We start from the raw sequence: 43,435 nt of genomic DNA on the forward strand, positions 1-43,435 counted from the left end.
GGTGTTAGTAATTAGGCATAAAATAATACAAACTTCCAAAAATAAAAATAATTTAAGTCGGGTTGGGTGAGTTATATAAATTCTGTAATATTTTTGGGGAACTAGTTTTGATATTGTTAGTAGAAAAAGGGAGTGTATCGAACAAACCGCGATGCGTATTAAGTATAGTGAACTGCTAGTGGACATAATGTGCCATATACTGGTATCAAGTATTAAGCCAGCAGATGCGTTTAAAATCATTACTAGTGCCATAATGTTAATAGGCATATATAAAGCAGTGGCCAACTTTAAGAAGAAATTTCCTTGAAAAAATATAATGATAAATAAGCTATAGACTACTATTATAAATGCGTATACAGCTATCATAGAATATGAAATAAATACAGTACTGACAGGACCAGCGATAATTGTGAGTATTATTACAATTGTGTAAAATGTATTCTTTGAGCCATTAAATTTAATAAGTTTATTGATTGTTGTAAAAAATAATAAATTATGTATTGCGAATACAATTAAAAAGATTCCGGGTATTGTCATAATATCTCTCTCCTTTGCTATAAATATGGTTATAATTTATTTTATGACAGATATTTATAGAACAGTAGAAATGTTTTTAATTACAACAGTAGACAAAAATAGTAGATAAAAATAGCAGACAAAAAATTCGTTAACTATAGTGAGTCTTTTTGTTGTTTTATATAATTTACAGAAGTATTTTTTTAAATTTAATTTATATATAATAACAAAAATAATAAATTAAGGTTAATTTTAATTAATTTTATAACAAATGTTACGAAAAGGTGAAAATTAGTTGCATATACAACTAATTTGTGCTACAATTATTACAACAAAATAGTAAAGCAGTAAAATAGTAAAATAGTAAAATAGTAAAAGAGAGGAATTCTATGAAAGATGATAGAAGCATAAATAGATATTTATCTCAAATTTACAGAAAAAGTATAAGGTTTTTGCAATGCAAATTGGCAGAAGAAGACGTTGGGTGTGGTCAATTTACATTTTTAGAACAAATTTTTAAATACGAAGGAATAAGTCAAGAAGAACTTTCTAACAAACTTGTAATAGATAAAACAACTACCGCAAGAGCGGTAAAAAAACTTGAGGACAAAGGATATGTCAGACGCGAAAAGCGTATTAACGATAAACGAACATATGGAATCTACGTAACGGAGCGTGCTATTGCCGAGCATGAAAATATCATAAATGCGTTTCGTGACCTAGACAATGTGTTTAATGATGCCTTAACAGTAAGTGAAAAAGATACACTCATCAATTTGCTAGCTAAAATTTGTAATCATTCGCAAATGAAATAGAATAAAAATGAAATAGAATAAAAATGAAATAGAATAAAAATAAAATAGGAGGATCTTATGGGAAAACATCAAGAGTTATTAGCGACAGAGTCAATTGGAAAACTAATATTTAAGTATTCACTGCCTGCGATTATTGGAATGATGGTAAATGGACTATATAACGTGGTAGACCGAATGTTTATAGGAAATATTCCGGGAGTTGGGCATTTAGCGATTAGTGGTTTGGGAGTAACTTTACCAATAATGACCATTATAATGGCGTTTGGTTTGTTAATAGGTATCGGTGCAGCAACAAATATTTCGATAAAGTTAGGTGAAAATAACAAAGATCAAGCCGAAGGGATTTTGGGTAATGCAATTTCGTTGTGTATTTTATCTGGTTTAGCTATAAGTGTTATTGGTTTAGTATTTGTAAACCCTATTCTTTCAATGTTTGGTGCAAGTCCAGACAGCTTGCCGTTTGCAAAAGAATATATTGAAGTTATATTAATTGGTAGTGTGTTTAATATTACAGCGGGATCTATGACGAACTTAATAAGAAGCGATGGAAATCCAAAGTTATCTGCAATAATTATGGCCACAGGATGCTTCCTCAATATAATTCTAGATGCTCTTTTCATTTTTGGATTTGGAATGGGTATAGCAGGTGCGGCATGGGCAACGATAATTTCACAAGCTGTAACAGCGGCATGGTCACTAGGATATTATTTTGCTGGAAAATCTAATTTATCATTTCACAAGTCTGGTTTAAAGCTTGCTAGAAAATATGTATTTCCGATGTTAGCGATTGGGTCTGCGCCATTTGCTATGCAGGTGGCCATGAGTGGGGTTCAAATTATTTGTAACAATGCGCTAGGAACTTATGGCGGAGACATGGCAATTGGTGCTTTCGCTACAATAAACTCGATAGTATTAATGATGGTAACGCCGATTATTGGAGTTGCCCAAGGAACTCAGCCGATTATTGGATTTAACTTCGGGGCAAAACAATACGACCGCGCAACCTTAACATTAAAAATAAGCGCAGGTTTTACATTTGTCTTCTTACTTGTCGTAGTAGCAATAATGCAAATTATTCCAGAAACATTGGTAAGTCCATTCTCTGGAAATAACCCAGAACTTGTTGCGATGACAGTAGAGGGCTTAAGAAAATATACAATAATGATGCCATTGATGGGACCTGCGATGTTGGGGTCACAATATATCCAAGCAATAGGCAAAGCGAAATCGGCGATGATACTAGGTCTACTCAGACAAGTAATTTTGCTAATACCACTCATGTTGATAATGCCAAGAATATTTGGACTAACAGGAATTTGGTTTTCGCAACCTATAGCAGACGGGCTAACAGCGCTAATCACAGCAGTAGTAGTAATTAAAGAGATACGATCTCAAACAGCAAGAGCTATACCGGAAGTAGTACCGGCAGTATAAACGAAACTGCATTCTGAAGTCAAAAATCAGGATGCAGTTTTTTTATTATCTGCAACAGCTAACGAAGCCTCATCGGAAACTTCATCTGCAACAGCGAGAGAAGCCACATCGACAGCCGCATCTGCCACAGCTAGTGAAGCCTCATCGGAAACTTCATCTGCCACAGCTAGTGAAGCCTCATCGGAAACTTCATCTGCACCAGCTAGTGAAACCTCATCGATAGCCGCATCGGCAACAGCTAGTGAAGCCGCATCGGAAACTTCATCGGCCACAGCTAGTGAAACCACATCGACAGCCGCATCGGCAACAGCTAGTGAAGCCACATCGACAGCCGCATCTGCTACAGCTAACGAAGCCTCATCGGAAACTTCATCGGCAACAGCTAGTGAAGCCTCATCCGTAATCTCATCTGCCACAGCTAGTGAAGCCTCATCCGTAATCTCATCGGCAACAGCTAGTGAAACCATATCGACAGCCGCATCGGCAACAGCGAGAGAAGCTACATCGACAGCCGCATCTGCAACAGCTAACGAAGCTTCATCGGAAACTTCATCTGCCACAGCGAGAGAAGTCACATCGGCAACCGCATCTGCAACAGCTAACGAAGCCTCATCGGAAACTTCATCTGCCACAGCTAGTGAAACCTCATTGACAGCCGCATCTGCAACAGCTAGTGAAGCCACATCGACAGCCGCATCTGCCACAGCGAGAGAAGCCACATCGACAGCCGCATCTGCAACAGCTAGTGAAGCCACATCGACAGCCGCATCTGCAACAGCTAGTGAAGCCACATCGACAGCCGCATCTGCCACAGCGAGAGAAGCCACATCGACAGCCGCATCTGCAACAGCTAGTGAAGCCACATCGACAGCCGCATCTGCAACAGCTAACGAAGCCTCATCGGAAACTTCATCTGTCACAGCTAGTGAAACCTCATCGGAAACTTCATCGGCACCAGCTAGTGAAGCCTCATCGGAAACTTCATCTGCAACAGCTAGTGAAGCTTCATCGGAAACTTCATCTGCCACAGCTAGTGAAGCTTCATCGGAAACCTCATCGGCAACAGCTAGTGAAGCCTCATCGGAAACTTCATCGGCAACAGCGAGAGAAGCCACATCGACAGCCGCATCGGCAACAGCTAGTGAAACCTCATCGGAAACTTCATCGGCCACAGCTAGTGAAGCCTCATCGGAAACTTCATCGGCAACAGCGAGAGAAGCCACATCGACAGCCGCATCGGCAACAGCTAGTGAAACCTCATCGACAGCTGCATCTGCCACAGCTAACGAAGCCTCATCGGAAACTTCATCTGCCACAGCTAGTGAAACCTCATCGGAAACTTCATCTGCCACAGCTAGTGAAGCCTCATCGGAAACTTCATCTGCCACAGCTAGTGAAGCCTCATCGGAAACTTCATCTGCCACAGCTAACGAAGCCTCATCGGAAACTTCATCTGCCACAGCTAGTGAAACCTCATCGGAAACTTCATCGGCAACAGCTAGTGAARCCTCATCGGAAACTTCATCTGCCACAGCTAGTGAAGCCACATCGACAGCCGCATCTGCCACAGCTAGTGAAGCCTCATCGATAGCCGCATCTGCTACAGCTAGTGAAGCCTCATCGGAAACTTCATCGGCACCAGCTAGTGAAGCCACATCGACAGCCGCATCGGCAACAGCTAACGAAACCTCATCGACAGCCGCATCTGCCACAGCTAGTGAAACCACATCGGAAACCTCATCGGCAACAGCTAGTGAAGCCTCATCGGAAACTTCATCTGCCACAGCTAGTGAAGCCACATCGACAGCCGCATCGGCAACAGCTAGTGAAGCCTCATCCGTAATCTCATCTGCCACAGCTAGTGAAACCTCATCGACAGCCGCATCGGCAACAGCGAGAGAAGTCACATCGACAGCCGCATCTGCAACAGCTAGTGAAGCCTCATCCGTAATCTCATCTGCAACAGCTAGTGAAGCCGCATCGACAGCCGCATCGGCAACAGCTAGTGAAGCTTCATCGGCAACCGCATCTGCCACAGCTAGTGAAGCCTCATCGGAAACTTCATCTGCACCAGCTAATGAAACTTCATCGACAGCCGCATCTGCACCAGATAGTGAAACCTCATCGGAAACTTCATCTGCCACAGCTAGTGAAACTTCATCGACAGCCGCATCTGCTACAGCTAACGAAGCCTCATCGGAAACTTCATCTGCCACAGCTAGTGAAACCTAATCGGAAACTTCATCTGCCACAGCTAGTGAAACCTCATCGATAGCTGCATCTGCCACAGCTAGTGAAACCACATCGGAAACCTCATCGGCAACAGCTAACGAAATCTCATCGGAAACTTCATCGGCACCAGCTAGTGAAGCCTCATCGGAAACTTCATCTGCAACAGCTAGTGAAGCCTCATCGATAGCTGCATCTGCCACAGCTAGTGAAGCCTCATCGGAAACTTCATCGGCCACAGCTAGTGAAGCTTCATCGACAGCCGCATTGGCAACAGCGAGAGAAGCCACATCGACAGCCGCATCTGCCACAGCTAGTGAAACCTCATCGGAAACTTCATCGGCAACAGCTAGTGAAGCTTCATCGGCAACCGCATCTGCCACAGCTAGTGAAACCTCATCGGAAACTTCATCGGCAACAGCTAGTGAAACCATATCGACAGCCGCATCTGCACCAGCTAGTGAAACCACATCGATAGCTGCATCTGCCATAGCTAGTGAAACCTCATCGGAAACTTCATCTGCCACAGCTAGTGAAGCCTCATCGGAAACTTCATCGGCAACAGCTAGTGAAGCCTCATCGGAAACTTCATCTGCAACAGCTAACGAAGCCTCATCGGAAACTTCATCGGCAACAGCGAGAGAAGCCGCATCGGAAACCTCATCTGTAACAGCTAACGAAGCCTCATCGGAAACTTCATCGGCAACAGCTAGTGAAACCTCATCGACAGCCGCATCGGCAACAGCTAGTGAAATCTCATCGGCAACCTCATCTGCCACAGCTAGTGAAGCCTCATCGGCAACCTCATCTGCAACAGCTAACGAAGCCTCATCGGAAACTTCATCGGCAACAGCTAACGAAGCCTCATCGGAAACTTCATCTGCCACAGCTAGTGAAGCCTCATCGATAGCTGCATCTGCCACAGCTAGTGAAGCCTCATCGGAAACTTCATCGGCAACAGCGAGAGAAGCCACATCGACAGCCGCATCTGCAACAGCTAGTGAAACTTCATCGACAGCCGCATCTGCAACAGCGAGAGAAGCCACATCGACAGCCGCATCGGCAACAGCTAGTGAAGCCTCATCGGCAATAGCGAAAGAAGCTTCATCTGCAATAGCGAGAGAAGCCTCTTCTGAAATAGCGAATGAAATCGCGTCTGAAATAGTGGGTAAAGTTAGATCGATGGTAGTGATCGATGTCTACGAAATATATGTTAGAAGAGCATGGAAATCTCCCTGTAGATTATATTTTCCGGTACCGGCGGCAACGAAGATGCTATCCCCTTTTGTGAAGTTGAGCGTTTCTGTTGTAGAATCGATTGATCCAGATCCCTCGAGAACTAGAAGAGAGTGGAAACTCGTCTCATTGGCAGTGAACGTAGCCAGGTCGGTACACTTAATGTCGCGCACAGCAAAATATTGGCAATCAACAAGAAGGTCGGAATTTTTTGCTACATTGACAGCTGGTGCTAGGGTGGAAACTTCAACAGCTTTGGCAACATGGAGCTCTCGAAGCTTGCCGTCGGCCCCACGTCTAGCGAAATCATATACGCGGTAGGTGACATTGGATGATTGCTGGACTTCAGCTATAAGACATCCGGCGCCGATTGCGTGGACAGTGCCTGCCTCTATGAAAAAGCAATCACCGGCGGTAACATTAACTTTGTTTAAAACGTCTAGGATGGTGTCATTTGCTATATGTTGCTCGTATTCAGCTTTGGAAAGAGTCTGGTTAAAGCCATAGTAGATGAAAGCATCGGGTTCGGCTTCGGCGATGTACCACATTTCGTTTTTGCCGTTGTCATTTTCATAAGCAATGGCGTAGTCGTCATCGGGATGAACTTGAATAGATAGATTTTGCTTCGCATCGATAAATTTGATTAAAATAGGAAAGCTGGCATACCTGGCACAATTGGTACCCAGAGCCGCAGGATGATTAGAGAGCCAGGTCTGTAGGGTTTGGCCGGCATCTTGTCCGGTTGCGAGGACGCTTTCGCCATCTGGGTGGCAAGATAATTCCCAACTTTCAGCTAATATGTCACCATCAAAAGCTTTGCCGTATGTTTCAGATAATTTCTTGCCTCCCCATAAATAGTCTTTAAAGGCGGGTGTTAGTTTTGCGATCATAGTAGTCTCCTTATAATATAAAATAATAACGGACACAGTAATCCATGTCCGTTAGAGATATTACTCTTCTACAATAAAATCTTGGAGAAGTTGTTTCATTTCGTCTTTGTATGAATAAATGCGAAGTTCAATTGGTTTGCTAATATCAAGGCTTAATATACCGAGAATGGATTTGGCGTCAACAACGTAGCGACTAGCGACCAAATCGCAGTCACTGTCGATCATATTGACTGCTGCCACAAATTTTTGAACATCTTGAATTGTACTAAACGAAACCATAAATATTTCCACGAAAAATACCTCCTAATCTAAATCACGAATAATCTTTCGAATTGCAAATATAGAAGCAGGAGAAACAGAAAGCTCGTTGATTCCATATTCTACAAATGTTTCAGTGAGTTCTTCGTCAGCGGCTAATTCACCACATATCCCGGTCCAAATTCCATATTGTTGACCAGTAGCAGCAATGATTTCGATCATTCGAAGTACTGCAGGATGATGAGGATCATAGAAGCGCTCTAGCATCTGATTTTGTCTGTCAATAGCTATTGTATATTGAGTCAGGTCGTTGGTGCCTATGCTGAAGAAATCTACCAACGGGGCAAGTTGGTCGGCAATCATGACAGCTGCAGGCGTTTCGATCATTATTCCAAATTCATATTTACCAAACGGAATATTTTTTTTGGTGAAATTGGCTTCTATTTCTTTGATAATTTCTTTGGTGCGCTCAACTTCCCAAACAGATGTGATCATAGGCACCATGATAGAAATATTGCCGAAGTAACTTGCGCGTATTAGAGCGCGTAACTGCGTTCTAAAAATGCTTTCCTCAGTTAAACAAATTCTAACGGCGCGATATCCTAAAGCAGGATTTTCTTCGGGCTCTATATTGAAGTAATCGATTTGTTTATCTGCACCTATATCCATGGTTCTGATGATAACTTTACGACCACCCATCATCTCGGCAACTTGTTTGTAAGTTTTAAATTGAAGCTCTTCGCTTGGATAATTGCTTTGTTCGAGATACAAAAATTCGCTCCTAAATAGACCGATTCCTTCTGCGTCGTTTTGCAAAGCTAAGCCGACATCTCCAACAGAACCTATATTTGCATATAAATTGATTTTTTTACCAGATTTAGTGATAGTTTCCTTGCCTTTATATTCGGCAAGCAGTTCTTTTTGCTTGTTTTCTACTGCAAGACGTTTTTTGGCTATAGTAATTTTTTCAGGGGTAGGTGATATTGAAAGACTGCCATCAAAACCGTTGATAATAGCCTTTTGTCCATTTACTTTGATAGGAACGGGAACACCAACCAACGCTGGAACAGCCATCGTCCGAGATAGAATGGCTGTATGAGAGTTTACAGAGCCCTTACGAGTTACAAATCCTAGAATTTTGCTTTTGTCCATTTGAACAGTTTCGCTAGGAGATAAATCGTCGGCAACAATGATACACGGAGTATTAAAAGTTAAAGCGTTGTCTTCGCGTTCGGATAATACATTAATGAGTCGGTCGGAAATGTCCCTAATATCTGCAGCTCGGCCTTGCATATACTCGTCTTCCATATTGGCAAACATAGTAGCGAAGTTGTCAGAAGTTTGTGCAACAGCATATTCGGCATTAACCTTCTGCGTTTGAATAATGTTGATTATTGATTCGTTATAATCTTCGTCTTCGAGCATCATTTTATGAACATCAAATATTAAAGCATTCTCATCTCCAACTTCTTTTTTTGCTAGTTCATATAAATCATCAAGTTGTACCATAGCTATTTGCTGAGCCTTATGAAATCTGGAAATTTCGCGTTCAGGATCTGTAATAGATATGCGTCTAACAGTGTTATCTTTTTTGTCAAGCTCTCTAATAGTGCCAATAGCAATACCTTTAGAGGCAATGCTTCCCATATAAACATCCATAAAATTTACCCCCTTGATTTTAAAAGTTAATTATAAATTTTCGGCAAAAAAGGTTTGGATTGCGTCAAATGCCGCGTCTTCGTCTTCGCCCTCTATTTTTACAGTAACAGTTTCGCCGGTTTTAACACCAAGAGCCATAATAGCCATCAACTTGTTTGTATTAGCGCTTTTGCCGCCTTTTTCTATGGTAATAGTGCTCTTAAATTTTTTGCCTTCTTTAGATAGCAAGCCAGCTGGTCTAACGTGGATTCCGAGTGCATCTTTAATTACATAATCAAAAGTTTTCATTTTTATTTGCTCCTTTATAATTGACTATTTTAAAAAATATGACTTAACAATGTTTTTTGGTAAGATAATTTTAGTCTGTCCATTTATCTTGTCTTCATTCAAGTTTGTTTCGTACTCGATGGCAATTCCTTGTAGATTGATAACAACYTCRTCTGCAGAACTTTGGTACGCACGTAAAATGTAACCGTCTTCAGTTTCTGCTTTTTTTAATACGCTTAAAACGAAGTCTGAATCTGCGATAGTGAACATGCTGAAATTATAAGGTGCAACAAATGGTGCATCATTTAGCTTCATGGCATTATAAGGCATTTTGTTATACCAAACAAGGGGGGTTAAATATTCTTTTGCAGTACGAGCAAGATGCGGATCGTTTGCGGCTAACGCTAGTTCGAAATGCAGTTTCCCTAGTAATTGAGAATCTGGAGTTGCCATCTTAATACCAGAAGGACGACCTGGTCGGCGATATAAATTCTCTTTGCCTAAGAAACCTACACCTCTAAATAAAGTTATGGCAATAGTGTCAAAATTAGTACCAATAAATTCAAATTCGCGAACAGAATTTGTTAAAACGGCAAGGCCGGTAGAATTATCTGACGCAACRTARGAAAGCATCGGGTATATAGAATCTGGGCGTTCATCCCACTTTTCTTGCTCCCAGACAGCCATGGCTGAGTCGACTACAGGGCGTTTGATAGATCCGAATTGATTATCGGAAACAGAGAACGATGATGCGATTCCCTGAGGTACTAGTAAGCGAACTCTGTGATCCTTGCTTTGATTATCGATGTTAATTTCCAAATCGATGATTTTTGACTTTGCGCATAGTTTGGCGGAAATTTCGATGCCCATCTTGCTATCACAGACTTTTGATTTGCGACTGTCTAAATCTTTTGGAATACACATCTCAAATTTGGCAACAGCAATAGATTGGAGGCCAAAATTAACGATTTTTGTTTCTGCGATAGCATCTTTGGAAGTTACGATAAAGTCGTCTTCTAACTCTGAAAAATCGTATTCGTCGCCGTCATCGCTGCCATCTTCGATCATCAAAACTGCAGGATATTCTATGTTGGCAAGCTTATCTGTAATATTAAAACTGCCGTTGGTATTAAGTGAGATCTTAAAAAATTCGTTTTCTGCAGCAGAAACTAGTGTAGAAGCTGTTTGAGCAACGGCTCCATCTTTTTCTTTGATGAGGAATGTTTTATATCCCATAGCAGGAATGACATCTACGAAATTTAGATAGTATCGAACAAATGGATCGTAGTCGCCATAATGAACGATTTGTCTGTCGATAAGCCCGGCATCTACAATTTCAGTTTTGGTTACAGTAAAATCGTAGCTCTTGCCATTTTCGTCTACTAAGTCAAAGTTTTTCATCTTAGTTATGATTTGCGCATCGACTAAATTGTCTCGCTCATAAGGAAGAAGGTTGAATACGGTAAGCTTATCTAAAGTAATTTCTTGACTGATAGCATCAGTGATTTTGCGCTTATAAAATTTAATTAGCTCATCTGTTTTATCTTCCGCCAAAAAGAAGCGGTCGGCAATCTGTTGGTGCACTTTGTCGCTGCAGCAGCAACCGATAGAATCATGAGCATGATTTTTCATAATGTCTTTCCAAATATTTTCTACAAGACCATGTTCGTATGAGAAACCAAGTTTGTGAGCAATGCTAGCAAGAGGCTCGAGGATGTTGGTAATCTTATTTTCGATGCGAGTATTATCGCTTTTTAAGTCGGCTCTGGTAGAGAAGATGCTACGATGGACGCGCATGTATTTTCCATCTAGCAACTCGCCTTTTATAGTATCAAGATCTGGAACTTTTTCGAGTTCATCAAAGATCTTTTCGTATCTGCTTAAGAAAAAAGTTTTATCTGGGTAAATTTCTTTGAGAGTATCCATAATTTGGTAAATATTTTGTTGAATAGGCATTTGGTCGTGACCATTTGGCAGGGCAATTTCATCGTTTACCGCACCATGTTCGAGAACAGGCATATACTTGCTCATTCGTTTTGCGAGAGCTTCTTTTTCTGCAGGGAGATATTTGCCTATAGCATATCCGAGTGGAAGAAGATGAACTAAAACTTTGCCACCCTCGTTGCCTTCCCAGAAAAAGTTTTGCTTATTGGTGCCATGACGCTCGCTACTACCGCGCCAAAAAATAGATCGAGTGATTCCGAAGCCGTTTAAAATTTGAGGCATCTTTTCGCTTTGTCCAAAAGAGTCTGGGAGATATCCAATCATCATGGGCTCGCCGAATTTGCGAGAATCTTTAAGGCCATACAAAAGGTTGCGAACTATAGATTCACCGCCAACAACCATTTCGTCGGTTTGAGTGTACCAAGGACCTACGATTAATTTTCCTTGCTGTACTAATTTGCGAACTCGTTCTAAATTTTCGGGCTTTACATCAAAGTAATCTTCCAAAATAGCAGTTTGACCATCTAACATATAGTATAAATAGTTTTCATCAGTCTCCAATCGTTCTAAAATTTCGTCCATATTGTTAACTAATAAAATTCGTGATTCTTCTGTGGTAAAATACCACTCTCTATCCCAATGCATATGTGGAATAACGTGTACATGTTTTGCCATAGCAAAGCACCTTCCTAATGTTGTTATTTTTGTACCTCCAGCAGAGCGAGTGTCTGGGAGGTATGTATTGCCCCTCTATATTGCAGAGGGGTTAATGGAAATATTAGGCTTTTCCGCGTGCTCTATCTCGTCTCATAAGAGGAACAAGAATAGCGGTGGACACAATCGCACCGACAATAGCCGCGCCTAGCCAAATTGCAGCTCCGAACGTTGGAGATAGACCGGTAGTAGAATAATCAAGAAGGAACATAGAGAAAATTCCAGCTCCCGGAACATTTAGACCTACATTTGCAAATGCAACGATAGCGCCACATACTGCAGAACCAGTACAAAGCGACGTCATAACTTGAAGAGGATGCTTCATCATAAATGGAATGGCACCTTCTGTAATACCTCCTAGTGCGAGTAGCCAAGTAGTTCTACCAGCCTCCAGCTCTTCGGTGGTGTATGATTCTTTTTCGATTAAAGTAGTCATTGTAATAGCAAATCCAGAAACCATCTTAACAGATGCGAAGATAGCGTAAGGAACTAGAACGCCCTCTTGCATAACGCTAACACAAAATGCATAAGCAGCTTTATTTACTGGGCCACCAAGGTCAAACGAAGTCATGATTCCGATTACAATACCTAAAATAATAACGTTGGTGCCTTGAAGATCTCTAAGGAAATCTGTAAGCTTTAGATTTATGAAAGCAACAGGTTCTCCGATAACAAAGAACATTATAATGCCAATCCATATTACGCTTACTACGGGGTAGATAAAGAAGCTGATAAATCCTGAAAACGGGCCTTTTGCTGGAATGATCTTTTTCATATATCGAACACTATAACCAGCAATCAAACCGCCTAGCATACCAGCCAAGAATCCGCCGCCAACGAGGTTTGCAGCAAATCCGGCAGCGAAACCAGAAACTAATGCAGGCTTTTCACCAATTGCAAATGCCATGTATGCAGCCATAACAGGAACTAAGAGAGTGCCTAGCAATCCGCCAGAAAGTTGTCTAAATGAATTAAGCCAGTGCCCCGCGGTGTTATATTCTTCCACAAGATTAAATTGTTGGCTAATAAGTACAGCGAAAGCCAAAATCATACCGCCTGCAACAACAAAAGGAACCATGTGAGAGATACCGGTCATTACAGCTTGTTTAATCTCTTCTCCAAGACCTAATTTTTGAGGAGATTGAGTGGACGCATCAAAAGAACCTTTTTCGTGAGTCTCGGCCTTTTTTAATGCGCGATTGATAATGGACTTTGCATCTTTTAGCGGTTCTGCAACAGAAGTTTGGGTAATTGGCAAATGGTTGAAGCGTTCGATATTTTTTACAGCAACACCTACAGAGAATATCGCCGCATCAGCTTCTTGTAATTGTTCTGTAGTAAGTCTGCCTTCTATTCCGTTAGCACCTTGTTTTTCAACGTAAACTTTAACACCCAACTCTTTGCCGGCTTTTTCGAGAGCTTGGGCAGCCATATATGTATGAGCAATCCCAGCAGGGCAAGCAGTAACAGCAACAATAGACTTGGTGTATTCGATGTGTTGTTCTTCTTGTGTATTTTCACTATCAAGATTGTTGTAAAGTTCTGATACAGTCTTAGAACTAAATAATTTGGTAGCATAATCCTCGTCGCTCATTCGTTCCATTAAAGTTGCTAGCAAGTCTAGATGAGTACTACCCCCTTCGCTTTTTGGGATCGCTAACATCACGATATGCTGAACTTCATTATCCTCATCGATGCTTTCCCAATCGCTAACGATTCCTTCGGTGGTCATAATAACAAAAGCCGCTTCYGCAACGCAGTCAGCTTTTCCATGAGGGATAGCCAAACCGTTTTCGATACCGGTTTCTGATATTGCTTCGCGGTCATAAATAGCCGCAGTAAAGTCCTCGATCGATGTAATTTTACCGTTATCAAATAATGCTTTAACCATCGCATCGATTACTTCTGATTTTGTAGAATAAGGCATGTTCAAAAAGATCATGCTCTCATTGGTTAATCTAGATAATTCCATATTATATATTCCTCCACTCTATTAATTAATTGTAGTACCAACTTTTATAAGACCCAATGTACGCCTAAGAGCCATAGCGTATAGCTCGGCAGCGTTATCTAGCGCATACGAAAGGGGCATTATCGAATTTATGGTAGGTACAATGGCCGAAATGCCAAAATTTAACATCTCTTCTGCTCGTTCTCCCATGCCTCCTACGATAGCAACGCAAGGAATCCCCAGTTCTGTACAGACACCTGCAACGCCGCTAGGAACTTTTCCAAAAGCACTTTGGTGGTCCATCTGACCTTCTCCGGTAATGACTAAGTCGGCGCCAGAGATTTTATCTTTAAAATTTACGATATCTAGTACGGTCGCAATYCCAGAACACATGTTCGCATCGACAAATAATTTTAATGCGGCACCTAGTCCACCAGCAGCTCCRGCGCCRYTTTCGTAACGTACAACTTTTCCAACAGCCGCTTCGGCAATGTCGATATAATGAGTCATCCCAGCTTCTAAAAATTTACGAGCATCGGGATCTGCGCCCTTTTGTTTGCCAAATACATGTGTCGCACCCGAGTCTCCCAAAAGAGGATTGGTTACATCACACATAACAGTTATATTTGCTGCCAGTRCTAAGGGATTTATATGAGTCGCGTCTATAGTGGCAATTTGTTCGAAGTTTTGTGGAAACGGTTCAATGATATTACCGTCCACATCAAAAAATTCCACACCGATAGCGGCAGCGAAGCCAAGACCACCATCATTAGTGGCGCTTCCACCAATGCCGATGTATATATCGGTAACACCATTTTCTAAAGCATGCAAAATCATTTGCCCGGTTCCGAACGTGCTTTGTTTTAGAACATCGCGTTCAGCATCAGACACAAGAGTAATTCCAGATGCCGCAGACATTTCCATTATTGCCGAGTTGCCAAATCTACCATAGCTAGCCATGATGTTGTGGTGCAAAGGATTTTTTACTTCGCATTCGATTAATTCGCCACCCATTGCGTCTATCAAAGCATCAACGGTTCCTTCGCCGCCGTCTGCCATAGGAATTTTGATGATATCACACGCATCAAAAATTTCATTTGCAACCTTCGCACCGATTTCACATATCTCACTTGCGTCCAAAGAACCTTTAAATGAATCAGATGCAAATACTATTTTCAAAATTATCACCTCCAAGTTTAAATCTCAATTTAGTTTGACCTAAATTAATACTATATATACAACATTAATATTATATATGTAATACAAATGCTATAGATGTAAAATGTGTAAAATTTTTACATGAATATTATAGGAAAAAGATGCTGCACTGTCAATATGCAATTTTATCCATTATTGCAAAATGCTTATAATTTGGTAGATTTTACGTATCATAAAGAAGAGGCGATAATATGAAAATAAAAAAATCAACAAAGCCTAATGAGTCGCGAATGCGCTGGGAAAAGTCAACAAAAATTAAATTATGGCTATTGCTTTTAGTACCTATTTCGATGATATGTTTACAKGCATATGCGGACAATCCGATATGGTGGGAAAAATTTTATTCGTTAAAGATTAATAAAATAACGATAGAATTTTTGAGTAGTAGCTTTGGAATATTACCGTTTTCGGTTTTTGAAGTGTTGGTGTTTTTGCTAGCAATATCTTTAATATGGTATGTATTGGTAACGATATATAACTTGATTCGACATTTTAGGTATTTCTATATAGTGTTAGGAAGATTTGTTCTAAATATAGTATTGATAGCGGCACTGCTGTTCTCGAGCTTTGAGCTGCTATGGGGGCTTAACTACAAGCGGCCGCAGTTTGGCTTGGGTCATGGGCTGGTAATAGGCGAATATACTACAGAACAATTGGGAGCACTATACGTTCATTTACTTAAACGTGCAGAAACAGTGAGAGAGTTTTTAGATGAAGACGAGAACGGTATTGCGCAAATGTATGGTGACTATCAGAATATTTTTACTAGAGCGCCGTTGGGGTTTGTGGCATTGGAGTCGGTGTTTGAAGAGCTTGGAGGAGACTATGGTCAAGCCAAGCCGATGGCTGTTTCAGATCTATTAAATTACGCATCGGTAACAGGAATCTATTCGCCATTTACTGGTGAACCAAATGTAAACGTGGCGATCCCCGCGATCTATATTCCGTCAACTACGTGTCACGAAATGGGGCACCAACGAGGATTTGGTTTCGAAGATCAATGCAACTTCATTGCCTTTATCACTTGCGAAAGACATCCACATGCAGATTTTCAATATTCAGGATATCTGCTGGCAATAGCATATACTAGTAATGCGATCGCTAAGGCAGACTTTGGGCAACTGAGAAGCCTCAATCAGCAAATGTCAGATGGTGTAAGGCGAGATTTGGATTATTGTAATGCTTTTTGGGATCAGTATCAAGGAGATATAGAGGAAATGGCAGATTCTGTAAACAACACCTTCTTAAAGTCGAACGGAGTTCACTCGGGGACAGCAAACTACGGAAAAGTTGTTGAGTTGTTATTAGCATATTACGCCAAATATTTTGCTTAAGGAGACAATATTATGAAAACAGTTGATAAAATGAGCATGTTAGATCAGGTAGCCCTAGATAGTTTAGTGGCTCCAAATCTATATGGAAATAATTCAGAACCGCTGTATCCATATAACGAAAGTCTGAATGAAGTGTTTTTAGATCTAGCAGCAGATGCGGATTTAAACCCAGTTTTTCCGGCTGAGCTTAATGATCAGTTTGCACGTGACTATTTGAGTGATTTGTAAGAAGCACCAGGTGGAGAGTGATCGCTTTCCACTTTTTTTGTGGAGGAAACTATGGGGAAAATTTTAATAGTAGAATACGACACATTATTGAGCGAGGAAATTGTTGTGGCGTTAGCTGGAAGCGGGGTCCATCAAGCCGTAACAGTAGCAGAAGCAAGAGAAATTTTGAAAAATGTAGATATACACGTATTGTTGCTGGGCTTTGCAAATAAAATGGGGATAAATTTTTTGAAGGAAGTCAAAAAGAATAGCACTATTAATGTTATTATATTGGCCGAAGATAATGCGGAGTATGACGAAATTTCGGCATTAGAGCGTGGAGCAGATGACTATATAGTAAAGCCATTTAAGGTAGATCTGCTACGGGCCGTGGTAAATAGCGAGCTAAAAAAAGTGGCAAAGAAGAAGTTTCGGTATGACTTTGCAAAGAAAAATTTTTACCTGGATAACAAGCGGCTGGTTTTGACAATAGTAGAACATAAGATGTTGAGGTTATTATTAGAACACAAAGGAGAGGATGTCGCGCGGGATGTGATAGAAAGGACAGTGTGGGGGGCAGCGCAAGTTAGCAATAAACTTTTAGCCAATAATATYGCAAAGCTGCGAAGCAAATTGGGCGAGGCCGATCGCATTAAAATTGTTGAAGGCGGATATAAGTGGGCAAGTTAAGTATTTGGGAACAATACTGCAGAATACGCGTCTAAAGTTGTATTATATCTTAGAGGAGTGAATTTTATGAAAAAAGCAATTGTATTATGGGGAGTTTTAGCTATGCTAGCACCTTCGGTATATGCTGAAAATACTGAAAAAGAAGAGATTATCAAAATCGAGGTTCAAGTAGAAGAGGAAAACACTATGCCAGAATCAGAAAAGATGACCAAAAGTGAAATCGCGGCTCAGAGTACAGCAGCAATAGCAAACCTAGGCGCCAGCATTCTCAAAACGGTTGATGATAACGAAAATTTATCAATATCACCATTGTCGATAGCATATGCCTTGGGTATGACAGCCAACGGAGCTGCCGCAGATACGCGAACTCAAATGGAAACTGTAATGGGAACTGATGTTGAAACCTTAAATGAGTTCTTGCAAGACTATGGAGCGACATTGCAAGAGACGCTTAGCATTGCAAACTCAATATGGTTTAATGATGCGGAGCATGTGCATATAGAAGATTCATTTTTAAAAACTAGCGAAACCATTTATTCGGCGGGAGTTTATCAGCTACCTTTCTTAAAGTCCACTTATTTGCTAGTAAATGATTGGATTGCGGAACACACGATGGGGCTTATTGAAAATATGATTAAGAAGCCGTTTGAGCCAGATACTGTGATGTGCTTGGTCAATGCGTTGGCGTTTGAAGGTAAATGGAGAGAGCCATATTCGGAATATTCTATTGCGGAGGACACGTTTACCACTTCTGCAGGAGAAGTTCAAAATGTAGAGTTTATGTCTAGTAGCGAAAACTTTTATATAAAATTAGATAACGCTATTGGATTTAAAAAATATTACGAAGACTTTAAGTATTCATTTGTCGCATTGCTTCCAAACGAGAGCTTAGATGGGTTTATTGCAAGTATGGATATGCCTGCAGTGCTTGAAGCTGTGAAGAATCCGGTGCGCACATCTGTCAATACAAAAATGCCAAAATTTGCCTTCGATTATGATGTGGAACTGCGAGATATATTGATGTCGTTGGGAATGCCGTTAGCCTTTGATCGAGACTATGCGGACTTTAGTTTGATGGGGACGTCGGATGTGGGCAAATTGTATATAGAGATGTGTTGCATATACAACTATTGATGTGGATGAGAACGGCACAGTTGCTAGTGCGGCCACAGTTGTAATGATAATGAACGCGATGTCGATGCCTGTAGAAATTAAAGAAGTGTATCTAGATAGGCCATTCTTCTTTATGATTATGGATGAACAAACTAATTTGCCATTGTTTATGGGTGCAGTAAATAATATTAAATAAAAATATGTATGAGCTCCCCAAGTTGTAAGAGGGAGCTTTTGTTTGTTACTGGTCTTTGAATTGTTCTGCAACTTCGACAAGTCTTTCAGGAATATCAATTTGCTGCGGACACAAGGATACGCATTGTTGGCATTGAATGCAGTTATCAGCGCGCCCCTCTTCTGAAATTGCTTTATAATTGGCATGTCCGAAAATCTTGGCTGTGTTATATTTTTCAAAGCAAGTAGGAATCTGTACACCCACTGGGCAAGGTAGGCAATATTGACAAGCAGTACATGGAATACTTTTCAAGTTATCTAGTATGTCTATTGCTCTGTCCAGAGTGTTTTGATCGGAAGTTGATAGCGATGCGGAGTCTTCGGTTGCAAAAGTTTTTAGATTATCTTCGAGTTGCTCCATTGTGGACATTCCGCTCAAGATTAACTTAACATTAGGGAGATTGGCAACGAATCTAAAGGCCCAATTTGCATTGGATAAATTAGGATCTTTGGCGTGTAAAATCTCTTGAACTTCTGGTGCCGGATTCGCTAACATACCGCCGCGCACAGGTTCCATAACAACTATTGGAGTATTGGCTTTGGTTGCTATATCATAGAATTTCTTAGCATTGAATTTGTTCCAGTCAGCATAGTTGATTTGAAGTTGGCAGAATGCGAAATCGTAGAGACCTAGCATTTCTTGTAGACAATCGGTATCCCCATGAAATGAAAAGCATACGTGTCTAATTTTGCCCTCTGACTTTTTTTGATCTACCCAATCTAGTAATTTTAAATTTTTGATTTTTTCAACTTTGTTTTTGTCAACAGCATGAAATAAATAGTAATCGATATAGTCTGTTTGAAGCCTTTCTAAATGTTCGTTAAAAATTTTCTCGCAATCTTCTACTGTTTCGGCTTGCCACAGCGGCAGTTTCGTTGCCAAAAAATAGCTCTCGCGAGGATACTTTTTGAGGGCTTCCCCCAAAAATACTTCGGATTTTCCGCCATGATAAACATAAGCAGTGTCAAAATAATTTATGCCATTCTCATAAGCAGTATCAACCATTTTTTGACTAAGCTCATAGTCTATAACCTCGTCTTCACCCACTTTTTTTGTGGGCATTCGCATAATTCCAAAGCCTAATAATGAATGGTCTCTATCACCGTCATTAAAATTTCGATAAATCATAAATTGCCTCCTAATAGTTACTGTTTAGTTACTTAGTATAGCGCTTGTGCCTACTTTACAAGCAACTAAATCCAGATTATTATATATAACTGAATTAAATCTGTCAATATTCGAATAATTTTATATGGAGGAGATAAGTATGAAAAAAATTATTGCACGTATATTTTTAGGAGGAATTTTAATTGTTGGGTTTACAGCATGTTCGGGAGAGGCTGCAGATGAGAATGTCTTAAGAGTGGGAGTGGACTTGAAATTTCCACCATTTTCCTATTTAGACGCAGACGGAAATCCTGCAGGGTTTGAGATTGATGTTGCAGAAGCGTTTGGAGAATTTATCGAAAAAGACGTCGAGATCGTCAATACAGATTTTAGCTTACTATTGCCTGCGTTAGAAACAGGAGATGTAGATATTTTGATCGCAGATATGGGCAAAAGCGAGGAGCGCGCAAAGAAGGCAGATTTTTCTGATCCATATAGATATACATATAGATTAGGCGTGATCAATAAAGACTTTGCACAAGAGCATGGAATAACTAATTCTACACCAGAGTCTGAAATCTTTGCCATAGAGGGCGCAAAGTTTGTGGGCTTGGCAGGTACAAAGGGCGTATCTTATCCACAAAGTATGGGAGCAGATGTAACGGAGGTAACTGAAATTGGAATAGCTTTAATAGAAATATCGAATGGGCAAAGTGATGTCCTATTAACTTCGAATGAGGCATTTGCATTTCAAGCTGCAGATCCGGAAAATAGAGTTGTCTATACAGGATCTAACTATCAAGAGGGTTCAAGTTTCGTGGTACGATTAGGTGATAAGCAACTGCTAGATCAGGCAAATGAATTTATTGCATCGATGTATGAAGAAGGCGGATTGTACGATCAGTTAGCGCCAAAGTATGACCCGATTATTGCTGAATTTTTGCTAAGTCCTGAGCTGGGGCTAAGTTTTATTGTAGATCCAATAGAATAATATTTTTTAAAGTTACTTTTAGGTTACTTAGTATATAGTTTGTGCCTACTTTACAAGTAATATGATTCATAATATTATGATATACATATTTTGGATTAAGCAATCAAAATTATATATAAAGGAGATAAATATGAAAAAATTTATAACACGTATATTATTTGGAGGAATTTTAGTTGCTGGGCTAACAGCATGCGGAGGAGTAGAAGAGTCTGATGATATCCTAAGAGTTGGAGTAGACTTAAAGTTTCCACCATTTTCGTATGTAGATGACAACGGGGATCCTGCTGGGTTTGAGATCGATGTRGCAGAGGCATTTGGAGAGTTTATTGGCAAAGAAGTMGAAATAGTGAACACAGACTTTGGCTTGCTATTGCCTGCATTAGAAACAGGAGACGTAGACATTTTGATTGCAGAYATGGGCAAAACTGACGAGCGTGCGCAGAAGGCAGATTTTTCCGATCCGTATAGATATACATATACGCTAGCATTAGTGAATAAAGATTTTGCGCAAGAGAATGAGATAACTAATGATATGCCAGAAGACGAGTTTTTTTCTATAGAAGGGGCAAAGTTTATAGGTTTGGCAGGAACGAAAGGAGTATATTACCCTCAAGGTAAAGGTGTCGCGGTAACAGAAGTGACAGAAATTGGACCAGGGTTAATAGAAGTATCAAACGGTCAAAGCGATATTTTGATTGCGTCTAACGAGGTGTTCTCATTCCAAGCTGCAGATCCAGAAAATACAGTTGTCTATTCGGGCATCAAAAATCAAGATGCTTCAAACTTTGCGGTACGATTGGGAGATACCGAAATGCTAGATCTTGCAAATAAATTTATTGCATCTATGTACGAAGAAGATGGATTATACGATCAATTAGCGCCTAAGTATGACCCAATCGTTGCTGAGTTTCTGAAAAATCCTGAGCTTGGACTTGACTTTATTGTAAATCCTGTAAAATAAGGATATAAATTTTAATGTGATTTGGTAATTTCTTTGGCCATATATTTATCTACTTTTAGTATATGGTTTGTGAGCCAATCAATTAAAAATACTAAAATTTCACGAATTACGTCATCATCTTGGTGGATGTCTAATTTGTGAAGTATACCTTCGATTGATTCAATAAATTCATCATGCAAAGCTTTGTGAGAAAGCAGTTTAGGATAGTTAGCTTGTATCATTAATTTTTCTTCGGTTTGAAAGTGAAATAATGTATAATTTTTTAACTTAGTTAATACTGTAAGAATTTGATCATGTTTATCGTCCATAGTTTGATTTAGTAATGCTGCAGAATCGCGAGCAATATCAAATAGTATCTTATGTTGATTATCTATTGCAATAATGTCAACGTTATAACTTTCTGACCAATTAACCATAGTTTTTCAACCCCTTTTCAAAGTTTAAAATCTAGTTAATTTTATAGCACTGAATTAAAAATGTCAAGATTATTTTATAGATTGATAAATAGATAGGAGAATATATGAATAAAAAAAAAATACGATTGCAATATGGAGTGGTGATACTCTCTTTTGTAACTATAATATTTTTGGCAATAAGGTTTACGATTGCCAATCCGAAATATGAATTGATTTTAACCAACCACAAATTGTTGACAGAAGCGTTTTTTAATACAATTTTATTGAGTCTTGTTACGTTGGCTGGAGCTCTTATATTGGGCTTTGTGTTATTTGCTATGATGCGATCAAAAATTACGTATGTAAAAGCAATAGCAGAAGTTTTTAGCGAGATAATAATGGGAACCCCATTGCTGGTGATGATATTTTTGGTGGTGTATCCGTTTGGGCAATTGGTAGGTAGTGACAACAAACTGCTATTGGGTGTAATTGCAATGATACTGTATAACAGCCCGTATGTGGCTAATGCATATGAAAGCACGGCGGCGGTGGTGACAGATGAGCAATATATTGTGATGGATTTATATAATTTTAAGTGGTACGATAGATATCGATATGTAATTATTCCGCAAATGATTCGTCCGTTTATACCGTCATTAATTAACAATTTGTCTAGTGTAATAAAAGGTTCGGCATTGCTTAATATTATTTCTATTCCAGAGATTACATATATGACGACAGTAATATCAAGCAGAAACTATGCGTTTATTGAAGGGTACTATGTTATGTGGCTGCTGTATCTAATAGTGACGATACCGCTATCACTGATTGCAAAAATTATAGCAAGGAAGGTGTCGCAATGAACATAAAGATTAATAACTTAACAAAGGTTTATGGTGTAAATACTATACTTGATGATATAAATCTAGATATTTCTGAAATAAACTCGATAGGAATAATTGGAGAATCTGGTTGCGGCAAATCCACATTACTGCGACTATTGAGCGGAATTGAAGAGCCAGAAAAAGGTAGTATAATGATCAACAACGTATCGCCTATTAGCCAGAAAATGGAGTTTCAACAAAAAATAGGAGTGGTCTTTCAGAAGCATAATCTGTTTCCGCATTTGTCGGTCCATGATAATATTGCGCTTATACTTCATAAGATTCAGAAGATGGATAAGAAGAGTGCAGATGTTAAGATTGCATCGTTATTAAAGCAATTGAAAATCACTAATGAAGCCAAAAAAAAACCTAGCGAAATTTCTGGTGGGCAAGCACAAAGAGCATCGATAGCGAGAGCGTTATCAACAAATCCTTCACTTATATTTTTGGATGAGCCKACAGCGGCGCTAGATCCGCTTATGACCAACGAAGTGTTAAAGGCCATTACAGAACTCAAGAAAGATGGACGTCATTTTATATTTGTAACGCATGAAATGGAGTTTCTTAAAGACTTTGCAGATTACTTTATATTTCTAAAAAATGGAAAAATAATTGAGCAAGGGCACAGGGCTTGTTTGGATGCGCCGACTACGCTAGAATTGAGGGAGTTTCTGAAAATATACTGATAATAAGGAGAATGGATTATGAGATTGCAAGAGATATATGAAAAATTTGACAAGATAGGGTGTCTAACATTTGCAACGGTGGACGAAGACGGCTATCCAGAAACAAGAATTGCGCATCTTAGAGGATACGATGAGCAAGGAATCTATTTTATGACGATGTATACAAAGCCATTTTATAAACAATTAAAAGCCACAGGAAAATTATCGATTTGCGGGCTTGCGGCACAGAGTAAAGTTGAAGAGTTAGAAGACGGTTCGCCAGTATTTGATCCAGGGTATTTTGCTAGATTGACAGGCGATGTAATAGAAGTAAGTGCAGAAGCGATAAAAGTAAAAGCGCAGCAGAACAAAATGTTTGAGTTTAGTGTCGCGGATCACGAAAAATATCCGACAATGGTAAACTTTTGTATTATGAAATTTAGAGGAGAAATCTTCAACTATGATTTTGAAAAAGTTGTAATGGATCATAAAGTGTTAAGAACACGATTTGCGTACAATGGATTCGATGTTATAGAAGCAGGACTGAGCATCGGTAGCGGTTGCATCAGCTGCGGCAAATGTAAAAGAGAATGTAGCTTCGATGCCATATACCAAGATGAGAGACAATATAAAATCGATGGCAGCCGTTGCGATGAGTGTGGCAGTTGCTTTTTGGTATGTCCAGCAAACGCCATTACTCACAAAGGCTGTTAAAGATTGATATTAGAAGATGGCATCTAGAGTTGGGATGGATTGGGCAGCGCCTTTTGTTGTAATAGCAATTGACGCGGCTTTGGCAGCAATTTCAAGAGCAGCTTGCGCACTGTCCTCTCTCGCTATAGATGCTACAAAATATCCTAAAAATGTATCTCCAGCGGCAGTTGTATCAACAACGTCTACTGCAAATATATCTTGTTCATATTCAGTATTCTGGTATTTGTATTTAGATCCCTGGGCACCTAATGTTAATACGATATGTGCATTTGGTAACATGTTTGATAGTCTATTTAATAAATTTGAATCGTCTTCGGTGGATAATATCTTCATCGCTTCTAGTTGATTTAAAATCAAGTAATCTACATATTTAAGAGGTAACTGACATATCGAATCATCAATAGGTGAAGGATTAAATACAATTTTCATTTTCTTCTGATGCGCCAATTGCATTATATAAGCAAGATTGTTGATTTCATTTTGAATTACCAAAATATCGCCGAGTCCAAAATGCTGAAATACATCTTCAACTTTATAATTTGAAATACATTTATTGGATCCTGCGTGTACAACTATACAATTTTCACCTTGTTTATTAAGCTGAATTATAGCATGTCCGTCTGGAATATTAAGTTGTGAAATTAAATCTACGTTTACATTTGCTGCAGTCAATGCATCTAGTAGCATAGCGCCCTTTGCACCTATTATTCCCGCATGATAGACATCGGCACCTGCGCGACTTAATGCAATAGACTGATTCAAACCTTTGCCACCGCAAAATATTTCCAATTGAGTTGAGTTAATCGTTTCTCCGGGTTTAGTAAAGTCATCTACAGAATAAACATAATCAATATTAAGAGAACCAAAATTTAAAATTCGTGCCATCGCTTTTTCCTTTCTATTCTATATATCAAGTTTGGCAATTCTAGCGCTAACTTCTACTAGCAATTGCTTATATTTGGCTTTTTTTAGCTTCTCCTCTTCTATAAGAGATGGGGGTGCCTTCTTGATAAATCCGGCATTGCCAAGCTTCTTATCAACACGAGCGATTTCGCTTTCATATTTATATTGCTCTTTAGTTAGCCGCTCGATTTCTTTTCTTATATCTACCAATTCGCTAAGCGGAATATATATCGTCGCTCCAAGCACTATCACAGAAACAGCATCTTTTTCGATACTTGCAGTGTCCGCTTTTACTAGTACTTCTGCGGCAAATGCCAATGTTTTAAACACGATAGCTCCGTTGGTAAATATAGATCTAACTGCCTCATCATCGGAAACTACATATATTTTTGCCTTTTTAGACGGAGGAACGTTCATTTCTGTACGTAAATTTCTCACCTGTCTAACAGCATTCTTGATAGTTTCGATTTCATTTTCTTCGTCGACAAAGCTACGGTTGGCAATAAAGGTAGGCCAAGAAGAGATCATTATACTATTCTCAGTATTTTGAAGCCCCATAAATATTTCTTCTGTTACAAATGGTATAAATGGGTGCAACATTTTGAGAATATCGATCATTACAGTTTTAAGCGTATACAAAGCTGCGGGTCTTGTGAGATCATCGTTGTCGTATAGCCTCGGTTTAACCATTTCTATATACCAATCGCAAAACTCTTCCCAAGCAAAATCATAAACTTTGCCAACTGCCATTCCCAATTCGTATTTATCCAAATTTTCGGTCACAATTGTGGTTAAATTATTTGCTTTGGATAAAATCCATTTGTCTGTGGTAGTAAGATTTTTGGGCATAGTACAGAGATCGATATCTTCATTTTCGCAATTCATGAGAATAAATCTTGTAGCATTCCAAAGTTTGTTTAAGAAATTTCTGTTGCCTTCCACTCTCTCAAAGTAGAATCTCATATCGTTTCCAGGTGCGTTTCCTGTTACTAACGTTAGCCTTAATGCATCGGCGCCGTATTGTTTAATTACATCTAGCGGATCAATTCCATTGCCAAGAGATTTGCTCATTTTGCGACCTTCGCTATCACGAATTAACCCATGGATTAATACGTCTTTAAACGGAACTTCTCCCATTTGTTCTATTCCAGAAAATACCATTCTAACTACCCAGAAGAATATTATATCGTATCCAGTAACCAACACGCTTGTAGGATAGAAATGCGCAAGTTCTGCAGTTGTTTCGGGCCAGCCTAAAGTTGAAAATGGCCATAATGCAGAGCTAAACCAGGTGTCGAGCGTGTCTTTATCTTGTACAAATTCGGTGTGTCCACATTTGCATTGGCTAGGCTTTGTGCTAGAGACAATAACCTCGCCACATTTTTGGCAATAGTAAGCCGGGATTCTATGTCCCCACCATAATTGTCTGGAGATRCACCAGTCGCGAATATTTTCTAGCCATCGCAAATATGTCTTGCCAAATCTCTCGGGAACAAAATTGAGCTCTCCAGATTTTAGCGCCTCTATTGCRGGCTCTGCCATGGCTTTCATTTTTACAAACCATTGCTCTTTTATCATGGGTTCGATTACGCAATTGCATCTGTCGTGGATGCCTACGTTATGAACATGTGGTTCGATTTTGTCTAGCTGCCCTATTTTCTGTAGCGCATCGAGTATTGCTGTGCGTGCCTGAGCCAATGTCATTCCTGCAAACTGAGCAGCATTTTCGTTCATAGTCCCGTCATCGTTTATAACGCATATTTCTGCTAAGCCATGGCGCTGACCTACTTCGAAGTCATTAGGGTCATGATACGGAGTGATCTTAACAACTCCAGTTCCAAACTCCATATCTACGTATTCGTCGGCTATTACTGGAATTTCACGATTTACAAAYGGTACCAAAACGGTTTTTCCAACCAGATGCGCATAGCGTTTGTCATTTGGATTAACGGCAATTGCTGTATCGCCTAACAAAGTTTCGGGTCTGGTGGTGGCGAAGCGTATTACTTCATCAGAGCCCACGATTTTATAGTTGAGGTGATAGAAATTGCCCTCTCTTTCTTCGTGAATAACCTCCGCATCAGAAATACTCGTCTTGCATACCGGGCACCAGTTTATGATTCGAGAGCCTTTATAGATGTAGCCTTTTTCGTATAATTTGATAAACACTGCCTCTACYGCAGCAGAAAGCCCAGCATCCATTGTAAAGCGTTCTCTATCCCAATCACAAGAAGAGCCCAGCTTTCGCAGCTGCTGCGTGATCAGCCCGCCGTATTCATCTTTCCATTGCCAAGCACGTTTTAGAAATTCATCGCGGCCGAGGTCGTTTTTGTCGATGCCTTCTTCTTTGAGTTTGTTTACGATTTTAACTTCTGTGGCAATACTAGCATGGTCAGTTCCGGGCATCCAGAGCGTATTATATCCYTGCATTCGCTTATATCTGGTCAAAATGTCTTGCAAAGTGTTATCTAGAGCATGGCCCATATGCAGCTGCCCTGTAATATTTGGTGGAGGCATCATAATTGTAAACGGCTTTTTCGATTTATCTACTTCTTGATGAAAATATCCCAGATTCTCCCATTTTTTATAAAGTCTTTCCTCTACTAAAGAGGGGTCATACGTTTTTTCTAGCATAATAATTTCCCTTCTAAATTTATCTTAGGTACGAGAATAACCCGTACCAGTATTTTATATAAGCAAGAACAAAAATCCAATCGCCACCATAACAAATCCTGATAGTCGAACTGACAAAATTGCTCCACTAACCAATAATAAAAAGTCAGATCTATCTTTATCATCAATTTTAACTTTGCCTATAACAATTCGCTTAGCGCAGCAAAGTAGCATCAGACCTATTATGAACAACAAAAATCCTATTGGTTCGATAGTAATTCGCCTCCCCCTCGTCATAATGTGTAAAATACAATTTATTCTAGTTCAAAGTTGCAGTTTTGTCAATGCCTTACCATTCGCCCAAAGAATTATCATCTTGTGAACATACGGTTGGATTTCGCCAATTGCCGTCATAAATATGGTTTTGGAGCAGGTGCTCATCGATTTCAAATCCCAGGCCAGGTCTTGTTGGAACATCGATATATCCATCGTTAATTTCAAACGGCTCCTTAAATAGTCCGACTCCCAGATCCAATTTATCAGGCAASGTTGGGTGCTCCTGCGCTGTAAAATTTTCTATACATGTATCGATTTGCAAACTGGCTGCTAATGCCACAGGGCCCAACGGATTATGCGGTGCTACATTTATATAGTAATTCGCGGCCATCGCAGCAATTTTAAATGTCTGAAGGATTCCGCCACAATGACATAGATCGGGTTGTACAATATTTATCGCTTGTTTTTCAATTAACTCTCTAAATCCAAATGTGGTAAAAATTCTTTCTCCCGCAGCAATGGGAATTGTTGTCTTATCCGCAACTTTAACTAGCGCATCTACATTTTCTGGAAGCACTGGCTCTTCTATAAACATAGGATGAAACGGCTCGAGTTCTCGGCATAACACTGGCGCCATAGCAGGAGAAATTCTGCCGTGGAAGTCGATCGCGATGTCTAGATCATCTCCGGCAACTTCACGAACGTACGAGAATGTTCGAATGTAATCTTTCACCATTTTCATAGAATCGATATGTCGTACAGGCACAAACATTCCCATCTTTACAGATTTAAAACCCTGCTCTTTGCGTCGAGCGACCCACTGATCAATCTGATCTTTTTGAGGATGATCTATATTTGGCAGAAGGTGAGCGTACATCCTGATTTTATCGCGACATCTGCCACCCAATAATTGCCATACAGGCACTCCCAAAAACTTTCCCTTAATATCCCAGAGCGCTTGCTCGATTCCGCTAATGGCGCTGCATATCACGGCACCTCCSCGATAAAAGCCGCGTCTATACATAACGTTATAGAGATGCTCAATGTTCATAGGATCTTCRCCTAGCAAATACTCCTTGAAAACTCGAATGGCTTCGCCAACAACTGTAGCTCGTCCTTCTAATGTGGGCTCACCCCAGCCAACAATTCCTTCGTCTGTAGAAATTTTTACTAGCATCCACCTAGGTTTAATATAAAACACTTCTAAATTTATAATTTTCATGGCAACCTCCGTCTAATCTATTTGAATCATTAATTTTGTTGTGCCTTTGGGTATCGTAAATTCAAACGTACCACGAATTCGTTGTATAAATGCAATCTTTTTGATCGAACATTTTACTGATGCCCTCTTAATATCCTCTGCCATACAAATAATCAAGCTACTGTTGGTTGTTGGATTCACCTTGGTGACTGCTATTGTGCATTTGCTAAAGTCTGAGTTAAACTCCGCTTTGTCGATCCAGGTTTCAAATCCAGCAGTTACAGTGCCTGGCTTGTAGTAGGCGTTTGCCCAGATATTGATTGGAGTGGATAGCCCAGCGAAGTGATGAAACCACCCGCCGCGACCTGTTGCGATATTAAGTTCTTCGAAGGTATAGTATGAATCGTCAACCTCYCTTTTCCAGGCTTCTAGTGCACAGGTTGCGATTTGAAGCGCAAAGTCTATATCTCCGATGTCTAGCATCGTCTTAAAAATAAACCATTGATGCGGAAACCAAACTCCGCCGTTCCAATATCCGTTGGGGTTAAAATACGTTGCAGATAAATCCACCGAGCTAATTCCAACCGGCGATAGCAAATGCTTTGGAGACTTTAATCGCTTGAGGATAATATCTTGTTGCGAAGGAGTACACGCACCTGCAATGATGGGGTATATCCCGTCCACGCTTTTGTTGAGGTTTTCGTTAGCTTCGGTTTGCAAAAATCCCAGCGGCTTTCCTTCTTTATCATGGTAGACGTAACTGAAATATCCAGTCTTCGCATCCCAGCTATACTTTTGTAGCGCTTGGGTAAAGTTAGCGATGTCCTCATCATATGCAGCGACATCATCGTCTAAATGCATTTTGGTTGCAATCATCTTCAAAATTTTGGCGCTTCGTATAACTTGAGATGTAGAAACGACTGCAGCCATTCGCTCGGATAGCTTATGCTGATGCGTAAATACCTGTGCCGGCAGATCATCCATTCCGCTTGCATTGTAAAAATAGTCAAAGGTAGATAGTAGCCCGCTTTTAAATTTATTTGTTGTYGAGCCTTCTGCTTTTCCGGCCAAAAATTCATAAAATCTCTTTGCATCAGAATAATATTTGGTGTAACCGTCAAAATTTTGAGTGCGCTGAATTAGTTCTAGCAACAAGTAAATTTGTACYGGAACCGGTGAGCCATGCATCAAAAAGGCATAGTCTGGTACATTGCTCAAATACATATCTAGCACATATTCTGCAAGCTTTGGGTTGAACTCCAAAAGCCCTAAGCCAATAAAGCCGGAATCCCAAGTATACAAAGAATCCCAACGTTTTCCAGGCGTAAAGTGCTTGATATATCTACCATTTTTGTAGATAGGATAAACAATATTTGTTAGCAGGGTTGCTTTTAATATTTCATTGCTTAGAGCGTATCGCGCCCCCTCTTTTTTATAGTTGAGTTCCTGATAATTACCGCGTACTTGCAAATATGCTTTTTCGAGRTCCGAGGTGGAAAGGGTGAGAATTTTTTTGTTGCTAATGATAGCATACTCGATGTGGCTTTTGTTTTCTGSTATAAAGATCGAATGGACAAGTGCGTTTTCATAAAAACCGGGATCGCTTCTCTTCCTATTAAAAGAGCCTGTAAATGTGACCAACACATTATCGAAGGAATAATCTGAATTGGATAAACGGCTGATGGTCGCATCTTCGAGGCATCCTGTGTCCAAAGTTCTGTGTCTAACGTTTTTGGAAAATGCTTGAAAGTAAAACAGTGTATTAATGCCAGGATACATATATCTAAATTGCCCGCCGTCATCTACAACTGTGTTTGGYTTAAAATTATAGGAACCCTTGCTAAGCATAACGGTTTCGGGCTCTGCTGTTAGCACCAGAAAGTTAAATTCGATGCCGCCCGCAGCTTCTGCAGAGAGATCTATTGCAATATGCCCCTTTGCGATTGCTCCAACATTTATTGCAACAGTGCCTAACTCTGCCGTTGCCGGAAATGTTATAGTTTTGGAGAATGCTTCGGCGACTTTTAATTCAAAAATCGCTTCTGCGCTCGATACGGTTCGATATCCGAAGACCACATAAGCCTCGTCGATATCGTTTTTGGTTTCTACTGCATAGCCAACCATATCTCCAACTTCTTCTCCGAATTTTTTAAATGGCAAAGTTTGCCTAGCCACCCTATCTCCCAAACCTCTATACCCCACAAAGCGTTGGTCTAARAACTCACCCTTGCGTTTGCCATCTGGTTGAAGGTTGTCCCAGGGCCTCTTGGTTGCTTGTTCAAAATATTCATAATCCAAGCTGTGCACAAAATATGACGAATCTGATATATTCAGTTCACAAAAATTTTTAAATGGATACTCAATAGCATGAAAATAATTTAACATGCAATTTACGGGGAGCTTGCTGTTGTTTACAAATTCTGTCCTAATCAAAATCGTTTCCTTATCCAATTTCGAAAATGATACATCAGCAAAAACCTCGTCCTTCCACACCAAATCGTATCTATAACTATAATAGCTCAAGTCTTCTGTGGCTTCCCACGGATGATACCCACAAGGAAATGTTACATTTGGAACTGGTATTCCACTATTTACTATAGTCGGATGGACTACAGTATCAAACCGTATTCCTCTTGTATCTGTTAGTACATTTGATACGCCCATATACTTTTTTGAATATGGACCCCATACTGGCAATAAACTTTCCATAATTCCTCCTTGTCAATCTATATTATATACAACATATAGAAAAATTTCCTTAAAGTCAAGGGAGGCCTATATTTGGTAAGATTTTCTATACTCGCCCGCAGTAGTTTTCCATGCGGAAGATGCACATGAAACGGCAAAACTCTTGAATTTTCATCTGATTTAATGTATAATTTTGGATAATCTTAGATACATACAGATTAATATATTGGTAATAAGAAAGGAATATAATTATGAAGCAAAACTACATTTTGGTAATGTGCGACGATTTGGGTTATGGTGACGTCTCGTTTAATGGCAACAAAATAATTCACACCCCCTATTTAGATAGATTGGCAAAGGAAGGTGCGGTATTCAAAAATTTTTATTCGGGAGCGCCTGTATGTTCACCAACGCGCGGCACTTGTTTGACAGGAAGGCATCACTATCGGTATACGGTGACATCTGCCAATGAAGGTGCGTTGCCTAAAGAGGAGATTACGATAGCGCAAATGCTTAAAGCTCAGGGATACGCAACGGGACACTTTGGTAAATGGCATTTGGGGACACTTTCAAAAACCATTCCAGATGGTCGACGTGGCGGAGCCAAAAATCTAAAGKCATATAGCCCGCCATGGGARCATCATATCGATGAATGCTTTTCGACAGAGGTTGCGGTGCCGCTCTATAATCCTATGGAGAATCAGCCGTTTGTTAGCAAGTATTGGACTGCAGAAGATGAGTATGCGACAGAAAACTTGGAGGGCGATGATTCAAAAATTATTATGGACAGAGCAATTCCGTTTATCGAGAAAAATGCCGCAGCAGATACCCCGTTTTTTGCAATAATATGGTTTCATGCTCCGCATAAGCCGGTGGTGGCATCTCCGGAGCATCGTTCGCTATATGCGCAGTATCCGCCGTTAATGCARCACTACTTTGGGTSTATTACCGCAATGGACGAGCAAGTGGGCAGATTAAATGCAAAGATTAAAGCGCTAGGACTAGAAGAAAAYACGTGTATATGGTTTTGTAGTGACAATGGGCCAGAGGGTGAAAGTGTGAAAGATGGCGGCGATGGCGTGGGCACAACTGCAGGGCTTAGAGGTAGAAAGCGCAGCTTATTTAATGGCGGAATCAACGTACCGGCTTGTATAAAGTGGCCAGCATATGTAGAGGCGGGAAGTACATACTCATTTTTGGCAAGCACGCTCGATTTTTTGCCAACGTTTTTTGCGCACAATGCGATAGAGATGCCAGATAGTAGACCGATCGACGGTGCCAATTTGTTGGAGCACTTTGTAGGTGCMGAATCGAAGAGACTTAAGCCTATCCCAATAAGATTAGCTGGGCATAGTAAAGCAAAGATGGCCGGCTCGCCAACGTTCGGGTTGATYAACGATGACTATAAAATATTGTGTAACTTTAACGAKGAGCATCCGGAGAACATGATGTTTAATACTTTTGCAGATAAACGTGAAGAATTTAATATAGCAGAAACRCATGCGGATATCTTCGAAAAATATAAAGCAGARCTCTGGGAAATGGCGCAAAGTTTTGAGAGGAGTCATTTGGGKGAAGACTACGGCGTTGCGAACTATGAGCCAAAGTTTAAATTCAAGTCTCACGACACGATATGGCATAAAATGGAATAAATTGTGAACRCTACTGCAATAGACTCATCTGTTGCAGTACTTTTTTTACCTATTTGACTAAAAAACTCCTAGCGTTTTAAATATCATAATACCAGCAATCATTGTTACTAAGGAGCTCAGCGTAGAGACCACAACCATGTGTCCCGTAAATTCATAATCGCATTTCATACTGTAGGCCAATGCGTAATTTGAAATCCCAGCTGGGGCACTAAACAGAATGAACAACGCACCCATTTCGTATGACGTAAARCCGATGAAGTATGCAGGAGTTAGAACGAGTAGAGGAACCGCGATCAACTTAATTGCAGTACAAGCGAGGACGAGGCCAAATTTTTCGATGCCTTTGAATTGCAGTTGGACGCCCAATGCGATGAGTGCGAGAGGTGTAGCAAGCGTTCCCAAGTAGTTTATGCTGGTRGTTGCCATTGCCGGGAGCGTAACATCTAAAGTTTTACATAAAATAGCGGCCAATATGCCAACGATAACAGGATTGGTTACGATTTCGATGGTCACCTTTGCGATATTAACTTTCTCTGCCTCCGGATCTTGGCTTAAYACTCGCAATACGATAATGCTAAGTACCATTATGACGGGAACGACCACAGGAATCAATGAGATGGTGGGTAGCGAACCCGCGGGTCCAAATAACTGCAAAGACAATACGCTKCCTAGCAAGACAAAGTTGCCTCGAAAGCTGCTCTGAGCAAATGAGGCTGCAGTTGTGGGCTCAGCGATAAATTTTGGCGTAACAAAAAACATTACTGCAGCAACGGCAATGAGAGCTATTGTGGCATAAGCAATTAGATGCGGATCGAAAAAGCCCTCGATATCTACAGCATATACGGTATCGAATAGCGTCATKGGTAGGCTCACCTTAAACACAATATAGTTTGCCTGTTTGACAAATGCCTCATCCACCTTGCCTATTCGTTTTAATATGTATCCTATTGCTATTAGAATAAATAGCGGCGCAATAGCATTCAAACTAACTATAAAATTTGTTAACATAAAATTACCTCCTTAGATTTTTGCGGCCTCGATATGGGCTACGATTATATTATATATCAACTTGGCTGTATGTGGCTAGTTTAAGTCGAAGCGTATTGCGACTCTTTATAATTTTGGCATACTTTTGGAAATTTTTTTGTAAATTATGTATATTAATTAGTAATTTATGGAATGATAACTAAAATACTCTAAAATGATAGAGGTATAATATAAAAAAGAAAGAGGATAGTATATGATGGTTCATTTTTTAATGTGTTTGAAGGATTGGATGTTTATCTGGCTTATTGTAATGTTGTTGATGGGTTCTAGTTTGTTGATAATGAGGCGGTATAAAAACACTGCGTTAATGCTGGGAAACCTGATGAGCTATATAGGAATTATAGGAACATTTGTGGGGATATTTCAAGGATTGCAGAACTTTAACCCTGGAACTAAAAATGTAATGGATAGCTTACCAGCACTGATTTCTGGAATGAGAATGGCATTTGTAACGTCTATAGTAGGAATGTACGCAAACCTTGTAGTAAGATTAGTATGTGGAATTTTAACGGGGCGCAATGAGCTAAAAGTCGCAGAAGGTAAAGAAAATGAAAATTATCAATTAATGGATTTGTTTGTAAGAATGGAACGACATTTAGATAGGCAAATAGATTTATCTTCTGAGGCTGTAAGAAGCAATAATGATACCAATGACTTATTAAGAACGATGATTAAGGACATGCGCGAGGTGAATCACAAGGAACTATTAAATATGATATCTGAGGGCATACGCGAGTATAGTGATAAAATGGTTAATGATACAGCGGCAGAAGTGTCCACTATATTGAAACCTCAAGTACAGAAAATCTCCGATGYGGTTACAACGGTAGATGAGCGACTAGAGTCTGTAGAAAAAAGCGTTGAGAATAATTCAGCTACTGTATATAAAGCTACAAAAATAGCGACGGTATCGTTAAAAAAAGTTGTAAAGGACTTTAATATAAAAATCAATGGACAGTTTAAAGAAGACTTTGAGTCTTTTAGTCTTGCAGTAAATAGAGTGAAGGATTGGCAAAATGAATATAAAGATACGTTGATGGGTAGTCTGAAACAGGCGAATGAGTTGTTTCAAACTATAGACACTTCGTTTTACGCCATTAAAGCCATGGAAAATGTGCTGTTTAAAAACAGCGCGATAATTGATACAATGAATGAACGTATGACAAATGAATTAGGAAAAGTTTCACAAATGACGCATGATGCTGCAGGTGTGGTAGTGGACCAAGCAGAAACGTTAATAAAAAGTTTTTCTAATGTACTAAAAACTATGGAAAGCATGTCGCAGAACGTAAAAGGTCAGCTGAAAAAAATGTTAAAAGAAAATACGGATACCCATAAAAAAGCTTTATCATTTATGAGCAATTGTACTCAAGAGGCTAGCGAAGATTTAATTCAACAAGGTATTAAATCAATACAAGTGCTAAAAGACTCTATGATAGAGCATCAGAAATATATGATTAAAGAACTGGGAGAAGCGGTAAATGATTGGAGCGATGAAATTTACAAAAATCTATCAAAGAAAACCAAGCAAATTAATACGCAAAACACTCAGATTAAACAAGCTATGGATTCTACGAATGAGGRCATATCTAAAAAATTTGATCGTATTGATGCGGAAATTAAAGAGTGTCTCGATGGTTTTGTGTATAAGTTAAAAAATGGAATGTTAAAGATTGTGGATGAGTCTGAMACGGGAGATGAGAATAATGAATATCCGCTAGATGGAGTTGTTAATTATTCAATAATCGAAGACGCTCAAGAGTATYTGGARGTTTCTAATAAGTCGTAAAGGTAAGAAAACATAATGAAAGCGCTCGCTGTTGCCGATGARATTTTGGAGGYTTCTAATAAGTCGTAGAGGCAAGAGAACATAATGAAAGTTGTGGAGGGAGGTAAAGTTTATGGCAATATTACGCTCAACAGATGATGTGACCGCGGATACCGCAGATACAGTGTTATTTGATTCGKCAATACATGATTTGATGGCAGGATTGATGATAATATTTATTTTGATATCGATTGGCTTTATGGCTCGGATAAACGACCAATCAACAGATGAGCAAAGCAAAGTAATAGCATCATATGARCTGGTAAAATCTGAGATTAATGACGATTTGATGCGTGCATTTGGGGACCAATTGGAGATGTTAAATATGGAGATAACTTCGGGAAGCACCATTAGRTTTGATTCTCCAGAAGTGTTATTTGAAACCGGACAAGCAGCTCTAAACGATACGTTTAAAAGTATATTGGATAAGTTTTTTCCAATATATTTAGATTTGATCTATAACAATTATAAAGAAGTTATCAAAGAAATCCGCATAGAGGGACACACCTCTACTGAGTGGGGCAATCAGATTGACGTAAACAAGGCATATTTTAACAATATGGAGCTTTCGCAAGATAGAACTCGAGAGGTGCTAGAATATGTGATAAATCTTCCCTCTTCTGCTCCATATAGAGATTGGTTAATAGCAAACATGACTGCCAACGGACTTTCGTCTAGCCGTCCAATAATTGACCCCAAAACGGGATTAGAAGATCACATAAAATCGCGTCGCGTTGAATTTAAAATAGTAACGAACTGGTAGTGGAGGGATTTGATGCCCTCCATTTTTTATAGTACACTTTTCTTATATATCTCAAAAATCATATCCCAAGTTGCGTTTTCTGGATGATTAGTCAATTTCGCTTTATTAGAAAATGTGATATCGGTATATTTTTTGAGATCTTGTTCTAGGCAGTGAATTTTATACTCTGCAAGTAATAGCTCGATTATATCACCCAACTCATCTATATTCGCTTGATTTAGCCACTGTAAAATATCGTTTACTCGTTCCTGATTTTCAAATGATTGCAAATACGCGCGGTACAAAATAGCGTTAGATGCGCCATGGGGCATGTTTTCGTAGTATGTCAGGCTGTATCCGCAAGTGTGAGGTAACGATGTGCCCGTCTGAGCAATTGCTATACCGCCATAGGTAGAGGCCAGCAATAGTTTTTGGCGAATTTCTAAGGATAAATTGCCAGATAGCAGTGGTTTGAAGCATGTTGCTAGTAATTCTAAGCCCATTCTGACGTACACTTCGCTCATTGCATTAGATTTTGTATTTAAATAACTTTCGACTAAATGACTTAATGCATCTAGAGCAGTGTATCTTGTAATTCCTAAAGGCATGTTTAGCATATACGTAGCATCCAAAAACGCGACTTCTGGAAATACTTTATGTCCATAATTAATTTTTGTCTTACGCTTGTGATCGGTGAAAATAGCGTATTGCGTAACTTCACTACCCGTTCCTGCTGTAGTTGGAACAGCAATAACTGGAACGGCGTCCAACTTTTCGCCGCCTATCAAATTATCTGCTCCTATGTCTGGATGTTTCAACATGATTGCAATACCCTTTGCGGCATCGAGAGGCGATCCACCACCAATTCCTATCACAAAATCCGCAGTGGCAGCCATGTTTTTTGCCCGCTCCAGCGTTTCTAATGAAGGATTTTCTTCTACTTGGTCAAATAATATATGCGTAATTTTTTCTTTGGTCAGTGCCGCAACGACATCTGCATAGGCACCATTTTTTTTGGCAGAAGATTTTCCTGTTACTATCAATGCGGTCTTACCTCTTCTTAATAGTTCGCTGTGTGTAACAATGCAGTTTGCACCKGCTACAACTTTGGTAGGCATTTCAAATATAAATTCCATGTCATTCTCCTTTGATGTTTTTTTTCATTATACAGCATGTTCAAACACCATTCTAGCCATAAAATGAATTTTTTGTGAAAACGGGCTTGACAAGTTGTCCAACATCGGATAAGCTATAAACATCGGTTATGCATCTGTAGCTCAGGGGATAGAGCGTCGGTTTCCTAAACCGTGCGTCGGATGTTCGAATCATCTCAGGTGCATTTTGAAGGGGTTGTTTAGGCAGCTCTCTTTTATCGTATTTTCAAAATTTTTTTTATATCAGTAAGGTAGCCTAATGCATTAAATCTAGGACTTTCAGTAAATTCTAAAATGCTTCTAGCCCCCACTCCATCATCTCCTATCAGCCTATTATACGGATTAATTTTAATGGTAATGTTCTGTGCACTAGATTCGTATCTAGCATAATGTAGCATAATAAGTGTTTGAACGATACCTTGTTTTAAGCGGTTATTTTTAACTAATCCTTCAAAAATTCCAGCATTGAGTTGTTTATTACTATACATATTGCATAAAGCAGAATAAATAATTACGCTTCTATATCTCCTTGTACCCTTATCAGATTTGTTGCCTACTAATTTTCCGGAATATAAATTTAATATACCTGCAACACCTTTATTGTCATTAGTTAGATGTTTGTCAATTTCTTGGGTATCACTTATATATAACGCTTCTGTTGTGCGATTAGTATAATAATCTGTGGCCATAAATTGTTCAAAATACATAGGATATATCGTTAAATCTTTTTTGTTGCCTATAATATTTTCTATGACTGATTCATTCATGAAAAACATATTTTCGATTTTGGATGTTATATTAATTGTGCTAGTATAAGGTGCTCTAGAAACATAAATAATATCTTTGTAATCCATGTAATACAATTCAGTAATAATATCTGTAAGAACATCTGGTTTTTGAAATAAATCATATTCTCTATAATAGTCTTCAAAAGTTTTAAACGCATCATAAGTTACAGTACCATCTGCAGCTTTGGTAAATAAAATAACTTCGCCCAAAATTAGACTGAAGCTTGTGGATTTTGAGTCTTCATCATTTTTAAATGAATAGTCTGTTTTTCGGCTTGTTATAATCAAAATTGCTATTTTGTCTAAAACAGGCAATCCTTGCATTATAAACTTTTTGGGAAGCCCCACATACATCGATGAAACTGCATTATTATACATAAAGTTATTTTTGGAAACGTCGTACTTAAAACCTTGAGACATCGCACGATACTTGTTATTTAGCATATGCTCAAAGATCTTTACAATATTGCGTATGCATTTTCCAGATTCTTCATCTTGTTTATCATAATGAATCCGCATTAAAGGAATATATAAATTTCGAGGTTGTTTTATGATAGATAAATATTTCAATAACCATAAATAAACTAAAGTGATATAAGTTATGTTGTAAATTCTATTTTTAACAAATGCCGAATTAATTGTGTATGGAATTTTTATATTATAAATATTTTGGAGACTAGATTCTAGGCGTGATAAATCTTTTCGCTGAGAATAGTCCGAAAAATTCGGATAAAATATTATAGGCAAGACGTTCATGTTTTCATTTATATACTGCAATCTTGTTGTTTCCTCTTGATCTGTTTCATATAAGCTTTGGCTTTGAATGATTATGGTAAGCGGCATATTGAGCAGTGTGGCKTCGTTTAAATCACTAGGAGGTAATATAGACACATTTTGTAAATATTCGGTACGAAAGGATACTGGTCGCAAAAAATTTGTTCCTTCGATATCTCCCAAAATTCCTTTGTACAAAATAAGATTTCGATGATATACTTTGTGAGGAAGAGGTAAACTCGCTGCCCTGTATTTTAACAAGTTAGTCAATATTTCTTCGATAGCTTTTATATACTTTTGRCCTTTAGTCTTATCATGAAAATAGCTATTTAAGCGATCTATCATATCATTAATTTGTCCATTTTCTAGTTKCTGTTTAAGGATTAGCCATTTTTGTACAGGATCATAAGTTGGATTTTCCAAGTTAACCATCAAGAACGAAAATAAAAACAACTTTTTTAATGCTTTATCTACGTGGCCTGATTGGAGATTATCTTTCATAACATTTAAATGATATTYTAATGATGAAAATCCACGTCCATCAGTTTGTACTACGCCATTCATCTTCATTTTCAGCGCCATTTTAAATACTTTTCTTCGTTTTGACCTATCTTCAGATAAGATTCCTTCGACTTTACCAATAAATGGCACCGAATCAAAAGCGTTGCCCTGACAAAGTAAGTCGCACAAATCGTATTCTTGCATATTAATATAAACTTTTTTCTTATCATCTGTTTCAAAAGATAAGTTGTGCAAATATTCCTCAAGTAGTTTAAACCTCGACATATATGCTTGGGTCCAAATATACTTGGAGTCGGTCTTAGATCCTTTATAGTTTAGTAATAAGTAGTCTAAATATAAAAAGGATATTGTTCGATTAATGCGTGCCAAAGATTTGTCATTTAATATTTCAATAATATCTGAGACTCCACCCTTATTTTGATTAACTTTGTTGATTTGATCGATTAGTAAGTCGGCATCATCGATTTCCCTATTTAATAAGGTGGTTAAATTTTCTTTAAAATGTTTTTCTACTTCGTCGATATTAATTTGAATTTCTACACTATCGACTCTCAATCGTTCGCTTAAGGCTGAATTTTGATCAAATGAAATAACTTTTTTGTTAAGTGTTCGATCCGCAAAAGAGTATTTTAAGCCAAAATTAAATTGTTGATTACTAAAATCTTTTAAGGCCTTTAAAGGAGTAAACTGAGTGGTTGTTGGCACTTCAATTTGTTTGTATAATTTTTGGACTGCAGTAGCAAATGCGTTGTAATCTTTATGATTTAGTGTAAGGTATCCCGGTTGGAGACTATCATCTATACTTAGATTGTGCAATACATTTTTGTCGCCCAATTTTCGGGCAACGATTTCACTTATATTAGAAATATGTGTTAATTTTATGTTTTTATCGATTTTATTAGTTTTTAATTGGTTTAAATGATTTGTAATTTCTGTAAAAATTGGCGTATAATCTACTGTTGCTAGATTGTTTGGAGAGTTAATTAATCTGTTAACCATAATTTTACCTCATGATTTTGCTAGGGCATTTTTGGCCCAGTTATAATAAGATAATTACGAAATAACTGTTGTATTTAAAATAACATATATTGTTAATAATTAATTCGTAATTATCTTTCAACTAGATTATTAACTATTTGCAACGATAATATACATAACGGTTGGATGTATTTTACCAAACTTCTTTATTTTAAGGCATTTCAATGGGATACACGGGATATTCCGTTGATTCGAGTGGTTCMTCTGCGATAATTTCGGTTTGCGTAGATGCTTCATCGGCAACAGCTTGAAATCTCTCTTTGGCTTCTTCTAACATCGCATTGCTATCTGCTTCAAATTTTGTGAGGGCTTCCTGGATTTGTTTTTCTGCTGTTTCAATAGGAGAAACGCATCCAGTTAACAACATGGCAGCGAAAAAACTTGCTACTGATTTTTTCATAACGGTTTCCTCTTTTTATAAGATTGTAAAATATAGCAACTGAGGGTGCTTACTTGTTCCCCGCTGCATTCAATTTGTCAATTTCAACTTGCCAGATAGGAGTCATCGATTCTACAGATTCGGCTGGAGTTTTGCTTCTCCAATACACATCGCTTGCGACACCATCGGTTTTTACGCTGCCTGCAATGAAATTTTGATAATCGATTTTTGCGTTTGCAGGGTTGAACATGATCGCAAGGGTTTCCTCGACTGCGCGCTCATCTCTATATGATGGATAGAACGGGGTCATCCAATCATCTGGTCCGTCGTATCCTGGAGGAGGCGTGTTCCACAATTCGAGAGCAAACATAATGTCTTCAACTTCTTCTGGGCTGAATGTGTTTGGGATAACCCATGTGGCGTCGCTCATACCCACAACATAATCTGTTGCACGAGGGCCTTTAGGAAAGCATACGAAACCAAAATCGTCTTCCATTTCGCGATTGAAATTAGCAGCTTGCCATTCGTCGCCTATGTGCATAGCAACTTTAGCATTGAGAAACAATTGATCGATGCCTGCCCAATTTTCAGGATACAAATCGAAGTCTTGCGCTATATAATCTGCTGCCCAAGTGAAGGCTTCCATAGTTTCTGGCGATGAAAGATTGATAAAATATTTGCCATCTTCATCTCKACCAACGTAGCTGCCGTTATTGGACAGAGTTGCTATATGGAATAATCTGGATAAATTTAAAGATTGTGCATAGACATCGTTTACACCATCATTGTCTGTATCGCGAGTGAGYTTCTCTGAAATTTCCCATAATTTATCCCAGGTCCATTCACCGCTTGCTTGTAGATCATATAATAAATCGGGGTCAAGACCAGCTTCTTCGAACAATCTTTTGTTGAAGTATAGACCCATTTTAGGTTCAAATTCTACTGCAATACCATATACGGCATCGCCAACAGTGGACATTTCGATTACTTGCTCATGCCATATTGGGTCGTCTAAATTAATGCTTTCAACTTTTGTTAAATCATATGCAAGACCACTATTTATTGCCGATGCTTGATAATTGGATTGAAATCTAAAAATCTCCGCAGCAGGTTCGCCAGCTAGGGTAGAGGTTGAAAAGAGCTCCAAAGTTTCGTTCCATTTGGTGAGTGCAAGTTCTTCGAATTTAAAGTTATGCTTTTCCATCATTTCATTGCGGTATTCCCAGAGCGCTTCATCGTATGCGTTGGCCTTAACTTCTGGCTCCTTAACTTCTGCCCAACTTGCAATTGTAACGACTAGACCTCCAAGATCGCGAACGGGCACACTCGCTTCTGATGTGGGTGCAGTAATTTCTGTAGGTGCAACAGTTTCTGTGGAGTCGTTTCCACTGCATCCAACTAAT

Annotated in this window: 36 protein-coding genes and 1 tRNA gene; 16 read left to right on the top strand and 21 right to left on the bottom strand. The window is 39.1% G+C overall.

Annotation, left to right across the window (positions count from 1 at the left end; genetic code table 11):
• The coding region (locus EPU_RS14050; RefSeq protein ID WP_010166586.1) for a hypothetical protein at positions 1-537 on the bottom strand (537 nt) is incomplete at its 3' end.
• A gap of 368 nt (positions 538-905) precedes the next feature.
• On the opposite strand from EPU_RS14050, the gene EPU_RS02875 reads away from it, so the two are divergent.
• Both EPU_RS02875 and EPU_RS02880 read left to right on the top strand, forming a co-directional pair.
• The gene (locus EPU_RS02875; protein WP_010166587.1) at positions 906-1,331 is read left to right on the top strand and encodes a MarR family winged helix-turn-helix transcriptional regulator; all 426 of its coding nucleotides are present in this window, start codon (positions 906-908) and stop codon (positions 1,329-1,331) included.
• Between the two features lie 57 nt (positions 1,332-1,388).
• Positions 1,389-2,765 carry an MATE family efflux transporter gene (locus tag EPU_RS02880; RefSeq protein ID WP_010166588.1) on the top strand — a complete coding sequence of 459 codons (1,377 nt, stop codon included), beginning with the start codon at positions 1,389-1,391 and terminating at the stop codon, positions 2,763-2,765.
• A gap of 26 nt (positions 2,766-2,791) precedes the next feature.
• Here the strand turns inward: EPU_RS02880 and EPU_RS02885 are convergent, their stop codons facing one another.
• The 9 genes from EPU_RS02885 to EPU_RS02925 all read right to left on the bottom strand — a co-directional run bounded on the left by EPU_RS02885 (position 2,792) and on the right by EPU_RS02925 (position 15,092).
• Positions 2,792-4,981, bottom strand: coding sequence for a hypothetical protein (locus EPU_RS02885; protein WP_010166589.1), 2,190 nt, complete (start codon positions 4,979-4,981; stop codon positions 2,792-2,794).
• 12 nt (positions 4,982-4,993) lie between these two features.
• The gene (locus EPU_RS13880; protein WP_010166590.1) at positions 4,994-6,040 is read right to left on the bottom strand and encodes a coiled-coil domain-containing protein; all 1,047 of its coding nucleotides are present in this window, start codon (positions 6,038-6,040) and stop codon (positions 4,994-4,996) included.
• A gap of 153 nt (positions 6,041-6,193) precedes the next feature.
• A complete protein-coding gene (locus EPU_RS02895) occupies positions 6,194-7,156 on the bottom strand; it encodes a type I phosphomannose isomerase catalytic subunit (protein ID WP_242650840.1) in 963 nt (320 codons plus the stop codon).
• Positions 7,157-7,180: 24 nt separating this feature from the next.
• On the bottom strand, positions 7,181-7,399 hold the full coding sequence (locus EPU_RS02900; protein WP_242650841.1) for an HPr family phosphocarrier protein: 219 nt from the start codon (positions 7,397-7,399) through the stop codon (positions 7,181-7,183).
• Positions 7,400-7,423: 24 nt separating this feature from the next.
• Positions 7,424-9,037 carry a phosphoenolpyruvate--protein phosphotransferase gene (gene ptsP / locus EPU_RS02905; protein ID WP_010166593.1) on the bottom strand — a complete coding sequence of 538 codons (1,614 nt, stop codon included), beginning with the start codon at positions 9,035-9,037 and terminating at the stop codon, positions 7,424-7,426.
• Between the two features lie 30 nt (positions 9,038-9,067).
• On the bottom strand, positions 9,068-9,325 hold the full coding sequence (locus EPU_RS02910; protein ID WP_010166594.1) for an HPr family phosphocarrier protein: 258 nt from the start codon (positions 9,323-9,325) through the stop codon (positions 9,068-9,070).
• 24 nt (positions 9,326-9,349) lie between these two features.
• Positions 9,350-11,923, bottom strand: a complete 2,574-nt coding sequence (mngB, locus tag EPU_RS02915; protein ID WP_029487891.1) for a mannosylglycerate hydrolase — start codon at positions 11,921-11,923, stop codon at positions 9,350-9,352.
• A 103-nt stretch (positions 11,924-12,026) separates the two neighbouring features.
• Entirely contained in the window at positions 12,027-13,934 is a 1,908-nt protein-coding gene (gene mngA, locus EPU_RS02920) for a PTS 2-O-a-mannosyl-D-glycerate transporter subunit IIABC (RefSeq protein WP_010166596.1), read from the bottom strand.
• Positions 13,935-13,955: 21 nt separating this feature from the next.
• Entirely contained in the window at positions 13,956-15,092 is a 1,137-nt protein-coding gene (locus EPU_RS02925; RefSeq protein WP_010166597.1) for a glycerate kinase, read from the bottom strand.
• Between the two features lie 230 nt (positions 15,093-15,322).
• On the opposite strand from EPU_RS02925, the gene EPU_RS02930 reads away from it, so the two are divergent.
• The 5 genes from EPU_RS02930 to EPU_RS14395 all read left to right on the top strand — a co-directional run bounded on the left by EPU_RS02930 (position 15,323) and on the right by EPU_RS14395 (position 18,671).
• A complete protein-coding gene (locus EPU_RS02930) occupies positions 15,323-16,465 on the top strand; it encodes a DUF3810 domain-containing protein (protein ID WP_010166599.1) in 1,143 nt (380 codons plus the stop codon).
• 12 nt (positions 16,466-16,477) lie between these two features.
• Positions 16,478-16,693, top strand: a complete 216-nt coding sequence (locus tag EPU_RS02935; protein ID WP_010166601.1) for a hypothetical protein — start codon at positions 16,478-16,480, stop codon at positions 16,691-16,693.
• A 51-nt stretch (positions 16,694-16,744) separates the two neighbouring features.
• A complete protein-coding gene (locus tag EPU_RS02940; protein ID WP_029487893.1) occupies positions 16,745-17,362 on the top strand; it encodes a response regulator transcription factor in 618 nt (205 codons plus the stop codon).
• A gap of 66 nt (positions 17,363-17,428) precedes the next feature.
• Positions 17,429-18,496, top strand: coding sequence for a serpin family protein (locus EPU_RS11325; RefSeq protein ID WP_010166605.1), 1,068 nt, complete (start codon positions 17,429-17,431; stop codon positions 18,494-18,496).
• Position 18,497: 1 nt separating this feature from the next.
• A complete protein-coding gene (locus tag EPU_RS14395; protein ID WP_010166607.1) occupies positions 18,498-18,671 on the top strand; it encodes a serpin family protein in 174 nt (57 codons plus the stop codon).
• Between the two features lie 45 nt (positions 18,672-18,716).
• On the opposite strand, the gene EPU_RS02950 is transcribed toward EPU_RS14395, so the two are convergent.
• On the bottom strand, positions 18,717-19,838 hold the full coding sequence (locus EPU_RS02950) for an aldo/keto reductase (RefSeq protein ID WP_010166608.1): 1,122 nt from the start codon (positions 19,836-19,838) through the stop codon (positions 18,717-18,719).
• Between the two features lie 139 nt (positions 19,839-19,977).
• Between EPU_RS02950 and EPU_RS12600 the strand changes: the two genes are divergently transcribed.
• Entirely contained in the window at positions 19,978-20,808 is an 831-nt protein-coding gene (locus EPU_RS12600) for an ABC transporter substrate-binding protein (protein WP_010166610.1), read from the top strand.
• Between the two features lie 130 nt (positions 20,809-20,938).
• On the top strand, positions 20,939-21,769 hold the full coding sequence (locus tag EPU_RS12605; protein WP_052296446.1) for an ABC transporter substrate-binding protein: 831 nt from the start codon (positions 20,939-20,941) through the stop codon (positions 21,767-21,769).
• 11 nt (positions 21,770-21,780) lie between these two features.
• Here EPU_RS12605 and EPU_RS02965 read toward each other — a convergent pair whose 3' ends face one another.
• A complete protein-coding gene (locus EPU_RS02965) occupies positions 21,781-22,185 on the bottom strand; it encodes a bacteriohemerythrin (RefSeq protein WP_010166614.1) in 405 nt (134 codons plus the stop codon).
• Positions 22,186-22,289: 104 nt separating this feature from the next.
• Between EPU_RS02965 and EPU_RS02970 the strand changes: the two genes are divergently transcribed.
• The 3 genes from EPU_RS02970 to EPU_RS02980 are packed head-to-tail and all read left to right on the top strand — an operon-like array spanning position 22,290 to position 24,427.
• A complete protein-coding gene (locus EPU_RS02970; RefSeq protein ID WP_010166616.1) occupies positions 22,290-23,027 on the top strand; it encodes an ABC transporter permease subunit in 738 nt (245 codons plus the stop codon).
• Positions 23,024-23,734, top strand: a complete 711-nt coding sequence (locus EPU_RS02975) for an amino acid ABC transporter ATP-binding protein (RefSeq protein ID WP_010166618.1) — start codon at positions 23,024-23,026, stop codon at positions 23,732-23,734. The genes EPU_RS02970 and EPU_RS02975 overlap by 4 nt, the downstream gene beginning before the upstream one ends.
• Positions 23,735-23,752: 18 nt before the next feature.
• Positions 23,753-24,427, top strand: coding sequence for a 4Fe-4S binding protein (locus tag EPU_RS02980; RefSeq protein ID WP_010166621.1), 675 nt, complete (start codon positions 23,753-23,755; stop codon positions 24,425-24,427).
• 9 nt (positions 24,428-24,436) lie between these two features.
• On the opposite strand, the gene EPU_RS02985 is transcribed toward EPU_RS02980, so the two are convergent.
• The 4 genes from EPU_RS02985 to EPU_RS03005 all read right to left on the bottom strand — a co-directional run bounded on the left by EPU_RS02985 (position 24,437) and on the right by EPU_RS03005 (position 32,129).
• A complete protein-coding gene (locus EPU_RS02985; RefSeq protein ID WP_010166625.1) occupies positions 24,437-25,312 on the bottom strand; it encodes a ribokinase in 876 nt (291 codons plus the stop codon).
• Between the two features lie 18 nt (positions 25,313-25,330).
• Complete coding sequence (locus EPU_RS02990; protein WP_029487895.1) at positions 25,331-27,964, bottom strand: valine--tRNA ligase; 2,634 nt, start codon at positions 27,962-27,964, stop codon at positions 25,331-25,333.
• Positions 27,965-28,292: 328 nt separating this feature from the next.
• Complete coding sequence (dgoD, locus tag EPU_RS03000) at positions 28,293-29,441, bottom strand: galactonate dehydratase (RefSeq protein WP_010166629.1); 1,149 nt, start codon at positions 29,439-29,441, stop codon at positions 28,293-28,295.
• Between the two features lie 12 nt (positions 29,442-29,453).
• A complete protein-coding gene (locus tag EPU_RS03005; protein WP_044149357.1) occupies positions 29,454-32,129 on the bottom strand; it encodes an MGH1-like glycoside hydrolase domain-containing protein in 2,676 nt (891 codons plus the stop codon).
• Positions 32,130-32,359: 230 nt separating this feature from the next.
• On the opposite strand from EPU_RS03005, the gene EPU_RS11345 reads away from it, so the two are divergent.
• On the top strand, positions 32,360-33,760 hold the full coding sequence (locus EPU_RS11345) for a sulfatase family protein (RefSeq protein ID WP_044149358.1): 1,401 nt from the start codon (positions 32,360-32,362) through the stop codon (positions 33,758-33,760).
• Between the two features lie 57 nt (positions 33,761-33,817).
• Here the strand turns inward: EPU_RS11345 and EPU_RS11350 are convergent, their stop codons facing one another.
• Positions 33,818-34,768, bottom strand: coding sequence for an AEC family transporter (locus EPU_RS11350; RefSeq protein ID WP_010166634.1), 951 nt, complete (start codon positions 34,766-34,768; stop codon positions 33,818-33,820).
• Positions 34,769-35,000: 232 nt separating this feature from the next.
• Between EPU_RS11350 and EPU_RS03020 the strand changes: the two genes are divergently transcribed.
• The gene (locus EPU_RS03020; RefSeq protein ID WP_029487897.1) at positions 35,001-36,596 is read left to right on the top strand and encodes a MotA/TolQ/ExbB proton channel family protein; all 1,596 of its coding nucleotides are present in this window, start codon (positions 35,001-35,003) and stop codon (positions 36,594-36,596) included.
• A gap of 112 nt (positions 36,597-36,708) precedes the next feature.
• Positions 36,709-37,398, top strand: coding sequence for an OmpA/MotB family protein (locus EPU_RS11355; RefSeq protein ID WP_083792543.1), 690 nt, complete (start codon positions 36,709-36,711; stop codon positions 37,396-37,398).
• A gap of 26 nt (positions 37,399-37,424) precedes the next feature.
• Here EPU_RS11355 and EPU_RS03030 read toward each other — a convergent pair whose 3' ends face one another.
• Positions 37,425-38,513 carry an iron-containing alcohol dehydrogenase family protein gene (locus EPU_RS03030; protein ID WP_010166640.1) on the bottom strand — a complete coding sequence of 363 codons (1,089 nt, stop codon included), beginning with the start codon at positions 38,511-38,513 and terminating at the stop codon, positions 37,425-37,427.
• A 130-nt stretch (positions 38,514-38,643) separates the two neighbouring features.
• Between EPU_RS03030 and EPU_RS03035 the strand changes: the two genes are divergently transcribed.
• A tRNA-Arg gene (locus EPU_RS03035) sits at positions 38,644-38,716 on the top strand.
• 30 nt (positions 38,717-38,746) lie between these two features.
• Here the strand turns inward: EPU_RS03035 and EPU_RS03040 are convergent.
• The 3 genes from EPU_RS03040 to EPU_RS03050 form a co-directional block, all read right to left on the bottom strand.
• Positions 38,747-41,614 carry a hypothetical protein gene (locus EPU_RS03040; protein ID WP_010166642.1) on the bottom strand — a complete coding sequence of 956 codons (2,868 nt, stop codon included), beginning with the start codon at positions 41,612-41,614 and terminating at the stop codon, positions 38,747-38,749.
• A 190-nt stretch (positions 41,615-41,804) separates the two neighbouring features.
• The gene (locus EPU_RS03045) at positions 41,805-42,053 is read right to left on the bottom strand and encodes a hypothetical protein (protein WP_010166644.1); all 249 of its coding nucleotides are present in this window, start codon (positions 42,051-42,053) and stop codon (positions 41,805-41,807) included.
• Between the two features lie 49 nt (positions 42,054-42,102).
• A partial coding sequence (locus tag EPU_RS03050) for an ABC transporter substrate-binding protein (RefSeq protein ID WP_029487898.1) occupies positions 42,103-43,435 on the bottom strand: 1,333 nt, incomplete at its 5' end.

It is taken from the genome of Candidatus Epulonipiscium viviparus, from assembly GCF_000171335.1.
GTDB classification, from domain to species: domain Bacteria; phylum Bacillota; class Clostridia; order Lachnospirales; family Cellulosilyticaceae; genus Epulonipiscioides; species Epulonipiscioides viviparus.

Bases quoted from the DNA above. Each gene is read 5' to 3' on its own strand.
- EPU_RS02875 (WP_010166587.1), top strand. From the start codon at position 906: ATGAAAGATGATAGAAGCATAAATAGATATTTATCTCAAATTTACAGA.
- EPU_RS02880 (WP_010166588.1), top strand. From the start codon at position 1,389: ATGGGAAAACATCAAGAGTTATTAGCGACAGAGTCAATTGGAAAACTA.
- EPU_RS02900 (WP_242650841.1), bottom strand. From the start codon at position 7,399: ATGGTTTCGTTTAGTACAATTCAAGATGTTCAAAAATTTGTGGCAGCA.
- ptsP (WP_010166593.1), bottom strand. From the start codon at position 9,037: ATGGATGTTTATATGGGAAGCATTGCCTCTAAAGGTATTGCTATTGGC.
- EPU_RS02910 (WP_010166594.1), bottom strand. From the start codon at position 9,325: ATGAAAACTTTTGATTATGTAATTAAAGATGCACTCGGAATCCACGTT.
- EPU_RS02935 (WP_010166601.1), top strand. From the start codon at position 16,478: ATGAAAACAGTTGATAAAATGAGCATGTTAGATCAGGTAGCCCTAGAT.
- EPU_RS11325 (WP_010166605.1), top strand. From the start codon at position 17,429: ATGAAAAAAGCAATTGTATTATGGGGAGTTTTAGCTATGCTAGCACCT.
- EPU_RS02950 (WP_010166608.1), bottom strand. From the start codon at position 19,838: ATGATTTATCGAAATTTTAATGACGGTGATAGAGACCATTCATTATTA.
- EPU_RS12600 (WP_010166610.1), top strand. From the start codon at position 19,978: ATGAAAAAAATTATTGCACGTATATTTTTAGGAGGAATTTTAATTGTT.
- EPU_RS02965 (WP_010166614.1), bottom strand. From the start codon at position 22,185: ATGGTTAATTGGTCAGAAAGTTATAACGTTGACATTATTGCAATAGAT.
- EPU_RS02970 (WP_010166616.1), top strand. From the start codon at position 22,290: ATGAATAAAAAAAAAATACGATTGCAATATGGAGTGGTGATACTCTCT.
- EPU_RS02980 (WP_010166621.1), top strand. From the start codon at position 23,753: ATGAGATTGCAAGAGATATATGAAAAATTTGACAAGATAGGGTGTCTA.
- EPU_RS02985 (WP_010166625.1), bottom strand. From the start codon at position 25,312: ATGGCACGAATTTTAAATTTTGGTTCTCTTAATATTGATTATGTTTAT.